This window comes from Acinetobacter sp. TGL-Y2, from assembly GCF_001612555.1.
In the GTDB taxonomy this organism is placed as follows: domain Bacteria; phylum Pseudomonadota; class Gammaproteobacteria; order Pseudomonadales; family Moraxellaceae; genus Acinetobacter.
In genome coordinates this window covers 227990-285660 of record NZ_CP015111.1, presented here as the reverse complement: position 1 = coordinate 285660, position 57671 = coordinate 227990, and the positions used below count along the sequence as shown (strand labels likewise).

The following is a 57671-nucleotide window of genomic DNA, read 5'->3' as shown; positions in this document are numbered from 1 at the left end:
AACGATTGATGATTCGGGGGTGGACCTATCAAAAGCGATCTATATCAGTTGTTGCTATGGGCTATATGTTGACGAAAATTTAGTAGTAACTTTTCCGTATTTTTCTGAACAAATCAGTGAAAATTCTGACTACAAGGAAGTAGTAAACAAAATTTATGAACAATATGGACAGATTCGCCGTGTTGCACTGTACATGCTTAATGACACCAAGCAGTTTTTTGCTGTGCCTAAAGTTAAAAGAGCTTTAATTAATTTCGATAATCGGGACAGATGCCGTGATCAAATTGATAACAAGGTCACTAAAATATATCCAGCAACTATAAAAATTTACTTCGAAGATATCGAGAGTAATTACTCATTTGGTGTACTGCATAAAAATAAAAAAAGCTTCACATTTATGCCGATGATTATTTTCAACAGTGAGCTTTGCAGCCCAAATATCAGGCAAGGTTTTTTTGCTTTAGCTCCCTATTTAAAGAGTGGTGATCTAGTCACAGGAAATTGGTATCTAGATACAAACCATTCATATAGCAATACACGAATGTTCAAAATTACGCACTTTCCAGCACACCTAAAGCACAACAGGGAAATACACGATATTCCTTGTTTTTACGATTACTTAATTCATCACAACTTAAGCAAAACATCGCTTAAGCGTAATGAGCATTTTTATTTTAATGACCGTGCTATTAAAAAAAGTATTTTTATTGGCGAACCTATCAATTTTGATTGGTTCGGCCGTGAATTTGGTTATTGGATTAAAGGTTCTGAAAATCAAGTGCTTAGACTCTATAGCGGTAGCTATACCGATAAAGGCATCAGTCCAAATCTTAAAGACAATTATTAAGATTATTATGAGGTTAAAATGAGAGTAATCCTTGCAGAGAAACCGTCAGTAGCAAAAGCGATTGCTCAGGCAAAAGGTGGTTTCACCATGTCTGAATCAAGAAAGTTTTTAAGCAATAAAAAGGACTGCATCATCACTTGGGCATTTGGCCATTTAATTGAGATGCATCATAAAACCCATAATGACATTATGAAGTTACCAATCTTGCCGACTGGTGATGAGTGGGAATTACAAGTTATTAGCATTGACGGTTATAAAGAGCAATTTGAGAATATTAAAAAGTTGGTTGAGCATCCAAATGTTACCGAAGTCGTTAATGCATGTGATGCTGGACGCGAAGGTGAATTCATTGGCCGGCTTATTTATTTAAAAACAGGAACAAGTAAACCGCTTAAGCGCATGTGGATTAATAGCATGACAAAGCAAGGTTTATTAACGGCCTATGATCAGATTTGTGATGCTAATAAATACGAAGGCTTAAATCGAGCTGCATTTTGTCGTTCTGAAATGGACTGGTGTATTGGGCTTAATGGTTCTATTGCAGCTACAGCCGTACTAACCAAAAAGACTAATATTTCACAAGTTACAGAAATTGGTCGTGTAAAAACCGCCGTTACAGCAATGGTTGTTCGACTTGAACGAGAGATTCAAAGCTTTGTTCCTGAAAAGTTCTGGGAAATCGAAGCAAATTTCAAGGCTAAAACAGCCAACCAAGACTTTGCTGGAAAATGGGTGAATTACGAAGAACTTATTAAGCGTAAAAACACGAAGAAGGTTGATAATTCTGAGACTGAGGATGCTGAAAAAGCAGAAAGCAGTAAAGATGAACAGTCGGATAGTATCTACCGTTTTAAAGACGAAGATGCTGTTAAGAAAGTACTGGCTGATTGTAGAGATGGTTCTTCATGGAAGCCGGCATCTAAGATTATTGAAAATAAAAATTTAAGAAAACGTAATGCACCACACTTATTTGATTTAGCCGGTATTCAAGTTCTGGCGAACAGTTTATTTAAGCTAAGTAGTAAACAAACGCTTGATATTATTCAAGAGCTTTATATGACGCATCAAGCGGTGACTTATCCACGTACTGAGTCAACACATCTGCCATCGGACTATCCAGCTGAATGTTTAGTAACTTTCGATAAACTTGCTGCAGCAAAACATAACACGGCGATTTGTGAATTTGCAGAAGAAGCAAAGGCGCGAGTAAAAGATGTTGGTAAACACATTTTTGATAGCTCTAAAGTTTCTGATCACTTTGCGATTATTCCGACTGGGGTTATTCCTAATCTAGAAAATGACCAAAACGCAAAGAAAATTTATCACCTTATTGTTCGCAGATTCAAAGAAGCATTCTTACCGCCGCAAGAATACAATGAAACAGAAAGATTCACCTTTATTGGCGACCATGCTTTCCGATCTGTAGGTGAGGAAATTATCACAGTAGGTTGGAAGGTTATTCAGGATAAAGACAAGTCTGCTGAGAAAAAAGATACAAAGAAAACTGACAGTATTTTACCGACTGTAAATGGGCATTCAGATATAGAAACTGAAAGTATTAAAGGCTTGGCTAAGAAGACAACTCCACCAATACGCTATAAAAATGGTACGTTACTTAATGCGATGAAAACTATTTCAAGAACATTGAAAGGTGATCAAAAAGAAGCACTCAAGTCTTGTGGCATTGGAACTCCAGCAACAAGGGCAACGATTATTGATGAACTTCATGCAACATCAAATTCATCAGGTAAGCCTAAGAAAGCAGTATTGGAAGAACGTGGTAAATCTAAAGAAATTTTCCCTACAGAATACGGCATGAGCGTTATTGAGTTCTTGGAAGAAAATGGAGTTAACCAACTTATTACTCCAGAATTCACTGCAGACCTTGAAATGGGATTGAGTGAGATTACTAAGAATCCTCAAAAATCTGTTGATTTTATGCGTGAAACTCACGCATTAGTCACTAATTTCATTAGAAAGTTGCAGAAGGCTCATAATGATATTCCTGTAAGAAAGCTGACTGGTGCAGTTTGCCCATCTTGCCAATCAGAAATCACTATTGAGCCACGTTTTGTACGCTGTGAATCATGCACATTTAGCCTACAGCGAGTAGTAGCACAAAAAACACTAGACAATAGTGACTTGGTTTCTTTGATTACTCATGGAAAAACAGGCGCTATTGATGGGTTTGTTAAAGGCTCGGCAAATGATAAAGGGAAGGCGAAGCACTTTACAGCTCACCTTGAGCTTTTCAAAAATGAGAAGAATGAAAATGCCATCCGATTCTTCATCCCTAAAGAGAAATACCAACATAACTGCCCGATTTGTAATTCTGAAATGACAAAATCATTGAACGGCGTTGAATGTCAAAATAACGACTGTAAGCTTATGGTTTGGGCAAATCGAAATGGAAAGCGCTTAAGTGACGAAACAATAGCGCAGTTGATCGAAACAGGCCATACAGATCAAATTAATGGCTTTGTAAGTATGGATAAGAAGACAACCTTCAATGCAAAATTAAAAATCCTCCATGCAGAGAAAAAGGTTGTTTTAGATTATGAAGGCGTAGAGAAGGTAAACAATGAGGAACAGACTAAAATCAAATGCATTAAGCAAAACTGTACTGGCACTTATGTAAAAAGTGATTTTAAGTATTCTTGTAAAACATGTCAGATGTATATAGTGAAAGGTCTTAAGAAACAAGTGGCATTTTCGGATGCTCAACTTAAGAAACTACTGAAAGGTGAAACCATCGTCCATCCATTTACACCGGTTGTTGATGGTGAAGCGATTAAGGCAGATACCAAACCTATGAATTGGTATATAGACAAAGCATCTGGAATTCTCAAAAAATCAGAAATTAAAGAAATTTAATTTCGGAGTGTTAAAAACGATTAAGTAACGTTAAATACTTTTAGCACTGTCTACTTTCATCACTTACATCTAGAGCAAATAAAAAGGACCCTTTATTCTAGGGTCCTTTTTATTATCTAATTCCATATTGTTAATAATATTTAACATTAATAATAACTATAATGATTTTTATAATGATATTATCAAAAAGCATATCAACAATGGAGTAATTTTAAAATGAATAGATACTGACGAGGTATAAACTATGGGCTTTTTATCGAACCTTTTTTCGGGCCAAGACAATCAATTCAGCAAAGATGCTGCAAAGTTGAAAGGTCTTTTTGTATCTAAAAATGGTCTATTTCGCAATAAAGATGGCTCTCTCCCGACCGTAGAGCAGTTTACTGAGCTTGGTTACAGCGAAGACGACTATTTCCGTCTGACACACGGCGTTAATCAAGAACAATTACAAAATCGCTTAATGCAGCGTACAAGAGAAAAACGTAATAAACGTATCTCTACAATGTCTAATCGATTGGCTGTAAATTCTAAGAAAAAATACAAGACACGAAATACCACTCAGCAATTATCTAGTATGCAGCCGTCTGCAGACTATAGTTTAATGATGTTTTCTCCCTTGAGCTTTATGGGTTCACCTACAGGTGAAGAAAAGATTATGGAATTGAGCTTGCTGACAACTGGCGACCCATTTGCGTTTTTTAATGGTGATTATTCTATGTTTGATAATGACACTCAGGATAGTTTTACTAATTTTGGTTCAGATCAATTTGATCAATTCAATTCTTTCAATCACAACACTTAATTCTATTCTCAATAAAATAAAACCTTGATTTTTATCAGGGTTTTTTGTTTTTAATAGCATCTAAAAAACTAATAATAAAAACTAAATTTAAAAATATTAAATAAACATTACCCAATCATTTAAGTTATATGTATTTAAATGTTTATAAATTGATTACACCTATATATTATATAAACGTTTAAGTATTGATAAGAAAAAGGCATGGCTAATTCGGCATTTACAGTCTATACACTTGGAGAAACAACGACTTTCAGGACAATGATTGAAGGTGTTGCTTTGGTTTTCCAAGACCCGTTTTTTAGTTCTAATGCGGCACTAGGGCTAGGGTACGGCGCTTTCTTTGGGGCTTTGATACTGATGTGTATCATGATCTATCAGGCAGCCTTTAATCAACGTATGGAAATTAAAACACTTATAGCTCCGCTATTTGCGTATTTAGTTTTAACTGGGCCGAAAGTAACCATCGAGATAGCAGATGTCTATAATGTGGATAATCCACAACGTGTCTCAGGAATTCCTATTGGTTTAGCATTTCCTTTAACAATTGCCAGTGGTGCAGCTTACGTCTTCACATCTGCATTTGAGCAAAGCTACAGCTCACCAAATAGTCCAAGAATGCTTACAGATGGCTTTGTTACACCACTAAAGACATTAAATGCAATTCGATACATTAACATCAATACTCAAACACCTTATCTCTCAGGCATGGTCCGAGATGTTTATAGCTCATGTGTTAAAGGGAATAAGCAATTTAACAGTGAAGAATATTTAAACTCCCCAGATAGTTATCGTTATTTTATTAATTTTCTAACTACAAAATCATCAGGTGTTGTCAATGTTATCGGTGTAGATGGCACAAGCAATCTTATGAGTTGTAAAGACTCTGCTACACGAATTAGTACAGCATTTGAAAGCTTCTTGTACGGTGATGGCTCAGGTGGTATTGACACACTGAACCACAATTTTGCATCTGTCATTAATGAGTCATTTTTACAAACAGATTCATCAGGAAGTAAGCCTTACGGTGTAACAGCTGAAACCTTTATTGCCGACTTCTCAAAACTGACCAACTTATCTGTTGAAGATGGTCGTATGTTTATGATGAATGCACTCTTTAATCAACCATTACAGACGGCGGCTTACTGTGCATCAAAAGATGGATTAGAGGGGCAGAATGAAATTGCATCTCGTTGTACTGAGTGGGTGCAAGCAAATGAACAAATGGCAGAAGATAATGCTGCAGGGGCGACTGGATTCTTAAAAGTAATGCAAAATGGTCAAAACTTATTGATCATTATTGCCTTACTAATGTTCCCAATGGTTGTAATGCTCATTATGTTTATGGGTACAAAATCCATGAAGATCGTGACGGGTTATTTGACCTATATAGCATCCGTATATCTTTGGGTTCCAATGGCATCAATTGTAAATTTTGTTGCCCATAATAAATTAAAAAATGCGATTTATACATTTACTGGTTCAGAAACTGGTGATCTATTTACTATTACCGATTATCCCGCTTTCTACGAAGCCATTTCCAATTCATTAGCACTAGCAAATGGACTAATGGCATCCGTACCTGTTTTCTGCATGATGTTCTTTGGTGGAATGACGATGGGAGTCATGGCTTTACAAAACAGATGGAATCAAGGAAATAGTAAATATGCTGACTCTACGTTAGCAGCACCAGCAATTGTCAGCCCATCTGCATTAGCAACTCGACAAAACTCACTAACGTCTCATGGTTTGGGTGGTATGACTGATGTTGGTGGTGGTAAAGCTTTTGATTCAAGCATGACGAGTCAGATGGCATCCACAATAAGCCAGACGACTGAGTTAAGTGCTCAACGTTCATTACTTCAAGCGAAAAATAAAGCATTGAGTATGCAGTTACAGCAAACTCACTCACAAGGACTAACAGGCTCTTACAACCACAAAATAGAAACAAATTTAAATGAAGTTAAAGATAAAACATTAATTGGCCAAGGTAACGGATTTACGATTTCAAAGGGTAGTGTTGATTCTTCAACATTTGGTAAAAATGGGGTCTTGACGGCCTATGGAGAAGTAGATTCATCGGGGAAAATCATTAACTTAACTGGCCGTGATGCAGCAGCTGTTTCAGCCAGAATTGGCATGGGTATTGGCTTTATTCCTGCAGGGAAAGATTTAATAAATGTTGATGGCAGTACTGGCCTAGATGGAGCAAATGCTCAATCAATAACAGCACCAGAAGGCAAAACCATCAAAGGCGGGGATTTAAAACTAGATTTAAAAAGAGTAAAAATTGAGTTAGGGGCATCAATAAAGCATAGTGAATTATTTACGATTAGTTCACAAAATGGTCATGCTGAAAATGCGTCTGTTTCAAATGTTCTATACCAAGGCTCAAGTGCTGATCAAAAATCTGCATCAAAGTTCGTTTATGTTATTGAAAAAGATGACAAACATAGTGAATTAAGTAACGGCACAAGAAATACTGTAGAGAAGTCAGTTCAAAATTCAATTGCAAATACAGAAAGACTCACTCAAAGCGATACAGAAGCGTTGTCATATCAAATTTCTCAAAATAACAAAGAGATTGATAGCTTAAGTCAGCAAATTTCTAAAACTGTTTCATTTGCTATGTCATACAACATGACTGCAGATGACACAATGCATCGTATTGCAGCACATCAAGACATTAGAAATGATTTAGGTGCATTGAATAAAGCAAATCAGGAAAAGTACGGAGAAGAATGGACTCAGGCTAAAGCATTGGCAGAATCTGTTTTGATCAATACAGGAACAGGCATTGCTAAGCAGTCGAACCCTGTCGAATACGATCACATGGTTACATATATTGGCGCTTATTATATGGGCGCAAATAGTGCGAATGAAGCATTTAAAATATTAACCGGTACTGATCTTATCAAGGTAAGTGAAACACGCTTAAAAGCAGAGGATTACGACTGGCAGAATTGGAAGGATATTGAAAAAGAATATCAGACCCAAAAAGCCATTATTGAAAATGCTTTTGGTAAAAAAGTAACAGCTCCCGATGGAAGCAGTATCTATACGTTAGACCCGTATACCAACCAACCTGTTACTGATACGACATTCAATAGCAACCAACCTTCTGCAATGGAAAATCAATATCGATACTCTGCAGGGGAATTAAAACTTATAGGCGATTCTCAGACCCAAAATGGTATCCGTATCTACAATGCCTTTTTATCAGCTGGATTTACACCTAGACAGGCTAAAATTATGACTGTGCAAGTAGGTCGTGAAAACTCTTGGAAAGTTTCTGGCATGTTTGGTTTGCATAAGGACCCTCTAAAAACCCACCTCACCAATGGCGGCATAATTAGCTTCAATGATATTCGTAAACAAAGATTAGATAAATGGATGGATGAGAGAGGTCTTATTAAGTCTGGTAGTCCGAATGGCAATGCAAGTTATCAAGAGAATCAACAGTCTCTTGTTGCTATGGCACAGTTCATTAAGCACGAATTAGAACATGGTGCAAAAAACTACAAAGTAGCTTGGGCAGCTTTAAATGATCAAAACTTAAGTGATCAGAAAATTCACGACATTGTGGGCGATAAATATATCGTCTGGGCAAGAAGTGTTAGTAAATACGGCGACATCGCTGTGAATGGCCAAGCAAATATTGTAGCTTTTACGAAAAAAATTGATTCAGCATTGACGAACCAAGGAAAAATGGCTGGACAACAAGGGGTTAGTGTTCCAAAAAATATAGTTGCAGCAATGAAAAATGTAAATAAAAAAGACCTTGGAAGTACTGTTATACAACCAGTACAAAAAGTTAAAAATTTGGTGCCTGAAAACCTATTAAAGCCTGAAACTTTATCGAAAGAAGAAATTCAAAATATTTATGAAAAAAGTAAAGCGAAGTACGGCGAAGATGCAAAGGAAAAAATCAGAGAAAAATTTGGTGTCGATGTCATACATGACGAAGATGGAAAAATTGATTATAAGATCGTGGATGGCCAGAAACTACTAGATAAAGTTAACGATAGACCTGATCGCTCTAGAATTGATGAGCACGTAGCTAAAACAATTCCTATGCTTCTACAAGTTGGCCCCGATCATAGCACTATGGTTCGTGGTGATATTAACAGCGCCAACAATATTGATCGCTTATACGTGAAAGAAGCAGACCCAGACTATATTGATTTATCAAAAGCCAAGTCGAATATGAAGCCAAGAGACCCGAATGATACAAGTCATCATCTTGGTATTCGCGGTGAAATTAGCAATGAGGAATGGCGCAAGCTAGAACAGTCTCAGTTTGAAAAGAATGAGAAATTCCAAAATGACAATATTGCTGTCGTTAACTCAATTATTGCTGCAGCACATAAGGGCAAAGACTATGACCGCCCAAGTACTCAAGAGCGAATTTACCCAACAATTAGCCAAACAGCGACCGAAGCGCATAAAGAAGCATTTGAAAAACTGAACTCTGCAACAAAACCAACAGGCAACAGAGACGTTAATACAGAGAAGTGGAATGATGCCGGAGGGAATCAGTAATGGATTTTGAAATATATGCTCTAGGCGACACTCAAATGTACTGGGACATTTTAAATGGCATTGCAATGCTGTTTAGTAGTAGTGACCTTGTAAGTGGCACTAATGGAATGAACTTAAGTTTTGGTGCCTTCTTTGGTGCGATGATTCTATTGTGTGTAATGCTATTTAAGTCTGTCATGAATCGTGAAATTGATATACGCAGTATGTTAATGCCATTATTTATCTACATGATTTTGACAATACCTAAAGCAGATATCGTCATTGTTGATATTTACAACGTGGATGCACCAAAAGTTGTAGACAACATTCCAATTGGCTTAGCACTACCAGCGAGTGCTGTAAGTGGCTTCTCCTTAATTCTAACCAAAGTTGTAGAGCTTTCCTTAACAGTCATTCCTGTAAGCGGTGGGCAGTACGAAATCCCTAAGATGACTGAGCACGGGTTCTTAACACCATTACAAGTTTTGAATCAAATACGATACGACAATGTAAGTAATGCTTATCCTTCTTTCCAACAGGCATTAACTGAACTTTATTCAATTTGCTTAATCAACAATTCAGCATTTAGTCCTCAAGCTTATGAACGCTCAGCAGATGCAACGACATACCTTTTAAATGCAGCTAGGCAAGCAAATGGTATGGTTACTTATTACGTGAATCAGGCCGGTGAAAGTGTACCTAAAACACAGACATGTTCAGCCACTGCAGACGTATTAAAAAATTCATTAGAAAGCTATATGAATGGCACAGTAGATATTAACGGACTGATATATCAACCTTTTAGAAAAAATTCATTTAGCGAACGTTTAGCTAAACGAATTTCTGCAACAAATACTTACGGTAAATTGAATGCTGTAAATGGTGTTAATGCCTATACGCCTGATCAGATCGTAGCTATGGTTGGCCATGCAACAAGTTTATCATCAGATGAAAGTCGCAATTTCATAAGTTCCATCCTACTTAATCCCATGGTTAAGACGGCTGGGAAATGTGTTGAAGAATACAGTACATTTGCATTATCTCAATGTACCGGTTGGGTCACAGCAAATGAACAATGGAAGCAAAAAGGTGCAATGAGTGGCACAAGCTTTTTAAAAAATATCAAAAATGGCCAAAACATTTTAGTTCTTGTTGGATTTATGCTGTTTCCAGTCATGGTTTTTTTACTCATGATTCAAGGCATGGGAAGTATGAAGCTGATCGGTGGCTATATCGGTTTTATGGTTTCAAATTACTTATGGATTCCGATTGCAACAGTAATTAATTTTTATGCACAGTTCGAATTCCAAGAAGCTCTTTTCGCAATAAAAAGTATGGACCCAAGTGCAAGTTTAACTTTAACTCAAGCACCTCAACTCTATGATGCTCTAACTGAGAAACTAACAATTGCCAATAATGCGCTTGGTCTTGTTCCAGTGCTTACGACTATGTTCTTCGGTGGAATGATGTATGGCATGACTGCTATATCAAATGCAATCAATCCAGCATCTCAAGGCTATGACGCGAAGATCAACAGTAAAAGTGTGGAAAGTAGTGCATCTATAAGTAGTAGTTCTGCAGTAATCAGTAAGACAGGCTTTTCTCCAACAGAGGTGATGGGGGTCGGCAATGTGAATGCTAAAGTTTCACATGCAATGAATGTCGCAAGTAGTAAAGCAACATCGTTAAATGATCAAGAATCAGTTGCAATGTCCCGACTGCAATCACTTGCTGACAAAGCTTCAAATACTGAAAAAATGACTGTGAGTGAACGTACAGGTCATAACTCAGCTAATAGTACTGGAAGCCAAGAAGTTTCTAGAATTGGCAGTACGGAAGATACCGCCATTTCTACTAGCAATACTCATGACAGTCAAACGGGGAAAGTGCTAAAAGAGAAAACTGAAACTGTAGGTGAGAAAAAAGCAATTAATGATACTTACAGTGGCGAATTAAGCGCAGACGCAGGGGCGCGATATACTGTAAATAAAGGCTCTAAAAATGAAAAAGGTGCTGGTGTTTCTGCGGGTGGTTCGCTTGGTGCAAGTACAAATAATAATAAGCAAGTATCTATAGGTGAATCAAATGTTGGTCCTGATACGAAAAAACCAACAGAAAAAAGTTCAACGTCTGAAATTGATAATTTACATCAAAAAAATTCTAATGGCACGGCGTATCAAGGTTCTAATGCGAAATACAAAACATCATCTAATAGCTCAAGTGATTTGAAAGCACAGCAATGGAATGAAATTATTCAGGCTGATCGCACAGGTACTTTATCTACTGCAGAAAAACAGGAAGCATCAAGTTTAGTATCTCAAGTCAAGAAGATTAATGAAGAACGTTCGGAAACACTATCTTCTGTTATGTCTAACGCTGTTTCTGACCGTGATATCAGCGGTATGCTTAATCCATTGTCAGACAGAAGTGATGCTGTTCGTGAGGGTCTAGCCCGAACAGATCAGATGGGTCAACAACGTGTTTCAAATTGGGAAACGTTGAAACAGATGGGATTAGAAAATGCGAGAAAAGGTGGTCATCACGATCAAGAAACAATGAACAGTATTGCAATTTATTATGCTGCTTCACTTGGAAATGATGCTGATACAAAAATTCAAGCGATTACCAGCGTTTCAGGTGTTGCAGTAGGTAATAACTTCTCCAATAGCCGTGAAATGTTCACAGTACCTAATGTAGAAGCAACACAGCAAAAACTTAAGGATGATATGGGGCAGTTCACACAAATAGATAATAGTCATCTTGTAAAAGAATCGCAGAAATTGGGATTATCAGACCCTAATAAAACAGCAGAACTTATCAACGGAAGCCAAGCTGATACGGCGAGAACAAAAGGCTTAATGCATCAGAAACTTGATGGAATTAAACATGTAAGTACTGATGGTATGGTCGTGCTAGATCATGGCAAGAATGCAAAAGAAGTTACCAATTTTTATGATTCAGCCAAGATTGATACAAGTAGTAGAGCACCTAAATTAACAGATGAAAATGGAAATCTCATTTTCAATAAAGTAACCCCGCAAAATGGCTTAGCCTTTGAAGCACCTATTGATAAACAGATTAAGGAAGCGAGTGATGCTGGGGATGAGAAAAAAGTAGCAGAATTACTAACTAAGCAAAATAACGCATTAACAGGTCGGACAACCATCGAAACGGCAGACAAGATTATTGATGCCGCTAAAAAACGGGCAGAAGACAACTTGCCAAGCGTAAACGGTGGTGGCTCCAAATAATTTATAAAACATAAATAATATGTATGTTTTATAATGTTTACTTAATGTTTGTATTTATCAATGTAATTTTGTTTTTTTAACATTTATAATAGTAATAATATTGTTAGAAAAACGATAATAGGATTAATCGGAATGGCAGACCCTTTTGTAATATATACCATGGGTGATACATCACTCTTTATGGCTGCATTAAATGGTATAGCCATGATCTTCAACAACTCAGACCTGTTTAGTGGAAATGGGTATTTGGGTTTGGGGTTTGGGGCGTTTTTTGGTGCTTCTGTACTGTTATTGATAATGATTTATAACGCTGCATTTAAAAAACAAATGGAGATTAAAATATTATTAATGCCATTAATCCTATACATGATTCTAACAGGGCCAAAAGTTGATATAGCTTTACAGGATATTTACGGTCGAGATTCAGTAAAAAGAGTAGACAATATACCGATTGGACTGGCAATTCCTGCAACGGTAGCAAGTGGTATTAGTGTAGTTTTAACTCGAATTTTTGAAACAGCTTATAGTGTTGTTTCAAATAGCAGCTACAACATGCCAAAAATTACAGAAGATGGCTACGTGACGCCACTAAAACTAATTAATGCGCTAAGGTCTGCCTCTACTTATGTAGGTTCTTCAAGTTTATTAGAGACCACTAAAAACGTATACAACGCTTGTATCATCAATAACACAGCATTTAATTCAGAAGCATATTCTAAATCAGAAAATCCTATTCAGTATTTAGCGCAAGCTGCTGCTCAAGGAAATGGGCTTGTATATATCGTCCAAGACCCTGCAACAGCAAACCCGAATGTAAACAACTTGGTTTCGTGCGCAAAAGCTGGAGAAGTCCTTACAAAAGCGATGGATGCTTACATGGATGGTTCTAACGGTCCACAGGCAATCGAATACAGTATCATTGGGGATGTAGGGAAGTACAACCTACAATCTGCTATTAACGGTCAAATGATTAGCAATGGCAGTGCATCTGGTTCATCACCAAATGGCCGTGGTGGTTTAAATGGATATCAATATCAAGATGTAGTAGGTGCATTAAGTTCTGTTGTAGGTATGGGAGAATCTAGCTCACGTAATTTCATTGCAGCAACACTACTCAACCCATACATGCAAACAGCAAGCTACTGTTCTTCTTCAAGCTCAGACATGAATGCAATGTCAAAATGTACTGCTTGGGTATCTTCTCAAAATCAGTGGGAAGAAAAGAATGCTGCAGGCGCAACCGGTTTCTTAAAAGTAATGCAAAATGGTCAAAATTTATTGATCATGATTTCATTTTTATTCTTCCCAATTATTGTCATTATTGTGATGGTACAGGGTGCTGGTTCATTTAAAATGTTAGGAAATTATATGGCATTTACGGTTTCTGCTTATATGTGGATTCCAATGGCATGTTTAATTAATTTCTATATTCAACACACTCTAGCAGATGAATATTATAAAATTATTGTAACTAATGGCATAAACAATTTAACTCTTTTCACTGCACCACAGTTTTATGCAGCAGTGTCCCAAAAACTGTCACTAGCAAATGGATTTTTAGCAGCTATTCCTGTTCTATGCATGATGTTATTTAGTGGCATGATGGTTGGTATGAATCAACTGACATCAAGAATGAATCCTGCAGATGGCAATAATTATGATGCTAAAGTAAATACACCTGATATTCATAAATCAGCTCCATTATCAACAACAAGTTCAGCTATCAATGTTTCTGGACAAGGTGTTGTTTCGGAAGCAGGAAAGGTTAATCTAACGGGTTCAAGTTCATCAGCCTACAGCGCCGCACAAAGTCGATCTCAAGCAATGTCTAATGCAGCCAATCAAGTTGCTGCAGATAATCATGCATTACAACGTGCTATGACCGCAAGCTCAAGTCGTGGAACAACAGCTACGGATACCGTAGCAAACTCACAATCATCAACACAAGCAAATACACAAGCAAATAATTCAAGTGTTAATGATGGTTCAATAACATCAACAAATGCCGCAACTGGCGAGTCATATAAAGTTCAGGCAGATAAAAGTACTGGTCAAGGAGAAACTAAAGGTAAAGTGGTAAGTATTGGGGCAGATGGCTCAATTAGCCCTTCTAAATCAGCAGACACAAAAAATAATCTTAATAGTAAAGCTGGTGGCGATAAAGGTAAAAACCCTATCTTGGATGCTAATATTGGAGCAAGAATTGGAGGAACAGGTGTTTACGCCAACAATACAAATTCAAGCTCACAGATTGGAACAACTGATTTAGCAAACGCAAGCACCTCAACAGCAACAGGCACTCAAAAAGCAACAACTGATTCAACTACGATTGGTAAGAGTAATGATCAATCTACAGCGCAGATGATTAGCAATGCTAGGGCAACAGCCAATAGTAAAGAAGTCAATGATGCTGCATCACAAAATGCTGACATTAGCTTACTTCAACAGAAAGCAAAAAGTTCTTTAGCTGCTTACGATCAAGTTGCTAAAAGCACAGCAAGTATGGACCTTGCGGTTGCTGGTAATGCGTCAGAAATTGTGGGTACGCTTAACAGTAATGGTGGTCAGCAAAAAATGACCGATGCTATTAATGCAAGTCCAGATTCAGCAAACATGTGGCAAAAGATCAATAATGGAGATTATTCAACATCGAGTTTAAGAGACTCTGATAAAGAAGCAGATAGAACAATGAGTATGTTTAGAGCATTAAGCAACTCGGATGAAGCAAAAGATCGTAACGTTCCAATTGCACTATTAAATCCAGCAGCAGCTCAACAATTCCAAAAGAGTGATGAAAGTTTTAAAAGCCATAATGTAGAAGCACCTAACACGGCCAGTATTAATCAAATGAGTAATGATGTTCAGAGCAAGATCAGTCAAAGTGCAAAACTGTCACCACAACCTATGAAGCATCAAGCTGTTGAACCAGAACCAAAATTAGCGCCTCAAAGTGTTCAGATTTCACCACCGATGGAGCCACCAAAGAATAGTGTTCCGGTAACACCACCGCAAGCTACTGCTAACAACAATGCAGAACAAGTTCGAATAGCGAATCAGAGCGTACGAAAAGAAATGAATGACATAATTGGTAGAAGATAATTTAAAATTAATAATAAAAAACCCTTTGCGAAGGGTTTTTTATTATTAAAATTTTATAATATTTGTTTATTGTTTTTATTAATTTGATACTATAATGATATTAATTATTTACCTATCATTTGAGTAAGTCATGTCCGGAACTTTAAAAAAAGAATTTTATAAATCTTTAATGGATAAAGGACTATGTAAAATCAATAGTATTCCTGTCCCTTTTTTGACAAATTTAGATCAAGACTACACAGAAAATCAATACTACAATCAGCAAGATAGTAGTATATCAATACAGTTTTTGCGCTCTCAAGATTTCTTAAAGACAATTCAAAAACTACCGCTTTATGTCACTTCTCTACCCGTAGAATATTTTTCGGAAGCTGAACTCTGGAAACTATTAAGTGAGAATATTAATAGTATTTTGACATTTCCAAATGGTAGCGTAACGAAGGAAATGTATCATTATGCAGTAGGCCGTGATTATCGACTTTTTGCATTCTTAGATAATTCATTTCAGAATATTGATATTGTGAAAGAAGTATTAGCGCGTGAACCTCTAATGTTGGAGTATGTACAAGAAAGTTTAGCTTATTACTATATTTGTGAGTCAGCAATAATTAGAAACTGGAGGGCATTACGATATGTGCCTATCGAATTGTTTGATGATGGTTTAATGGAAATTGCTAAAAAGAATAAAAATGCATTTTTACTAGACATTATCCCATCGAATTTTATCAAAAGTGAATTGTACTCAGAGCAATTTAGAGACTTCCCAAAAGAAAGTATTAACTATGTTGTAGATACACTTCTCACCGACTTAAATCTTGATACTTTTATAGGTTTGCTGGATAGCGGAGATACGTTTACACCAGAAGACACTTTTAAAAGTGTAGACCCAAGCATTATATTTTCACCGAATAAGTCTACAGCTCTTATAAAAATGCTTGAACAACGTCCTAAATGGGTTCACTACTTGGAGCCTGCAGGGATATCGAGCCAAATGTATGAAGCAGTTATTCAAAGAAATGTTTATCCTAAATTAACACCATTGGCTTGGGATTTTAATAAAATCTCAATTGCTTATGAGATCAATCGAAAAGCATTCTCACAAGCGCCGATTGAAACAATTAATTCAATTGGGGGAGATCGTCTACTCCAAATTTTCCTAACTGCCATCGAGCAAAAATGGGTTGAAGCATTACCATTCTTCTTCTTTACAGGAATCCTTATTAATAATCCTGATGCCCATACATATCTAATGGAATATCGTACCCAATACAGCATTGCTAAAGTTGACAGCGTATCTTTTGATTTTGAGAAATTAAAGAGTATGAATTTCGCTGTTGATGAATTGCTTTTGGTTGAAAGCAAAGCTGAATCAGAATTTGAAGAATTATTTGAATTGAATATTGCTAATTATGTGGTTTTCCCTGAACGGGAAAAAACGTTAGATCGGACTATAGCATTTTTAAAGATATATCCAATGCATGTAAATCAGATTCCAAATTCTTTATTGGAAAATAAGAGTTCCGCAAAAAAAATCTTAAATGAAGTGGCTCAGGCCGCACGTTTTATTGAAGCTGAAAAAATCACAGCTATCTATTCAAGTCATTAAGGGACAACTATGAAGTTCACAAATCTAGCACTCTCATTTTGTAGTGCGACACTACTTTTAAGCACTGCAGCAAATGCATCAAACTTTTATGGTGGCGTTGACATTTACCATGTAGAAGGCGATGTTGAGGGTAAAAAAGGATACAGTGTAAAAGATGCTTCACAAGAGACATACGGCTTAACATTGGGTTATGCACTAAATGATTATGTAGGCATAGAAGCTTTCTATGGTGAATCTGACCAATATGAATTTAAAAATTTTGGCGCCAAATTAAATGTTCGTTATGTTCTAGTTGGTGATGTATATGGCATAGGGAGTGTTGGTGTCCAGCAATCACAATATGAAGCATTTAGAACAATTACTTATATTGATGGAAGGTCTGAGACGTCTACAAGCCAAGATAAAACCGAAATAAAGCCTATCTTTGGGGCCGGCATTGGTTACAGAATAAATGAACGTGTAAATATTGAAGCGAAATATAATAAATTGGAAGACCTAAGTAGCTATGGTGTTTCACTACTGATGCGTTTTTGATAATTCGAAATGGAGCATTTAATTGGCTCCATTTTTTTAAGCTATTTTATTTAATTCACTATATTTCTGATTGATCTCTTTTTCAATAAGTCGCTTTATGCTGCGGTCAGAGAAACTATCATCAATCCTTATAGTTGGGATTCCTGCTGACTGGGTGATATTGTCGCGTTTTCTATCTCTAGCCTGTACACGGTGGCTGCGGTGAGAACTTCCATCAATCTCAATGATCAATAAGACCTTAAAATCAAGCGTTGTTAACAACACATCGCAGTGGGCGCGATTGAAAGAATTTCTTATTTTTACAGTTTTACTCGTTAAAAAAGCACTAAAACTTACTTGGCAATGCATTAATACATTGTCGGGTAACATATTCTGAATTCGATAATAATAATCTTGCTCATATTTCATAAGAAGATCGGTAGTTTGAATGCTTTCATCTTCAAAATCATCTAAATCAGATGTATCAATCGGCTCAATTGTTTTTTCAGATTTTGACTTTTTTGATAGCGTGATATATAGCAATAAAGTCAGTGAAACCATTGATATAATTAGGTATGTGATCATCCAACAACCAGTAACTTATTATCTAAATACATTATAAACAATTTAAACGTTTACATGTCGTTCAATAAGTTTTTATTTATTTTATTTTATTATGTTTTTTTAACAAACATTATCACTTTTATATTCTTTGATTTTGCTCTAATATTAATTAAATATTTTTTTAGTTAATGAGCGCATAATATGACTGTTAGAAAGAATGAGTTGATTTCAGCTAATTTCGACAGTTACCTCACATCTGACAATCCACTTGGAGCAAACAATGATCTTGATATCATCAAGGCATGGCTCCAACACGCAGCAAGTAACTCAAAATATACCTTTTATAACTACTTAAAAGAGGTAAAACGAATTTGCTTGTATTGCGACTCTATCGGCATTCACTACACAGAACTTAAAGCCTTAGATGTAAACAACTATCTAGGAATATTGAAAAATCCTCCTGCAGAATGGTTGAAAAATGATGAAGCAGGAGTGCAGCTTAAAACACAAATTTTACTAAAGCCATTATCAACCAAATCTGTAGAGTACGCACAAGGCATCCTTAAGAACTTCTATAATTTTTTAGTAAATTCAGAAGTCATCAGGTCTAATCCAGTTAATCTATCTATAAAAATTAAAGTAGAGGAACAATATCATATATCAGGGAAGTCACTTTCTTTTGATGCTTGGGACTATCTAAGTGCTTGGCTTAAACATGAATCGATTAGAAGCAATCAAGAGAATAGAAGTAAGGCTGTTCGAGATCGGTGGTTAATGAATCTTCTATACCATACAGCTATCCGTAGATCGTCTGTTATTGGTTTATCAATGAACGCATTTAAGGTTTCAGACAAGGGCAAGCATCGTGTCTGGTGTATACATGTTCATACAAAAGGGAATAAGAATCACGAAATCATTGCCAGCGAAGAATTGATGAATGAATTGAAGTTTTATAGGCAAGCGATTGGGCTAAAGGAAGTACCATCAAGAAATGAAGAAAATATTCCATTGATACCAGCCCTGAATAGAAATAAATCAGGCATATCAAAGATGACTAACAGTATATCTTTAAGAGGTGTAAATTTTGTAATAACGGAAAGCTTAAAATTAGCAGCTGCAGATTGTGAAGATTATTTTATTGCACAAGAGTTACTGAAAACCACACCACATACATTTAGGCATACGAGTGCTATTCATAGATTGAACATCGGTATTGATTTAGCATCAACACAGCATCATTTGGGGCATAAGTCTATAAATACAACGATGATCTATCTACAGGACACACAAGATCATCAAGTTGAAGAAAATGAAAAATTTAATGAAATACTGAGGAATAGAGTTAATAAATTTGACAATAAATTTTAAGAAAAAGCCTGATACTAAATCAGGCTTTTTTTAGCAAGCTATTAAGATCACCATCACAAACAATGTGTGGAAGTGTGACGCTTTTCGTTAAATTTCAAATAAACATTAATTAAACATATAGAACATTGTTTTTAATTAATGATAAAAAAATATTAACTAGACGAACCTGTCTGTATATGAAAAAAGATTGATAAATAATAAAACTTAATGAGTGCTGACAAACATTTCTTATTTACTGTCTCAAATTGTTAATATATGACAATAAGGTAATACTTGTAAAACATAATAGCCAAGAATAGATGCACACAATAATAGTTGTGTGCAGTTATCGGGGTGGTTCAAAATTAAGTTCATGTTTTATATATACTAAATTTAATGCACTTGTTGAGCTAATAGCTCAACAATTCTCGAAAAAGTATCATTTTTAATTACAACGATTCAGTTTTGTTTAAGAAAAATTTAGTTTAATTGATAAAATGATTCAAGAAGTCATTACAAATGATTGATTTGAAATCCCCCATCGGATTATTATTACTTAATTAAACATATCAATGAAATTTGTGTGTTATTTTAAATGCTCAAATATCGAAACGCCAAATTGCATTTCGTGTAATTCGAACTATTTGAGTGTTTAATAATCGTTTGATTTAATGCGAATAGACATTGAGGTCCAGTATGAAAACCACAGTTAGTACAACTGCAAAAAGCAAGCATGTGCCAGCACTTGTAGAAATTGAAAACAAAGGTTCAACCAAGAGTCAAATTGATAAATTATTTGCCTCTAAAAGCCCAAGCTCGACTCATCTTAAAAAGCTTAATTTAGACGCTGACCAAATCCAGCGACTTATGATTATTGCTAATGATATTCTTGACGGCCGTAAAAATGAAGATCGTGAAAATGCACAACTTGAAATATTAAGACTTGTTAACAGTCACAAAATTCCATTTGATGCTTTGACTGAATTACTTATAACTTCTGATGCTGTCTACACAGATAAAGGTAGAAGCAAGAAAGTATATATTGACCGTAAAAACCCACATAATAAACCGTGGAACTGTGTAGGTCGTCCTCCTGTCTGGATTACAGAGGCTTTGGACAAAGGCATAGATATCGAAAAAGAATATGCTGTAGCTACAGCAGAAGATAAAGACCATATATCATCTTGGTTCTTTAATCCAAACCGACCTTCTAGCCGTTGGAATGGTATCGGTAATAAGCCTCGTTGGTATAAAGACTTAGAGGCACAAGGCAAAGATATGAATCAATATCGAGCGTTTTTTTAAAGACCTATACTGTCTATTCAAAAAAGCACCTTTTAAAGGTGCTTTTTTTATCTGAATAAAATTCCATGGCATAAAAACCAAGATGCATAAGCAGGAATACTACAAGTACGGATTGTTTTAAGAAGTAAATATAAACTTGATGTACATCAAGATAAAGAAGAAATAGATCATTGTATAAACAGATCAATATATAAGCATTAAGTGAATATAGAGATAAATGGACATTTAAATTCGATAAAAGTATCTAAAAAGAAGCAAACAAGCTAAATTATGTGCAAATCAGCAATCTTTTTAAGTTTATATTGGGTGTTTCAAAATTTGACACGCCCTATTTTATGCAATATTATTCATATCAACAAAACATACTTTTAAGAGCCTAAAGATGTCAAACGAAAACAAAACACGCATTGTTTTATTTATTTCACAAAAAGGTGGCGCTGGTAAAACAGTCAATATTGTCAATTTGGCAACTGTTTCTTATTACGAAGGAACTAAAGGAATTGCTATCCTTGACTGTGACACACAGAAGTCAGCACTCAAATGGAGTGATACATTCCGAACAGATAAATTGCGAAAAATTGAAGCATTCTTCCCTATGGTTGTGGGTCCATCAAATGATGGTTCAATCCAAGATACAATTGATTATCTTGCTGAGTATTCAAATGAAATTTGGGTAGATACAGCAGGCTATATTGGTGACGATGCAACAAATGCTAAGCGTATTCTTGAAGAAGTTATTCCTCTTGCAGACCTCATTGTTATTCCGTGCAAAGCATCTCGAAGCGATGTCTGCTCTACAGTAGATACCATTCGATTTGTTGAAGACATTCTTTCAGTGAATGGTAAATCAGATACTCCACGCTGTATTTTGGGTTCAGATATTCGAGGGAATGACAAAGGATACGGTTATTTCTTGAAACTTTTTAGTTCGGATGAACAGTTCAAAGAATATTCAGCACAGTGGAAAATGATTAAAAGTTATATCCCTTCTGCTGCTCAGTTCGTGCGTAATGTTGATATTGGTGGTACTGCATTCTTCCCTACCCGTGTTAAATCAGTCATCACAGCTTCAATTGGAGCTTATCAAGAAATGATGGCACTGCTTGGAATCAAAAACAGAAACCAATCAGAAGCTGAAATTATTGAAGGTTTGGCTAATCTGGGTAAAGTTCGTAAAAAAGCAATGCAAGAGACCATTGAAATGCATGAAGATCAAGAAGATCAATCTGAATAAAATAATTCATTTGTTATTGTAGGGATAATAGATATGAGCGATGAAGTGCAACAAAAGCAAGTTAAAAAGCGTCCTCTCCTAAATAAAGGTGCTGCCGCAGGGGTGAATCCACCCATAACAACAAACTCGCAAACAAATCATACTAATTTGGAGCGTGATGGTGAAATTCGAGTAAAGCTTAGTCAGATTGGTAAAGTTGATCAAATGCGGGCTGACATGAATGCTGATGGTTTAGCCAATCTTATTGAATCAATTAAAGATATCGGATTGATGCAAGGAATCGTTATTAGAAAGCCAGACCCTGCTTTTGATAATATGTCTTTACTTAAAGAAGGCCAAGAGTTTGTGGTCCTTCTTGGCCATCACCGCTATGACGCTCTTAAAGAATTAAACGATGATCTAAGTATGACATGTCGTTTTATTCCGCAAAAAATAGTACCGACATTAAGAGATGTTGTTAAGTTTCAGTTGCATGAAAATGATGTTAGATCATCGATAACACTTTGGGACCGGACCAAATCTTACAAACTCATCACCGAGTCCGACCCATCTCTAACGAAAGTTGAAGTTGCAAAGGATTTACGAGTCGATTCATCTCAAATTTCACGTTACAGTAAAATTAATGAACACCTTTACAGTAAAGACCATAACCGCCAAATTGTTGAAAAATGGGGTGTTAGTTCTTTAATTGGTGTTTATAAGATTGCGCTTTTAGTCGAAGCAACGGAAAACTGGGAATCAATTATCCGGAATCATTTTGTTGATGATAAAAAAACTTTTTTACCTGAGAAAATGACTGAAAGTAGTATTTCCGCGCTTGTAGATTCAATTTTGAAACCAAAGCCAAAGGTGGAGCCTGTTGTTCAAGTTGAGAATCCAACACCGACTGCGACTACCTCAACAACGCCAGTGGAGTCTACACAAACAGATACTAAAGAAGACAAAGGAACTCAGGAGAAACCTGTTACCAAGGCAAATCCATCAAATGACGACACAAGTGCTTTCACTCAAAATTTAGCGGCTGAAAAAGCATTCTCAGAAGGAACTGTTAGTAAGGCAAATCCTACTTATGATGCGCCACAAGTACTGGGTGCAACTACTACAACAGTTGAAAATCAATCTGGTATTGTAATAGACAAGTTGAATACTGATTTCTTAAGAGGTGTGGCTTTTGTTTTATCTTTGCCTTCCGATTATGGGATTAATGAAGTTATTGATTTACTAAAAAAAGAAGATGGCCAACGTCATTTTGAGACTGGTGCAGAAGTCACATTGAATACAATTCTTGAAAGTTTGAAGTAGGAAATAAAGGGTTAATCCCCTACGTTAACCCCAAATTTTTGCAGTCAAGAAAAAAGCCATTCAAATATTGAATGGCTTTTTAGGTTGAGTGTATGAAGCAGAGGATTAGGCTGCAACTATTTCTTTATCACGGGAATCTAAAATGTCTACAAAATCGACCTCTAGTTCTAACTCCACAAAAAAGAAAATAAGTGTTTCAAATTTTTTAATTAGTTCTTCAAAAATAGAAATAATCAAAGCTGTAGAACACTTACTGGCTGTCAAAAGTTTAGCAAGAATCCGATGACCTTGTAGCTGATCATAAGATGGAAACTTACCTACTACATCGCAAATCTTATTGAAAAGTAAACGCTGATTTATACTAAGTGAACAATCATGCAAAGGTCTATTAGTTTCAAGATTTAAACAAGCTAAAGTGATATTATTTAAATACATTGTAAAAGTTGATTTAGGTTTTTCATGCAATTGTGCAGAATCATCAAGAACAACAGTACAACAAGCATCAACAATATCTTGTGCGTCAGAAATAGATTTCTCTACATCTGAATTACTCATAGCAATTAAAGAATCAGAAAAAGGCTGAAACTTATTCATTGCATGAAGCACAGGAATACCATTAGCTTTTCTAAAAGACCATTGATTATCGACCTTAATTTTTTTACGACCAACATTCTCAAGTAAAGTCAAAGAATGACTATACATACCAAAAGCTAAGAATATTGAAATACTAGAAACTGGTTTATTAAAATCAATTTTAGAAAAATCCCAATTAATTTCTTTTACATATTTTCCAGTAGTAATATCCATGCCAAATGGAAAGTTCATTTTAGATGATAAAAGAGTATCTTTAATCGATAATGAACATCCAGAAGTGGTATGAGCAAGTGGCTGAACTTCTTGAAAACCCATCCCCAAAAAATACTGGATACGTTGAATAAGTACAGCACATTTAGGTGTAGTCACATTTGCAATAGACAAGTTTTTCATTAGGGTGTACTCCGATTGCGCTCGGATGACGGAAATTTAGCTTTTGCTAAACAACCATCATCACAAACATAAAATGTTTTAGAATAATGGTTGAGCAAAATTAATTGCGAAATTTCACTTTATATCGTATAGACATCCCCTTCTATTTTCAATCATATTTTAAGTAACAATTTAAGAATAATATTTTAAAACATATAAACATTAGATAAATATTTATTAAAATTTGTATTCCTGATTTGTGGTATATGGTATTATAAATATAATAAATAAATATGCTATGGGGTTTAAATTGAATAACAATCAAATTGATGAGCAAATATTAAATAAACTTTTCAATGCAGAGCTTCGCAATAAAGTTAGCAATCCTATTACGCCTGTTCATATTGAAAACGACAATGAAAGCCTAATTGGATACAGTGTTATTCGTAGCGTTGAAAGTATTGATATTGATGAGATTTCTTATGGTAAGCAGCTAATTGAGATTTCAGACAGCATAGAAAAAGCGATGTACTTGAATAAAAACAATACATTAGACTTCTCTAAAAAATATCCAAAAATACTTAAAACATTAGTTGAAGAAATAAATGCTTCTTATAGCTTGGCAAGGGTAATGTTATTAAGTAATAACCTGTCAGAACAATATAATACAATTAAAGGTTTATCAGACGATATCACGATTAAATTAGATTTATTAAAAAAAGAGATCGTAAAGATACAGCCTGTAATTGATGAATATTCAGGTAACACATCTCCAGCCATAAAAATGCGAGTTGGCCTTTTAGAACAATTTCAATCTTTTCAAAATCTACGAATAAAATCGATTGAAAGTAATCTAGAGGCAAGTGCTTCTACATTGGTGAATTGCACAAACTTTTTGTCATTTACGTTACCTAATTTAACTTATGCTTTACAAAGCAAGTTATATAAAACCAATTTAAGTGATTCTCTTAAACAATATAAAGTCGCAATGGAAGACTTTGGAAAAATTAAGGTACGGAACTCGTTTAAACTCAAGCTGTTAATATCACTATTATTTGGTGGTATGGGTTACATATTTATCTACTGGTTGGCTGGTTTTGGAAAAGACATTATTTTTATTGCTGGAGGATTATTTTATAGTTCATTAATTGCACTTGTTATAGCTATATTTGTATGCTTCCCTGCGTATGATGAATTAAAAATTTCAATTAACAAAGGAAGTGGGAGCCTTCAGAAAGCGATGGACGAAGGTGATGATATAAGTATTATGATAGGTTTATTCATCTTAGGTTATGCATTGTTTGGGATAGTTATTAGCTCAATTGATATCTTTATCAATGATCTTTCAGTGTTAAAAAATAGCACACTGACTTTTGCATTATGTTTAAGCTCAATATTAATTACGTTAATACCCTTTTCTTATAAAATGTTGAATAAAAATAGAAAAGATTCAAGTGAATTTGATGGCATTGTTAAACAATTAAGTGAACTTGAAAATAAGTATAATGATGATAAAGCAACAAATGCCGAAAGCGATGATTACAGAGATAAGATGAAAAGTCGCAGACCTTACAAACTGTAAAATTAATGGTAACAAGGCCCCCTATTCTTGTATTAGTTGGACAGCTTTAAAAAACTCTTTATAATCAGGGCCTGCAACATATTAAGTTGAATGTTTCACAGAGTACAGGAACAACTATGGATAAGGGTAACGAGATGGCAGCTTTAGATGTTTCAAAACTTTCATTAGATGAACTGTTAGAGTTAAAATCTCAAGCAGAAGTAGAAATAACAAAAAAAATTGAGATGGAACTGACTAAAAATCTCGAAACTATTGCAGAGATCATTCGGAAAAACAAAATTCCATTTACGTCAGTCTTAAAGTCCTTAAGAGACGAAAATGCAATATTTCAAGCAACTGATCAGAATGGAGAAATTAAACCTCTATACTACAACCCAGCTAACCCGATTGAAATGTATGATGGTGCAGCAGGAAGAAAGCCTAAATGGTTTAGCGAACTAGAGAAAAACAATAAGGATTTATCTAAGTTTGAGATTGACATATATTCCTTTTTGAATCCGTACAAAAAGAACAGCTGAATAAGAATCAATGAGTAAAAAAAAACCATTCAAATTGAATGGTTTTTTAGTTTTGAGAATAGATCAACGAGGATTAGTCGATAATTTTTTTAGTTCAATAATAAATTCATACCAAAAGACAGAAACTATTGGTAAAAGAATAATATTGATAATTAAAATAATAGTTACTGGCGTTATATCATTGTTAATTTCTTTAATAAAAAAGAAATTGATAAATAAAAGAATGCTAGTAAACAGAATTGTAGCAATAAATTGAAGAACCAAAGTTAAGTCCAAACGTGGAAACTTGATCTTCTTAGAAGCTGGTTTAATAGCTGATAAAATAGAAATATTATTGCGTTTCATGAGGTATTGCTCCGATTGCGCTCGGATGACGGAAATTTAGCTTTTGCTAAACAACCACCATCACAAACATTTAGTTAAGAATGAGGTTGGAATAGCAAAATAAATGCTTAAATAACACGCCAATAATATAGAGACTTAAGCTCTAATTCAATATTTTTTGGATAAAGAAAAACCATTCAAAATAAATTTGAATGGTTTTTAGTTAGAGAGTTTAAATACGAGGGCTAGTCATAATTTTTCTATTTAGAATGTTGATATTCAGTACAAGACTTTGCGTATTGATATACACATTAACTGAAAAAATCAGGCCTAAGAACAGTGAGAAGAATGTCAGAAAACCATAACTTGCTGAAATAGACAAAGCCAATTCATAAGTAAAGTTTGCTGCATAAAGAGCCAACATAGCAAAGACACAACCTAAAAAGACTTTAGAACCAAGAACAATTGTCTTAGTAATCAATTCTTTATTTTCAAAATTGGCTAAGCTATAACACATTGACATCACTGATATACCAATGGCGATAGACAACATTCCAAGGAATACAAACTGTGTAAAGAAAGCAAAAACTAAACCACCAATGATCATTGAAGTAATGATAATCAGAAATAGGCTTGAGATTGCGTTATGAATTAAGTTTGATACTGGATTCATGAGAGTATTGCTCCGATTGCGCTCGGATGACGGAAATTTAGCTTTGCTAAACAACCGTCATCACGAAACATTTAAGTTAAGAACGAGGTTGAAATAGCAAATAAATTGCGAAATTTCAGGTTATATCCTATACAGGCACGGCGCTTTCATCAACTGTTTTTTAACAGCATTTGATTTTTTGCCAAAAAAAAAGCTATTCATAAATGAATAACTTTTTAGGGTAGAGTAATAAAAGCAGATGGATTAGATCAGCAATATAGTCAAAAAATTAACGATCTTGTTGAGATCGACTGAATGACTGATTAGGCATTTCAAAATCTTCTAATGAAGGAGGTTCGCCAAAATCAAAGTTATTATCAGAATGTTGCTCAGCATGAGGAAATTCATGATCATAAAATGAATCTGGAGAATAATGTTCATCAAAGTTTTCTGAAAAACCATCATTAGCAAAATGATAATCTTCATCAAAGTTAGATTGCAGATTTTGCTCATCTAAATGAAATTCATCATGAAAATGAGATTGGTCAGCAATATCAATATTGCTGTCTTCAAAATGATGATTATTTAAATCTAGATCATCAAGAAGAACGGGACCATTCATATCTGTATTGGTAGTATTATCAGGAACCAAAGTATTTTTAAACTTAGCAGATTCAGATGATTGAATCATTGTAGCTGCAAGGTTTTCAAACATTTGAGATTCAAATAATTCTGTACATTCGCTTAGTGCAATAATTAAGTATCTAAAGATACAAAAAGCAAAAAACGCTAAAACTAGAACTAGGCAGATAATCGTAACGATATAACCAGCAAAGTTGTATTTAAGTGTATAGAAAGCAATACCAATAACAAAAACAACCCAGACTAACAAATTGCTAGTTCGGATAAGCATGTGAGTGATGAAGGTGTATTGTCCTATTAGAGCTGAAATATAGTTAAAGGCAAAGCTAAAACAAATACTAAGAACAATAGGCACAACAATAGGCAGGTCTTTAAAAAAGAATTTGACAAGTAAATAGGTAGAACCTAAATAAGCAATCAAAAACGCAATTAAAAACAAGACAATTGAAGATTTTACTAAAAATTTCATGAGGTGTTGCTCCGATTGCGCTCGGATGACGGAAGAAATGCTTTTGCATATCAACCACCATCACAGTTCTTTTAAAAAAGTAATAAGGTTGATGCAAAATGAAGTGCATATATTCTTTTATTATCGTATCCGCTGACTTGATTCGTTTCAATAACTATTTACGCTTTTCTAAGCGTAATCACTACCCGACTGATAAGTTACTAATCATTAGTTAACAATCGCACTTATAGCACCTAAATAGCCTCAGAATGACTAAAAGCAAGATTTATATGTCTTAGTGTCATCCTTGAGTAAAACCGTCAAATAGAGCAATTTAGAGCGTAAGCAATGATATTTCAAACGAATCCCCTATTTGCTCCTTAAGAATCAATTTATTTCAAAATAAAAAAACCATTCAAAATAATTTTTGAATGGTTTTTAGGGATAAATTGAAGTTAATGTGAGTTAAACATTAATTTGAATGATCATTGATGTATTGAGTCAATTTCATTAATTGCTTATGTGCAATCTTTAAGGCAACAATGCTGGAAATAAAATAAATTGCTATAGTAAAGATAGATGCATACATGACTTCAACGCTGAAAGGCATATAGACACCATGATAAAAAACAAATATAGCAAACATGGTTGGCAAGACAACAAAGAAAGAACCTTTGATTAGGTAAAATTCTTTATTGAACTTAAAGTGCAAGATTGCAACAACTGCAAACGTATACGCAAGAGTTAATAATATAGCAATGTTGGATGTTTCAGATTTAAAAAATACAACAAATGCTAAAACAACAGTTAAACATAGAGTTACAGAGCTTGAGAAGCTTTTAATATTCATGAGGATATTACTCCGATTGCGCTCGGATGACGGAAATTTAGCTTTGCTAAACAACCATCATCACAAACATTTAGTTAAGAACGAGGTTGAAATAGCAAATAAATTGCGAAATTTCATTTAGGATATTATATAAACTTATTTTCTAATTCAACTTGTTAATTAATATTTTTGATTTAGGTATATTCAATTACATGCTCAAGTGCTTGGCGAACTAAATCATTCAAGCTTTTACCTTGAGCAGTGGAAGAAATTAAACCGCGTGTGCGGTATGTCATCTTGTGAATGCTCAAAACTATATTAACAGCATTCTATAAACCGCGTGTGCGATATGTAACAAATTAGTCCATCTAGAAAATTGGATAATTTACCAATAAACCGCATGTGCGATATGTAACTAGAGCGATTTTATCATAAACCTATAAATTATTGATATTTCCAAGATAAGTAACATCAAACCCAATTATTTTTACAATAATATAAAACCATGTATTTTATAAATATTTTTTACTACACATAATTATTGGTATTTTTATTTATTATGAAGAAAAAGCCACTCAAATAAATTTGAATGGCTTTTAAGTTTGAGGGTTAATTAGTGCTGATTAGACACCAATTTTCTCAGAAGAAGTGGAATCATCAATCGCTTTAGATTCAACATCATTTGGATATAGTGTGTCCCACATGAATAGAGATGCCTTAGTAGCTTCTTTAATTGCAGTACGAAAGAAAGTTTTACTATCTTCTTTAGTAAGTGATAACCATCCAAAGATATAAGCTGAATGGCTTTCAAGTGGGATTTTTTCAACGCCGAACATTGAAGAAGCTAAGACTGCAGTAAGTTCAGCAACAACCTCCTCTTTGGCATAGAGTACAGAACCAAAAGGACCTTTCTCCCAATCGCTACGAACATACCTATGGGTAGCATGAGATAATTCGTGTAGCACCGTATTTATATACAGTTCTTGAGTATGACAGTCTTGAGGTGCTGGCAAATGAATTTCGTGCTTAGAACGGATGTAATAAGCTTTACCTGATTCTGGAACATGAACAATTTTGACATTCATTTTTGAAGCGAGTTCATAAATGATTACTTGTTGTTCAGCAAGATCAGGTAATTCAGCAATTTCATTTGAAACGACCGGATTTCCATCTGCATCTACAACTTGGTCTAGGTTAAAGACTAAATAATATTTGGCAAACCAAACATCTTTATCTTTATCTTCTTTGTCCTTAAAGGTACTCCAGAATTCAACAGGAGATGCTTTTTCACCTTTACGCACATACCAATCATTAGTTCGTAATTGCTTATGGGTGGCCCATTCACGCGAAGTATAACCACGTTCTTGAGCAATGACAGCGAGGATAAGACTGTTCATGCCGTTATAGCGTTTGCCTGTAACAGCATTACGATGAGGTTTAGCAATACCAAAAGGCATTTGCCACTTACCAGTACCGAAAAGTTCTTCAATTTTTTTTGCTAAATTATTGAATTTATCTTTAACAGTTTCTTTGTTGAATTGAGTCATGAGGGTATTGCTCCGATTGCGCTCGGATGACGGGAGATAAGCTTTAGCTGATCAACCGTCATCACATTTAAAAAAATGAAATAGAATACGGTTAAACAGCAAAAATAATTGCTAATTTCCAAGCTCTATCCTATATGCAGCATAGAACTAGATCAAGACGTTTCAGCGAATAAAAAGCCCTACAATAGATAGGGCTGTCAATTGGTTCCGCAGAAAGTTATCAAGACACAACTTTCTTAGGTGTTTCCACAAACTGATGATTGTTTTTCTTTAGATAGGTTTTGATCAAACCAAGATTAAATTCAGGAGTGTATTTAGGTTTATCATCCTTCACTGTTAAAAATTTACTTCTAGCCATTAATACTGCAATTAACTTTGCAATTTCAGCACTGCCATTGAACTGTGATTTAAGTGCATTCTCCAAACCATTACTCGTTTTTGGTACTGAGGCCCGTAACAACATACTCAACACACGGCAATATACTAATATGGCGATTTCATCATCACGATCTGCAGAATCATGGTTAAGTAAGGTACGTTTATATGTACCTTCCTCACTCTTAAGTTTTCGAATGAGCGCACCTAAGCGCTGATATATAGATTCAGTGCTCATGCTAGATAGCGAAGTCTTATCTTTTTTCTCGTTTTTTAGAGAGTTATTTGTCTTAGTATCCCCTTTCTTTGGTGTGTTAATTGCAGAAGACGTACTCTTTCCTGTTTTTGGAAAAGCAACCTTTTGTGCTGGGCTTGGTAATGGGTCCAACAGAACGGGAGCCTTTTTAGTAGTTGAATGGCTATTCTCTAACTTATCTAGACACGGCGCATTAGCTGCAGGAGGTTCAAATGGTAAAATTTGGAGTGCATTAATTTTCTGGGCCTGCAACAGACCTATAATATTTGACATCATCTTGTCAGCTGACATGATATGAATTTCATCATCTGATTCACATGTATGGGCCAACGTTCCGGCAATATAAGCAAGTCCTAAATCTGCAGAGTTTTTTCCGGTCTTACTCATCTTATGAATGAATAGACGTTCTTGCTGAATGAAATGGCTTAACTTAACGACCATATCCATATCAAAATTGGTTTTTAGCATGGCATAGACTATGTAAACATACTGGTATTCATTGAATAGCTCTAGAATTTGTGCAGATGTTTTAGTGTTGTTTTCAACGTCTAATAAAAGTATCTTTTTCATTAAATTTTCACCGTATTCATTACTATAGCTAACCAATAAAGACCTATCTACAAAAAATTCATCGCTTCTTTGTATTAAGGTATTTTTCAATAGAATCTTTGCAAACAATTATATTTTTGCCGTGCTTTGTGAAAAGTTTTTTATAAATCATAAATTCAAGCAAAGCCCATGAAATTTTACTATTACTGCCCTTAGCAGCTTTAAGAAAACGGCGCATACCAATTCTTGTTTTTGGTGGATGTGACATTTTAAGGATTTTTCTTAAAGTGTCAGAAATTAAGCTTAATGCGAAGTGCCTATCTGAACCGGTACGGCCATGTGCATACTTCCTTAAGGTTTCCGCATCCATATTCTTTCTAATTCTTGCGTAGAAGTGACCATCTTGATTTGCAGTGTCTTCGGTGAAATAAACCTGACCTTCTAGTGCCGGCACAGGGTCTACATCATCAATATTAAGCACTGGAATCTTCACCAAATGTAATGCTAATGGATAGGTTTGGAATGGCTCATCAAGAGTAGATACACGACCATCTTCATTATGAGTGATCGAAAGATCATTAGTAATTTCTGGGTTCAATTCAACTTCAATGGATAACAGCTGATCATCATGAAACACAGGATAGTCAGTATTCATTATGTTTGGAGGAAAACGCTCTTGATCTTGCTGTACTGCAAGAGACGTATCACATTCAATATTGAGCAAAGGTATCCTTGTTTGGCACATCCCCGCTTTGGAAAGTCCGACACATTGGATTGAATCTGGTACAGGGCCATAGTCATCTGGAGTGTTTGAAACATCATTAATGACCAAGGCATATTTATTACGCCTTCCCTTAATGGGAGCCTGTCCTATTTTTTTATAGGATGGTTTTATCGCGGAATCAGTTTTGTTATAAAGATCACTTAAAATACTATCTGCATGTGAGTAAGCTTCATCTTGTGTATATAAGTGACCATTACTGGCTACTGGCTCTTTAGAGCTTATATGCGTAGTTCCGACTGATATGAGTTCAGATGAAGTCACACAAACGCCGTGCATAAATTTTGGATTAGATATCTTGTTTAATAGAGCGTATTCATCACTCTCACTTAAGGGCTTAATTACATAATCTGTTAATGAATCATTGTAATGGCAAAGAATGGAATCAAGACATTTTGTGGAGACATTAAATCGCTTTTCTTCCAAGAATTTGATTAATGAATCATACCTATTACTATTAGCCACAATCGATAATGAGCTTCTTTTGAATAAGTAACTTTCACTTAATAAAAGATCATAGACAATATAGCAACCTAAAAGATCAAGCCCTGCTGTAGCAATATCAACGAAGGATATTTTTTTTCCAAAATGGTTCGTTAAGCTAGTGATAAGACTTGATAGGTCGTATTCATTTGGATTAGAAGAATCATAAATAATAATGAGCTTATGAGCAGACTCAGACCGTTTGATGAAGGCTTCCAACATGCCTTGCGACTTACTTGCATCAGTGATATCAAACAATTGAGCATCGTACATATAAAAGCGCTTTTATTATGCTTAGTTAATAAAAAATAATATAACATTTATCTAATGTTTTATTAAAAAACATTATATTATATCAATTAATTCATTTTTATTAAATATAACTGAGTATAGGAATCATACATGAGCAGCTTAAACATATCTGAAAAAAATAATGAATTGCTAGAAGAATTAGCCAAAAGAGCCAACAGCACAGTTGACGAATATTTGGGGGCGACACTTGATCTTACTCACAAACTTCTAGATGAATTTGATAATGACAACGGCCCACAAAAACTAAACAGCTTACTGTTCATTGTTCTGCAATCCTCACGCCAATTTATGATGAAAACAAATGCTGCCACCATGGAAATCAGTTACGGCGATACAACCTTGTCTTTAAAAATTAAAGATGAATTGAACGATTTGGCAGAACAAGACGGGCATGAAGAACCAGCCGACTACATGGCTCTTATTAAGAAAGAACGTCCTTTATTTGAAGAAAATTACATTAAGAATGGTGGTAATTTTCAATATTTAAAATGGGATGAATGTGATGATGGTACTGGCTCTTATCAGGTTGATTGGGAAACCATTCAAGATAGTGGCCCTCAGTTTGATGAACAGATTCAAGAATTTGCCGAGCATGTGACCAGTTGCCTTAATTCATGGATTGAATGTGCTAAATCTAAAGCTATTCCTTATGGGCACTACTTAATGCCAATGCAACCCGACCAAGATATGCTTGATAAAGCAAAGCTTGAATTTGAAGGCTTAGAGATTGATGATATTCAAGATCGCATTGTTTGTTCTCACCAAGCAATGATTCGAGTTTGCAGTAATCCAGCTCGATAATTTATTGATTAGTGTGAATTAGTTTTTAACTTTTTCACACCATAATTCTTAAAAATAATTGTTTGAAATAGTAAACAAAATTAATATCTTAAGGAAAAAAATGAGCAATGATGCTGGGTGTTTAATCTACCGTATTGACGCTGAATTATGGATAGGTTTGGGTGATGAGTATGAAAAAGACACACTGAATGGTAAAGCCAATGAAGTATTAGATATGACTGAAAATTTATTGGTTTTAGAAGATGAATCAAAGATTTCACTTTTTGAATATATTAATGATTTGATTAGTTCAGATTGCTTGACGAAGGAAATGATACCGTGTTCATTGGGTACGTTCCTTGAAGAAAAAATAGAGCTTAAAGATAATAAAAGACAATGGCGTGTCTTATTTACTGATATAGGGGCATAAGAGAGTCTTAGAAGTGAATTGGTAGGCTTTTGCTCTTAGCATCGTATAGTTGCAATGAAGTATGTTGGGGAATACATGAAAGATAATGAAATAAGCAAGGCAAATGTTCAGAGTATATCTAGTTTATTAGACACGCTCATTTCTGCTGCAGATAAATGTATGGCCAAAAAACATAGGGTTGAGAAAACTATGTTCGTAACCGCCGTATGCTTACTACTCTTAATGATTGCCTGCTTTGGATTATTTGGACTTATAAGCAGCGGATTACATTTAGAAGCACTTTTAACATCCCCTATTCTTTTATTCCTTCTCTATATAAGCATAATTCAAGCTTTAACCTTCTGGAGGTCGAGAGACCACTTAAGCTTCGATATACGGAAATTAGTGCGTGATGTAGATGAGGGTAGAGTGCTGATACAGAGCTTTATTAAATTGCCTGAGCTAGACAAAATCAACTTGATAACAATTGGAATAAAATTGACTTACCTTCAAAGCTTGGTGAAGCTGGCAACATACAAAAATGGTGCAAGGTTAAAATAGATATCAAAGACCCATAGAAAAGCCCAATATTGTTGGGCTTTTTAGTATCAAATCAACTTAGCTATATTTTTAGTCACTTTAAAGTAGCGAACCCCAGTAAAACTTACATCTAGGGGATTTCAATTTCCTCTTTTTGCCTCTAACTCATCAAGAGTCGGTAGCTCACCTGTTGCTTTAACTCTGTCACGGATTTGCTCTAAAGATTTCATGGAATCAGTGTATGCCGTGTATTTAGAATCAAGATGCTTATTAATATCTGAGAACACTTTAAAATCTTCAATTGAATTTAGCACGGCGATCACTGATTTTTTCTTTACTTGAATAGATGATTGCATTGCAGGGTCATCACCCCCTAGTGGATTACCTAAGTGATCTACCGCGACACTGGTAACAAACGCATTTGTAAGATGAGTGACCTTGTAAGGTCGATTTCTAAAGATATAGTTAATCGTGATGGAATCCAGCACAATTAAATCACCAATTTCAAGGTCAGTTTTCATATCAATCCTAATGTGAAATTATGATAAAGATTTACGGATTAGATGGCTTAACTGGATTTTTTATTCACAGTTCCATTTTCTGTTTCAGGAATAAGGTTCATAGTGTATCGCTCACCATCTACAATGACCTGAATTGTATTATCTCGACCATTAATACGGTATAAGGTTGCGCCGTGCTTATTAATCAAATAACGAGCTTCTTCGGCTTTGATTGGCTTACCGCTTTCTAATCTACTATAGAAATACTTTTCATCATGGTAAGCCTTAATGTCGGCCAAGAACCGTGGTCCTGCGATGACATAAGCCACAAAGGAGAAAAACACGATGGAGTATAGGCTGCCCTTGTCTAAAAATAGGGCAGTAAATAAAATGGCAAAAAAAGGGATTGATAGAATCAACCATGCACGAATTGCACTTGCTTGTTTTTGGCTCATAACTTCATGTTGATTTAAACTTATTGGCTTCATATTACATACTCACTTTCAACATTACATAAATATTTTTCTTGTATATGCAATATACAATAGATATCTAATCTTGAAAAGCGGTATATGGTTATATATTTAAATATTTATTTATGCAATAACCCCGAATGATTATAACCCCCCTGTTTAATGATAGTTTTTTATAAAAAGAGAAATCAAAACAGAATGCTTTATTAACTAGCATATTAAATTTGATAGAAAAAAATGTATTTAACTCTTATATTGATAATTTAATTTTTGTTTAAACATATTAGGACTTCTTTATGAAAGTAAAAGTAATTAATTTAGATGGAATAAAACGTATAGTATTTGGTGAGCTTATCGATGAACTAGATGTTGACTACAAGCAAGACCTCAAAAAACTTAAAGAAGACCTAGACCTTGCTTTAGAGACTTGGATTGAATTAAATCAAACTAAGCCTTTAGGATTCTTAAAAACTGGATTTAAAAAAATAAAGATTCATCAGGGTAGCAACCATCTAGAGATCGTTAACGATGGGGTTGGAACGCTTGGTTGGCTTATGGTTCAAGATAATTAAATTTGATGTATACCTATCGTCAGTATGGCGATAGGCTTTTTGCAGTAAGCGGTTATTTGAACTTAATATCACCGGAACCAGAGCATTTTGATTGTTGTGATGCAGGATTACCATAAATCTTGATGTCACCTGAGCCAGAAAGACGAACATCTGCAGCATCGGTCGCTGTAGCTTCAATATCACCTGAACCCTTGAGCTTAGCATCAACTCTAAGGGCCTTTAATGCAATTGCATCAATATCACCGGAGCCACTTAAAGTTAGAATGGCATGGCCAACAGTCCCCTTTAGATCAATATCACCAGAGCCTTTTAATAAGGCCTCAAAAGTGTCTTGATTAAGATTGGCCACATTGATATTACCGGAGCCTTTTAGCTCTACAGCATCCAAACGTGGATAAGCAATATTAATTAGCAAAGGGTTCTGTGTTTGAAAGCTTACGTTCTCTTTAAAGCCGACAATTAATGTTTCTGCAGCATACTCTAGATCGACAAGATCAACTAAGTTGTCATCAGCAATGATCTGGATAGACTCAGAATTAGACAACATGAAATTGATATCAAAACAGCCTTTTACTTTTAGACGGCTAAATGGCTGGGGATTAAGGGTAACTGTTTTCTGAATACCACTACCAATTATTTGTACAATACCACTTGAATGGAATCCCCCATTTTTAAATGTACCATTGAAATTGTTGATCTGGACATTACCAATGATGGTATGCTTGGTTTGGCTAAAAAACGTTTTTCCTGACATTTAAGAACAACCTCAATTAAGTACCATAAAAACCGCATGTGCGATATATCACTTCCAACTTCTTCCCTGATTTCTCAAGCTATATCTAAAAACCGCATGTGCGATATGTCATACCGGTGAAAGCTCTAAACCTCGTAGTTTCTATCTCAAAATCGCGTGTGCGATATGTCACGGCTTGTTCCATAAATTGCCGTTTCATTGGTCCCTGAAAATCGCGTGTGCGATATGCCACTATTCAAAATTTCAAAAAATGGAATGACGAGTCCTTAAAATCGCGTGTGCGATGTGTCACTTATCAGCAGACCCATATACCGCAAAGAAGTATATCAACAAACAGACGTTTGGAATTCAACAAAAAGTATTCTTCCCATTTTGCTAATCTTTATCTCATTCTTTTTATCATCAGTAATCCAAGAGACTGATGCCCATGGTGTGCTATTACTATCGGATGAGATACCCTTATATTCATAATTAACAAAATAAGTGAAATCGTAATTTAGGTATTTAAAAATAAATGTCTGTATCTCTATAAATGAATTGAAAATAAGCCCTGTACTATTTTTCAACCAAGTGAACTGATCAGGAATGAAAATACCATCAACTTCAAAATGACAAGGTATATCAAATGGTTTGATAAAAAAAGTATTGTACCCAAAATGTTTCTTTAAATTATCTCGGATGCATTTTGATTGTTTTCTGACCTGATAACCCTTTAAGTTTTTATGTTCATAAGCCATGGATGAGTTGAATTTATGTGAACGCATTTCATCATAGAGATCATAAGCACTAAACTGCTTAATTTTCCTTTTTGGTATTAATACAAACAACGTAAAAAAATCAGATATGCAGCTACCACCAAAAAATTCATCCCGATACATTTTGGCTGTTAATGGCATAAAAAATACAATTTGCTGGTCTCTTTCGTCAATAATCAAAGAAAGGGCGTATTTATGTACAAAGGCTTTATACAGCACATTACGAGAGCAAATATTGTTATTTTTATAGTCACTAATTGTCTTTAAGACTGAGTGCCAATTATGGTGAGGTTCGTTAAATAGCGCCTTTATTTCTTCAAAACCATCAAATTTGGTATAGACATTGAATCCGCATAATTCAAGGGCAACCTTATAACGTCTTAGTAGAGAAAGATCAGGATTATATTCACAGATATTAATTGAATTTGGAGGGAAATTATCTGTTGCATCGAAGTCGAATAAATTTTCTTTAGGTTCAAATATTGGTTCAGGCTTTCTATATTTTTTAATCAATGAGTAGTCTGAATCTAAGATATATTCAAATGCATTACTTAATTGATTGGGTATCGACATAAAGATATTGGCTGTAAAGAATAAGGTGTGTAAAAGCTCGATACGAATTTATTTGATAGTGACAAAAAAATAAAGCTCAAACAATTAAATGAGTGAGCTTTATCCTATCGGAACGTGAATTCCATACTTAAGACAGAAGTCTTAAGTCCACTTATGTAAGTTCTATTTCAAACCACATATTGAATATAAGGCAAGTATGCCACATCGATTGAGAAAAAAATAGTTTTTACGTTATCATTTATGGCATTACGGGGACAGAAAATATAAAGGATCGAAAAACCTGATTTATCAAAGTTTATTTTAGACTTTTCAAGTAAATTACCGATGATTTGCTCATACTGCAAAACACGGCACATTTTAAAGATGGTTTATGGCGATGCAACCCCTGCAATGCACTGGCCAAAACTCACAAAGGGACTGAGAAACCAATTGGCACTCTAGCCAATCAAGCTCTTTGGAATGCCCGTAAAACCATATTAAAAGGCTTCGGGTCATTAATGGATTATTGGTTAAAACAGGGCTTAAGCAAAACACAGGCACAAAAGAAAGTTATTACTGATTTATCAAATATTCTAAACATATCTCACAAGTTATTTAATATTGACTGCTTCAATGAAGAACTATGTGAAATCACTAACGATGCAATCAAAGGTCTGCATGAGCAATACACCCCGATTTGCCCATACTGTGAATCTCACTCTGTATTCTTACCATCCAAAAAAGTCTATCGTTGTGACCCATGTGATGCTTAAGTTGGTGTTCACAAGCATAATAATTCACCTCTTGGTGGATTGGCGAATGCAGAGTTAAGAACAGCAAGAGCTAAGGCACACTCATATCTAGACCCTCTTTGGCGTTACTTAGAATATCAATGATTTTATAGCATTAATGTCTTACTAATGGTATTAATGCTATCTTTAAAGCATGAAAGAAAACTCGAAAAAAATGTTCTCAGAGTTCTTTAATCGCATAAACTTCTTTTTCAATTTTACTTAATCGAAAATAGATTCTATTTTCATCACTTTCAGAATTATTATTTGTTTCATCAGAAGTCGTACCATAGCCACCATGCACCCATCTATTATTAACAATAAGTAGATCAACAAATATTGTTAAGTCCGGTACTAATATTTCGAATTTCCATCCCGAATTAAGCAAGTATTTTAGAAAATCTGCCTTAGTAGTGAATACCGGAAATTGAACCAATTGATACACTTCATCATGAAACATACTTTCAAGGCAAAAACTGCTATTCAGATGTGATGCAATCATCCTTCTTTCATTTCCTATAAACATATTTACACAGTATTCTAGCTTTACTGAATATAGCATGAAACAATAATTTCTATAGGTTATTCAGTATAGGTACAGGAACTGAGGATTAGACGTTATAAATAGCTGATACTTCAAATTTATTAGGGAATTTATATATGAATCAATTAATTCATTTTTCGATATTTTATAAAAGCGTGATTGATGAATTTCAACATGACACAACGGAAGACTATTACGCCGTATTGATTCAGTACCTGTTAGTAGCTGAGAAGAATGACCGGAAGAAAAATTCAAATAAAGAGGTTATCCCCTTCACATCGTTCATAACCACGTTAGAAACTTTCAAAAATTACTTCGGTCCCTCTATTGAGGTTAAGCACAATTCCAGAACACGTATCTTCCTAACAGATCAAAAGCTGCTTGATGAAGTTCAAAGTAAATTATTGCAATGATCTAGGCTAGACATTGTTTATTTAAAGATTAAAATTATGACTTAAAGTTAATTACCGAGAAGAAGTAGCAAAAAAGATTACGAAACATAAACTTTTAGTTTGTGTGCTTTTAGAAGCATCAAAGCAATACTGCATCAATGGTATTTGGGCGAATTATTAAAAAATATCGATAGGATTGCTATCATGAACATGCTTTATATACCAGATCAAAACATACATATCGAGTCTTTTACACCAAGCCTATTTGACGCTTTAAGAGAGGTCACTATTGATCTGTCAGTAAAACCATTCGATTACTGGTGTAGCCATTTCGTTAGCATCCTTCAAGGTCTTCACTATCACGTAAACCTTCAAAATTCACCACGCACTTTGAGTAATTATCCGCATTGGTCATTGCAAGATTTACGTGGGCGAAATTCAAATCACTACATGCAGTCAATTGAGCCATACTTACGAAACTGGGGGTTCCAGTACTTTCTTATTAATTTTCTCAATTCAGCGATAGGTTCAACAGTTTCTGCAGCAATCCGAGAAGGAATTGCTAATATTAACAATTTTAAAAATGCAGAAAGATTGAAATATTTTCGTTTTGAATCAGCTGGCACAGATTCACTTTTATCTAGAATTTCATATCTCGTAGATCAAGAAAAAACTAGAAGCATCATAACAGATCGTAAACATGTCGCCTTCAATTCAGACTTAGCCCTCGGTTTTTCAATGCATTTTGATGGTACTGGTGACAAAATTTTCGCATTCGGTGAAGTTGAAGGAAACTATGGCCATCAACTCTTAACCGAGAAGTTCTGGGACGAAAAGCACCCTGATTTAGATTTTGGTATCGGTGTTGTCAAGGCAAAGCAGCCGAAAAAGAAAAAAGGAGCAGTACTTGGAATACTTATTCCACCAAAAGTAACTTTAAACTATTTTAAACATTGGAGTGGGTATAAGGCTGTACTGTTGATTGAGCGAGAACATAACATTGTTCAAGACTATCATGATGCAATTCAGATGCTTGTTGATATTTACTACAGAGGACCAGATTTCCGTGTCTTAAATAATTATAGTACAGAATTAAGTCAAATCAGTTATATATTAAAAGCTGGTTATGATACGCCCATCATTGAACTGCTTAAGCAATTTTCTTATTATTCAGATTTTGATAATTTCATTGACCCGGAAACTTATAATACAAATCACATTATTAGAACTGATGCATAAATAAATATCTAGCTTATTATTAAATATTACCTCTATAAAATAATATTTAATAAATTCGTAATATTATTTAAACTAAATCAATATAACACCAAAAATATTAATAAGTTTTTGACTCTAGATAATCAGCCCACCATTGCATCATATTAGCCCTTTGTTTCAAATAGTCGGCATGATTATATGTTCCACGGATAGAGTTTTTATCAGTGTGTGATAGTTGCGCCTCAATCCATTCACTTTTAAATAAGTCGGACCCATTTAAAATCGTACTCATACTTGAGCGTAGCCCATGAGATGTGACAGAATCTTTTGAATAGCCCATCAACCTTATAGCTCTATTCATTGTATTGAAATGTAAATGATTATTGCTCTTTTTAGGACTATTAAAAACGTATTCACTCCCGATTGACCATTCCATTGCAGACTCAATAATTTCAACTGCTTGTTTAGAAAGTGGTACTACATAATCAGGGATTTTATGCCCTTCAATAACCTTCCTTCTAAATTGCTTAACTTGAATTGCAGGAATGTTCCACAGTCTTTTTTCAAGATCAAAATGCTCTTTTTTAGCATTAATTAATTCAGCACCACGGACACCAGTTAATGATTTTATTTGTAGCGCTTTTCTTACTATTGGGTAAGAATTTGATTTACCAATGTTATTATAAAACTGAATAACATCGACATCATTTAAATAAGCATAGTTCTTTTTAATCTTTGTTTTCATTAGAACTTTATTTAAGTTGGATGCAATATTTAATTCAATATATCCAATGGAAATTGCATATTCATATATTTGATTTAAATAACTACATGCTTTTCGACAGGGTTCTTTTACTCCCCGACTTTCTATTTTACGAATCAATTTAACTAGATCAGTTCGTCTAATATTTCTAAAATCTATTTTTCCTAAACTTTTATCCAGCTCATTCTCAATAAACTTTTCTGCCAATTCCAGTACACCGCTTAATGGTTTATCCCCTAAAGAGTTCTTTTTTTTAAAATCCAACCATTCTTTAGAAACTTTATAAAAAGTGATAGACGAATTTTGCTCTATCTCATTTTGCAATGCAGCAATGATTTTTGCTTTTTCATTTTTAGCAGCACGTAAACTTAATTCGCTCAACAATCCAAGTCTTTTTATTTTCCTTTTCCCATTGGCATCATTGAACCTGAGTTTCCAATATTTTTTCCCACTCGGTTCAATAAATAGACTTAAACCATCATTACACGATACTTGGTATGGTTCATTCTTGGGTTTTAGTTTTTTAAGCTGCGATTCCGTAAACATTACCTGTTGATCTCAATAAATACGTTAGTTTGTAGCACAATCGCTCTATTTGAATGAGCAAGCTAATTACCCTGATATAAAAAGTTTATCCACCAGAATTGAAGTTGGTATTATGCGTAATGTACGCATAATACAGAAATTATAAGTTATTGTTTTGAAATATTATATACACTTGTTGTTTTAAAAAGTATCCAAACAAGTATCCAAAAAAATAGCCAATGAATAATTCTATTTTTTATAAAATTAGGTTCATAAGAGAAATATATGAGACCAAAATAATTTTAAGCTTAATTGGTGCTTTCTTTTACTTGGGTGGTACGTTAGGAACAGGAATGGGTGGTCGGTTTATCCAGTAATTTGCACATATCCTTTAGAAATACTCTCTTGGTATAAAGAATAGATATAGTTCATTAAATCAGGTAATGAAGGAGCTTCATGAAGCCGTTTTTTTTGTTGAGCTGTATATTTTTTTAATGCATTTCTGATACGAGACTCTTGGAGCATATAATAAAATTCTAGGAGTTTATCTTTGTACTGATCTGTGAGGCACATCTTGGCAGTAGTTTCTAATATAAACCCTGAAAACCACCCTTTACTTATATAATCCAAAGAAATTTCCATTAACAATTTAGAATATTCTAAATTTTCAAAATCATTGACCCCTTTATCTCCCACACTCAATATTCGAATAGGCTCCAATATTACTTTTGTCCCAAAAGAATTTGTTTGCGAGTAATCTATAACTTCTATTAATACAACGTCCCCAATTTTTAAATCAATGCATAATTCATTTTTAATAAGAAGGGTTGTATGTTGTAGGTTTTCATTTGGTGCATGGTTTAATGTATGTACATATTTATTTCCAACTTTTTGAATTTGAAAAGCACCAAAACGTCTTTCGATTTTATTATTGGATTTAGATATACCATTAAGACTCCCAGATATTGTTCTTGGTATTTTTTTAATTTCTAAATTTCTTTCCATATTAATACTCATTAAAACCACCTTTTAAGTTTAAATAATTTTATTCGGTTCAGATATATTTTGATTACATGAGGGGCATGTATTTATTTTATCACTCTCATTTAAACAGTGATTGTATAAATAGTTTGTGATTTTTTTATATAGCAGTATTCGTAGAATCCCGACCGAACTAATAAAATAGGAGGAATAACCAAAATACTTATTATTAATTAAGTCAATGAAATCACTACCAAAAAACAATACAAGTTCCGGTTCATTGCTTATCTCTCCTATCATGCTGCTTAAAATATATTTCATTATAGTTGCAACATATACAGCGGTAATAAAAATTAAAAGCGTTGTGGTAATTTCAAGTAGTTTAAAACTAAAAGTAGAATATTTATTTTTAAATATATAATAAAATGAGAACACAAGTAAAAATTGGAATGTTCTTGTTAAGAATATTGGATTAGTCACATCTGATAGATATTGAAATACTGAAAATTCATAAATTATGAACAAAATTATTGAGAGAATAATGACTAAAATGTTTCTTTTAAAAATATTGAAAATCATATTGCAATATCCAAAAATATATAATAAAACAAAAAGCCCATTAAGTGAGCTTTCTGTCTTTCATTTATATATAGCGATGATTTTTTTAATAAACTCTGAATTAAAGTCCGAAATCTTAATAATGACCTTACCCATGAAAACCGCGTGTGTAATGGTTATTACATGTTATTCAAAATAATCTCTTAAGTATGGCTGCAACTCAGTATTTCCAAGCGCCGACTGTTGGCTTGCAAAGTTCTGAATAAAACGTGTTTTTCTCAATGCCAATTCTGTATTCAATACACGACCAGCAACAATTGCATGTTTGTCATCGGCAAGTAAGGCATCACCCATAAAAACAGTTAATTCCATGGCACTCATTTCATTTACAGAAACTTTCTTTTTTTTGCCTGCAGACTTAATTTCAAACTTAGTGTTTTTAATACCATCCATTTCACATTCATTAAATTGGCCAGTGAAGTCTTTGATGCTGTATAGGTACTTATCAGCTACAAACTCCTTCCCCTTGCAGTCCTTATATTTAATGCCGTAATTGGTCTTTTCAGCCATAGCCGATGTTGAAGCAAACGCTACCAGAATACCCGCTGTAATGAGCATTTTTAACGGTTTAATCAACATGTTTAATTCCTCACAGTTTTCTGCAACAGCATCCGACTGAATATATGATGTGGTTATTTTTCTATAGGGTAGATTTGATGAATGAGTTCAGGACTATGCATGGTGTCATAAAAAGTTACGGCAAATAGCGCACGAACATCAACAACACTAGCACGGTAAAGATCAAGTTCTTTAACTGTCATTTCGCTGATACTCTTTTGTACACCGTTAACATCAAACTTAGTTGCGATAATGCCTTCATATACACATTTAATATTCGAGGTCTGAATGTCTTCGGGATTCTGAGTATTAAATTCTTTGCCGTTACAATCTTTAAAAGTAAAAGCAGTCGTTTCATGCTCTAGTGGTGCGAAATCCATATCTGAGTTTTGCTTTGCATGGGAAGTACTTGTTCCTACTGTGAATAGAACCATAAGCGCTGGTAGAATAAATTCTTTCATAACAATTCCTTTTTAACTATACGGCGATATCAAATTCAACTTGGGCCGAATACTTAAAACTTAAGTGACTCGTTGTAGGTAGTCGTCTAGTAAAATATGGGTATTTCTTCCCTTTACGTTCATAGCTTTCATGAATGTTATAGACCTTGATTTCGTCTGTATCTGTGATAACGACATCACATGCCACAACATAACCAAACGTCTGCAAAGCCTGTCTTGCTAGGGATTTATAGCGTTCAAACGCAGTGTCGTGCTGAATGCTATTTTTAATTAGCGGATGAGCAATTAGACCAACCACATGACCATTGTGTACTGCGGCCCAAGCGTGAAATAAAAGTTTTGAGTTTAGGTATTCTTGTTGACGCTCATGAAGTCTAATCTCACCAGAGTCATCCATCAGATCATATTGGTTGAAACGTTTTCTACATTTTTGGAGCCTAAAGTTACTACCTTTGATGGAATCAGGTTTACTTGGTGAATTCAGCCACATACTGACTATTTTGCTATCACTATTCATCAAGCAAAGACGGCCCGTTGTGACCTTTTGCGTAGAATGAAAAGCAATAACGTCATTCATCTTATTCTTGATTTTGATTAGCTGATCTTCGGACTTAATGTGCTTGGTGTTTGGAAGCATAATGGCCGAAAGAACATGTGTTTTATTTACGCTAACCAAGAACATGCATTCGCTTAGAATTAAACTCATTCGTAGACGTTCCCTGCATCAATGATAGTTTCTTTAACGTTGATATTTCTGAATGAAGAAGCAATCGAAACACCACCCGCGTTACCTATACGGTAATTTTCTTTACCCTGCTTAATTTCCTGTTCTGTAGGACGGTATGCCTTATACATATTCAGCGCTAATTTCTTATAATACGGCGTTGAGTTCGGGTATTTGACCATCGCTTCTAGATAATAAACCATGGTGGTAGGAGACTTGTTTAAGACAATCCCCTCTGCAGCCAAACGCGCCAAAGTGTATGTTGCTTCTAAATCGCCTTGGCGTGATGTTGAGGCCAGAATATTAACGATATTTTTCGCTTGATTAGGTGTCATCTTAATACGGGTAACATGAAGTATGGCATAACGTGTTTTACATTGAGGAAGTGACTTGGCCGGTAAGCATTTCGCATATTGTGTAATGGCCATCGTATATTGTTTTCTTTCTTCAAACAGCTGACCTAACACATAGTTTGAGCGCATTAACCCTTTATCAGATGCTATTTTTAATAGCTTATCTGCAGTATCTAAATTACGCGGTACACCGCGACCATTCAGGTAAAGAACACCTAAATTATAGAGCGATGCTGCATCACCGGCTTTAGCTCCAACGGCCCAATATTGCGCTGCAGTAGTGTGATTCACTTTAACAACTTTAACGTCATTGTCGTAAATGTAGCCCATAAGGACGATAGATGGGATATGGTTTTTTTGGGCAAGTGCATAAAGCTCTTTAACAGCTGTTTTGTCGTGTTTTTCGATAATTCGCTTTCTTAGCTCGATATAACGAGTTGAGTCTAAGGCAAATTTACCGTTATTGATTTTAGGTAATTCAGGTAGCCAGTTAGGGCGATCAAGTAGTTTATCGGACGTTGGCCCTGACGATGCAGCAAAAGTATGGAATTGCGTACCCAATACCAGCAATGCACCAAAGAAAGCACCTTTTATAACGTTTCTTTTTGGGATAAACATTAGAAAAACTTTCCCATTAATAAATAATAAATGATTCTATATTTATTATTAGTATTTTTCTATAATCGATAATGATTAATTCTTAAATAAAACATTATTGCTATGTATAAAACTTTTGAACTTTTTTACAAAGCACTCTATATCATCGCTTTCTGGTCACTTATATTCTTTATATTAGAAACCAGAAAAGTTGGTGTTTCACTGGTAGACACAATGATCTACACAGTGATTGGATGGAGTGTATTTATAGGTATAGCGTGTGGATTTCTGCTATTTATCACATCAAGCCACTCTAAATCGCGTGAAGATGCGAAGAAGAAGATCACTCATGAGGTGGTTGAAGATGGGATGAAATTTACGGTAGGAGGCCATATTCCTTTTCATAATATTTTACCAAAACAATTGCTAATCAATTCAACGCCATTAAATGACTATGAAATTAATATACCTATCGAAAAAAACATTGAAAAAGCACTAAATGATTCGGTTCAGGTAGTTAAAGAATTATTAATTCATGAAGAATTGGAAGAAAATAGTTCAAATGAAAAGGAATCAGAAAACACCAACATAATAATCAAGGCGCTCGATGCTGAATCAGACATTGATGCTGCCATAGTGGTTGATAGTAACCAAAGTGAAGAAGAATGGGCTAAAGAAGCAAATGATGGCTTTGTTGCACCAGATGAAATTGATGAGAAAGATGAGAGCCGTGCAATCGATAAGGGAATCTTATTTTATAAACCACAGTTCGATGCTTTATACAGTTATATCGTCAATCACAAAATACATGCGCTACAAGATACAATCCAAAAAGGAAAGTTAGTAGTCGTCAATAAAGCACCAGCTGACCCGAATGATGATACATGGAATGGTAAGAAATTTATCACCACTGCAGAACTCAAAGCCAAGGAAATCAAATTAAAGGCAGAAGCTCAATTACTACGCAACCAAATCGATGAGATGATTGAGAAAGTATTGGAGTACATCCCTAAGTTTAAGTATGAAGGGATTGTAAGCACGACTCCAAAAATTAAGCCCGTTGGCACATTTGATTTTTCTCAATACCAATTATTGATCTTCACGGCGTTATTCCCCTTCTGTAGCTGGTTTGAGTTTCGCTCTAACCGCGCATTGAATATTCTTGACCCAAGGGTAGCAGAACTCTTAAGTAAGGATGAGACAGATAAACTAGATAAATCAGAGTTAGGTCTTAACTTGCGGGATAAGCGTATTTTATGGAACGCCCGTAATATGTTTGACATTTACTTAAAACGAGATGAAGCAGAGTTAAACGGTAAGATAAGCGTATTAAACATGCCTATTTCTTATGACAGTAATGGGAAGATGCATAACACCTTGGAAGAAGCTGTTGCCTTATGTGAATTCTTTAGGGAAGCGAAAACACAACACTTAGCACCTCCAGTTACTCGCGTAGTTAAATCTACCGTTGTATCGACCGCATCGCCATATAACGATACAGATATTATTTCTCTACTTTCTCGTTTATTTCATGAAAAGAACCGGTTTAATACGACCAATACTCAAACCCGTATCGGTATCATTCGCAATGATCTGATCTATATCGATGTGGATTCTCTAATCCCGAAATTTAACGGCCGATTTGCTGAAAAATATCCAAAATTAGCAAATTCGTATGAATTTGATAAAGCATTAAATGCACTCTACAACGCATTGAAGAAAATGAACCTTCTTGCCATGCGTAAGCTAAAAGAAAATAGCCAGATAGAAACCTATGATATTTTCTGCAGCGGTGAGCTATTCGCTATTAAATGGGATTTTGGTAAGAATAACCCTGAGCTGACCATCGATAGTTCATTGGTGATGTATGCGTCTCAAATGTTCAAGGACATTATTCAGCTGAATCAAGAATCCAATGCCGTACCACGTATCATGGGACCAAGCATTTCACGCGCTATCCCCCATACTGAGTATGCAAAAGTATTGGAAGAACAGTTTGCAGAAATGGAGAAGGATAAAAAAGAACGTGCGGTAGTTAAAGCTGTAATTGCCAAGGAAGAAAAGCAACAAGAGCAATCAGAGGCAGACATTCTACAGCAACTAAACGAAGCCCTTACTGATGATATAGACGAAGGCGCTGTTGAAGCCCCAATCGAACCCACAGTAGCTACTACAGATAGTACAAATGATCAAAAAGCAACGGATGTTCAGCTTGATACAAAAGAAGCAACGAGCAAAGCTGATTTAATTATTGAAAGGTTATACGGCGCTGATCAGAAAGACTTAAAAGAAGTCCTGAGCAAAATTGAGAACAGAAGCAGTATTGACGCAAATTATTATATTGACCGTGATGTTCAAGTGTTGCGATTGCGCCTGTCTCCGAAGGATGCAGACAAAGTTATTCCAGCAAATATTAATAATGAAGAAAAAGGACGTCTTCATAATTACGCTGTACATATCAAACGCAATGATATTAAGGTTTTAGATTATTCACGCTCTCAAGTGAATGCAGTAGCTGAAACACTGGAACTAACTTTCTTAAAAATGCTCAAATTTGCTAAGAGTAAGAATTACCAAGGTGGTGAGTTTACCCTTGATGCAAATTCGAGAAAGCTTTCAATCAAGAAAGAAAGTATCTACAAGCTCTTTAACGTATATGAGCAAATGGCCATCTATCAAAAGCAAGGGCAACATAATCTTTGGGGCATCAGACAAGAGAAGTATTCAAGCAAGAAAGCGGTGGATATTTATGATCAGATCGGTGTGATTGAGTGTATCGATTTAATAGAGTCCCAAGAAGAAAGCTTATACAAAACACTTGATGTTGAACTATGGACAGAACCAAAAGTTAAAGAGCTATTCGAAGCGGTCAATCGTAAGCTAAATGCACTCTCTAGAGACCATAAATCCCGACTAAAAATTAAAGGGTCTATTCATGCCGGTTATAGCATCCCTAAAGCCGCTTTAGGCAAACTTGCGCGTCTGGCAGTAGAAATCAATAGCCTATTGGCATACATCGACCAGCAAGGTAGCTCTTTAAAGCCTGAACTTAAAAAATATAAAGATCAACTTATCGCCATTGATAGTAATGGAGTTCCTTACATTTCATTTGGCAAGATTGAGGATTAATAATATGTCGGTATTCGGTATATTCAGTAACGCCGTGGCGCAGATATACAATATGTTTAGGCTACCTACCACATTCAACATGACTGATTTACGCCACTTAGGTTTAGGTGGTGTACGTGATGGTTGGATGTTATTTTTCTTCATTATGGGTGTTTTATTGGCAAACCCATACTTGGTAGAAAGCCCTTACTTAAGAGGCGCTTCAATGGCTGTCTGTGCATTGATTTGCTCCATCCTACTGTTCTTCGGAAAAATAAAATACTTCTATGATCGAATCTTCCTTTTTGACCCAATCATGGAAGTGGATAAAGCCCGACCTTTCCGAATGATCTCAAGTAACCCTGTCGGTACTGTTGAAGACAATGCAGGAAAAGGTATCTGTATCGGCTATACGACCGATACAGGCGAAGCTGTATATATTCCTTACGATCTTATTAGTCAGCACATTTCAATCAATGGCTCCACAGGTACAGGAAAGTCCGTATTAGCTGCATCAATGATGGGCCAGCAAATGCGAAATGGCGGTGGCTTAATCTTCATTGATGGTAAGTTAAGTAATAAGGAGTTATTGGCAATTTGGCAACTTGCATGTTGGTCTGGTCGTGAAATCGACTTGCTAATTATTAATGCCGGTAATCCAGAAATGTCGAACACCTATAACCCAATCTTACAAGGTGACTATCAAGAAGTTACCAGCCGTATCATGATGCTATTGCCAGATACATCTAATAACGGTGGTGCTGACCACTATCGTTCATCTGCATTATCAGCACTTGAAGTTATTATTGGTGCGTTTCACTGTATCGGCCTACCTTATGGCTTTGAAGATATTAAATGCTGTATCACCGACCATGACGCATTCAAACATATTGAAAACCGTTTATTGATTGAACATGCAGAAGCTGTAGAGACTATTGCATGGCAATCTCTCATGAAGGGATACTATAAAAAAGGATTCTTTGACTTTGAAATGTTCCAAACCCTACTTTCAGGTTTGGCCAGCCGTCTTTCTCAATTCTCTGATGGTACATTTGGTCAGGTCCTAAACAGCTACAATCCTGAAATTGACTTCGAACAAGCTATTCTGCAGAACAAAATCATTTACGTTATGTTGCCTACCATGGCGAAGAATGAACAGTCTGTTGCTTTGGCCAAGATCATCATTGCAGATATGCGTACGGCGATTTCTCACTTTCAGCGTATGCCACCAGAAATGTTGCCTAACCCGCCATTTATGGTTGTACCCGATGAAGCAGGCTCATATATTGATGCATCATGGGGCCGTATTTTCGAGCAAGCACGTTCGAGTCGTATCTTTATGGCTCCGTGTTATCAAACCTATGCCAACTTAAAACCTGATGGCACTGATACATTAAGTGAAATTGTAATGGGTAACACCCTATTCAAAGTTTTCTTTAAACAGCTTTCTACACTTTCTGCTCAACAGGCTGCAGATGAAATTGGTTTATATCGAGATACTACTTGGGCCGTTGGCTCCGGTGAAGGTGTAAGTAGCAGTGGCGATGAAGTAAATACATCACCAATTCAAAACCAAGGAAATAACCGCGCTACAAATTTCACTCAACGAGATGAAGAAGTCTATCATGTGAAACCAGAAGAATTTAAATACATCCCTATCGGTGATTGTATTTTCTATTACGGTGGTACTCACCTATACCATTTACGAGTCCCTATGGCCACTTTGACAAAAAAAGCTCAGGAAGAATTTGGTAATGTACAATTCAACCATTATGCGATGGATGAGGTTGAAGGGCTGAATCTACGTCAAGTCGTGCGCGACTCAGTAAGCTAAAAGGATACGAAAATGGAATTATTCATAATAGCTTCTATACTGGTACTGGTTTTTATTCTGTTAATTAAACCACTTAGGGAAATTCTGATTTGGTTTATTACTGATATTATAATTCCGTGCTTTAGATTCATTTTAAATTATGTTCTTTTGTACTTGGTTAAAGTTTTCAAGGATATTTTGCAAAATCATTTTGCGATCTTGAAAAACATGACAACATCACGGGCTATCATCTTTCCAACACTAGAAGATCAGCGCAAAGAGCGTGATAAGGCAATGAATAGAAAATAAAGTATTTTCAATATGGGCACGGGCAATAGCGCCGTGCCCATATATTTAACAGGGCTATTTTGCAATTTAATCACTTTTTTCACTGGGCATAATAGAAAAATATAGGTTGTATTTTAATCAATCTGTAAAAATTATTATAAACCCATTAATATCAATATTATATAAATTAAAAAGATTATAAATTAAGCTATTTCCACATGCTTATCCACAGTTTTAGGGGATATCACAAAAGTCTAAATCATACTTTTTGTATTATTCCGTATTTGTGGTATATTGTTTTTAAATTGATTTAAATAATAATGGATTGTTTCATGTTAGATTCTCAAGTGTTAAACACAATAGCTAGTTTAGACACTCAACCTACGTCTGAACAACAAACAGCTATAGCAAAAGCAATCCATTTAGAGTCATTCAAAATTATGGCTTATGCTGGTACTGGTAAAACAGCAACATTGTCTTTGATCAGTCATATTCTAGCCGACAATCTAAATAAAAAAGGCCTATACCTTGCTTTCAATAAAGCTATCGCCGTAGAAGCTCAAAGCCGGTTCAACAAAAATGTTACTTGTCGAACATTTCATTCTCTTGCTTATTCAAATGTGCCACGCCGACTGTCTAGTAAGTGCAAAAACCCACGAAACTTTCCTAAAGAGTTAGCTCCTAAGTATGGTCTTAGCGATATGCGTGTACCCTACTCAAAATCACATTTATTAACTCTAAAAAGCCGATCTGAAAAGAAACATAAAGAAGTGATGCGCATGGGAGCAACACGATATTGCTCAGCTGTCTTACAAATGCAGATGATCAATGACGCAGTATCGAACTTTTGTAAATCTGACAGTAAAAAAATTAGCGTTGAGCACTTCAAAAAAATGGATTGGATTAACGTAAATGATCAGCTCGACATGGCAAAGAAATTATTACCTATTGCCGAAAAACGTTGGGAAGACCTTATTGGCCATAATGAATACAATATTTCTCACGATGTATATGTGAAAGTCTGGGCTTTAACAGAACCTCAAATTAAAGGCTTTGACTACATCATGATGGATGAAAGCCAAGATAGTGATGGTCTAATGTCCACCCTTCTTAAAAACCAAAAATGTCCCGTGATTTATGTTGGTGATGCCAATCAAAGTATCTATGGATGGAGAGGTGCTGTGAATACTCTGAAAGAGTTAGAGCTACCATCTGTGCTACTAACAAAATCATTCCGTTTTGGTGAGCAAATTGCAGCACATGCTAATCAAGTACTTTCTTTACTTGGTGAAACTGTACCGTTGGTTGGGAACCAGAAAGTAGATTCTAAAATAATCATTGACCATGAACGTGCGATCAAAGTTGATGCCATCCTTTGCCGAACAAACAAAGGGGCTTTTTATGAATTCGTGTATCAAATAAATGCTTTTCCAAATCGTAAATTTGCATTTTTAGCAGATATCACTGAAATCAAAAATTGGATTGCCGGTGCAAAAGGCTTAATTTCAGGCGAAAAAGTCTACCACCAAGACCTATCATGTTTTGCGAACTGGAGTGAAGTTATCGAATATACGGAGCTTAACCGTGCAGACAATGAATTTCAGTCAATGGTTCGCTTAATCGATCAGTTTGACCAGAACTTTGAAGAAATCTTCTCAGTGCTTGATATGATCTCTACAGACGTTTCTACCGCCGATTGTGTTATCTGTACAGTCCACAAAGCAAAAGGCCTAGAATGGGACAATGTGGCAATTTCAGAGGACTTTGAGCTGTCATTGATGACAGATAAATTTGCTGGTGTTGGGCATCAACCAATAGCAAATACAATTGAGCTATTAGACGAGAAAAAAGTGGATGAACCACAACCCATCTATTTAGAAAATTGGGATGTTATGGACTTCCCAAGCTCAATGAAGCTACGCCCTGTTATTGGAACAGAAATGGTTGAAAGTCGCTTGCCTATCTTAGAGGTACTTGATAAGCGTATGAGCGATCAGCGAAGTCGTATCACTGAAATGCCAGAAGAAGAACTCCGCTTAATCTACGTGGCCATTACCCGTGCTAAGAAAAACTTATATGCAGCGAATTTTAGTGATTTTTTCATTCTTCTTGAAAAACTTCGCAACGATTTAGACAATTAATTTTTAAAGTACTGTTGAGTGAAAAATGAATTCAGATAGCATAAAGGTACTGCCAATTAAGCTTTGGCAAGATATAGAAAATTTTAAAGCTTCAAGCATTAACTGGTTAGAGCTTTATCAGGATGAGTTTTACGATGTCATTAAACAAAATGATTCCCATCCATTCAAACAAGCAATAAATATTAAAGGAGATGTGGAAAGCTTCTTTACTAAGTTGTCAGCAGCAAAACCTGACATAGTTTTTCTAGTATGTGAATCTTTAGGTGATAAGCTCTCCCCTATCTATGAAGATTTGAATAACTCAGATGAAATTCGGGAAGAAGGTAAAAATGAATTCATTGAATTTATTAAGAATTTGAAAAAACAAAATGACTCAAGTGCAGAGTTTATTAAGAATTTTAAAGAACAAAGTGACTCAACTGCATTTTTTAAAAATAGATTAAATAACATTGATGAAATCATCAAAATGACAAATCAAGACCCTTATAGAGTCATTCACTCTGCAACCATTCTGTTTAGCAATGGAAATGCATTCTTTAGAAAAACGCTAGTGGATGAAGAATTAATGATTCTTATAGAAGCTTTTAAACCTTAATTCGTTTTTTAAACTATTAGAAATCGCATGTGTATCGTTTTTAGTAAGGGTTTAAAATGAAATAAGGGTTTAAAATGAAAGTTGTGTACTCCCCTAATGTAATGTTTTCTCAGCATAAATCATTATTTCGATTTATGGCCAATAACTTTCAATTAAACCATGATCAGGTAATGAACTTGGAACGCCATGATTCAAGGTTGGTTGAAGCAACAGAAGAATGTAAAAAACGTTTAGGCGGCATGAGTTCTTTGGTGTTGGAAGAAATTCCTTGTGGTACTACATATCACATTGAAGGCGAGTACAAAGAAATGTTTGTATTAGGCTCTATATTCAAAGAATCGATTCTACATAACGTTCGGGACGATTTCATCATACATTCCCCTGTCACACTAGAAACAGCAGACCTTAGCAAGCCTTGCGTATATGAACGATCATTAGGTGTGTTGTATGTCTTTTCAGGTTCACATGAGATTGTGATTTCCAGACTACTGCAAGACTATCTAAAAATGAATTCAGCTCAGGTTCAAAGCCAATTAGAAAAAGCTAAAATGACAGCAAGCGATTATTACCTGAAACATTTTAAAGGGGCCTGTTTTCGGTCAGGCTCAAGCAAAAAAATCACCGTGGGTTCAGTAGATCACCTAACCCCAAATGAATATGACATTTTAAAAAAGAACGGTTTTGACGAAGCGTTTTAATCAAAATACTGATAGCCAGTTTTTTAAATGTAAAAATTTAGATTTTTAACTCAAAAATAGGAATTACCATGGAATTTAAGCCCGATCTTGCTGCTTCAAACCCATCAATTGACTTCACAAATGAACTTGCTCAGCTACTGTTGTTTACAGGAGAAGTTGGAGTCGCTATTCAGCAATTTAGTGCATATAGAGGAAATTTAAATAATAATTTTAGCTTTCCGAGTGACATTGAAGAAATATCACAGCAACCAGCGTTAGATTTAATGTTCTTATCTGATGTTATTTCAAAAGTATCAGGTATTAACAGATTGATTCGAGGTTGTATTGAGATTAACAACTATAAAGAATTAATCAATTACTTAAACAAAACCATTGAATTGTATAAAGCATATTCAAGACCTAACGAACAACTTAAAGAGGCCTTAAAAGGCGACCCATACAAGACTTTTTCCAATACATATTTAAAGGGTTTTGTGGACTTGGATTTTGCAATTTCTATTCTAGAGGCGATTATAAGTAAATGTGAACAGAATAATGTAGGAGCTAAAACTGCATGATGTCATCACTATATACCCGTTTTTCAGATGATTTTAATGATTTATCTTTAGGTGAAAATACACCTAAGCCGATTGTTACTTTTAAAGAGCCAATTAAGACGAGCCTTATAATGGGGCTTGTCGAAGAAATTGATTTTGAAGAAGAACTACTTGGTAGTTATGTTTTAAGTTATGAGTTTGGTGAAGATGGTGAAAGTCATTTTTTAACTGTTTTGCCAAATGGCCAAGGTGCATTTTATATAGCTGGTGGAGGTGGTGATCTAGACGATGCTTTTGCTATTTTCGAAAACATTGAAGATGTAAAAAAAGCTGTTGAAAACATACCACCAGTGAATGACACCAAAACATATACAATTTATAAAATATTGTATGAAAAAATAACATCGGCAAAGAATGAGAATACAGTTTTAGTATTTGATGCGATTCTTAGAGAAAACTTAAGGAAGTAAACCTAATGGAAATATTCCCATTAAAAAACTTTATTTTGCTGACTTCTACTGTAACTGTTTTAATATTTCTTATTGCTTATTTTAAAACTAAAAACAAAACATATATTATTGGAATTTATGGTTGTGCAATCGTTTTGCTTATGATGACAATCATATTTACAGATTTTAGTTTTTTATAGTTGCTTAAGAAATAATTACAATAAAAAAAGCCCCATTTAAATTATTAATGGGGCTTTTTTTATTGGTTAACTTATTTTGATACTGGCATAGTTTGGTAATACTGAGAGTTCTGCATGATGTTAACCCAGTTGTAGAGTTTTACATCTTGGTCCATTCGCTCATTAGTTTTTAACATGTGATCAGCAATATCTTTTCTGAATTTGACTAAGTTAGTTTGAAAACCTTGAGGTGGTGATGCTTCAACTTCTTTACCATTGAACGTTGCTTCTGCAGCATTAGCCAAGGCAGTAGCTAACTTAACAGTCATATCTTCAATAACCATAGACTTCACTTGGACTGAAAGTGAAAGCATTTGTGAAGGCTCACCACGAAGCTTATTGAGGTAAGCAACGATTGGTTGTGGCATTGCTTGAAGCATACGTTGCTCATCTGTTGTTAATGTAGCATTAGCTACCA

General features: G+C 34.9%; 49 protein-coding genes and 1 pseudogene (2 of these 50 running past the window's edge). 29 read left to right on the top strand and 21 right to left on the bottom strand.

What is annotated here, in order from left to right; genetic code table 11:
- The 8 genes from AMD27_RS17800 to AMD27_RS17765 all read left to right on the top strand — a co-directional run.
- Window positions 1–847: the 3' portion of a hypothetical protein gene (locus AMD27_RS17800; RefSeq protein WP_067664078.1), read on the top strand. 23 nt of this gene lie to the left of the window's left edge; 847 of the gene's 870 nt are visible here — the last part of the coding sequence; its start codon lies beyond the left edge, outside the window; its stop codon occupies window positions 845–847.
- Between the two features lie 18 nt (window positions 848–865).
- Window positions 866–3721, top strand: coding sequence for a DNA topoisomerase (locus tag AMD27_RS17795; RefSeq protein WP_067664075.1), 2856 nt, complete (start codon window positions 866–868; stop codon window positions 3719–3721).
- Window positions 3722–3965: 244 nt separating this feature from the next.
- Complete coding sequence (locus AMD27_RS17790) at window positions 3966–4523, top strand: hypothetical protein (protein ID WP_067664071.1); 558 nt, start codon at window positions 3966–3968, stop codon at window positions 4521–4523.
- Between the two features lie 201 nt (window positions 4524–4724).
- Window positions 4725–9062 carry a conjugal transfer protein TraG N-terminal domain-containing protein gene (locus AMD27_RS17785; protein ID WP_081406038.1) on the top strand — a complete coding sequence of 1446 codons (4338 nt, stop codon included), beginning with the start codon at window positions 4725–4727 and terminating at the stop codon, window positions 9060–9062.
- On the top strand, window positions 9062–12292 hold the full coding sequence (locus tag AMD27_RS17780; RefSeq protein ID WP_067664065.1) for a conjugal transfer protein TraG N-terminal domain-containing protein: 3231 nt from the start codon (window positions 9062–9064) through the stop codon (window positions 12290–12292). The genes AMD27_RS17785 and AMD27_RS17780 overlap by 1 nt, the downstream gene beginning before the upstream one ends.
- A gap of 132 nt (window positions 12293–12424) precedes the next feature.
- Window positions 12425–15391 (top strand): conjugal transfer protein TraG N-terminal domain-containing protein, encoded by a 2967-nt coding sequence (locus tag AMD27_RS17775; protein ID WP_067664062.1) that lies wholly within the window; start codon window positions 12425–12427, stop codon window positions 15389–15391.
- A gap of 130 nt (window positions 15392–15521) precedes the next feature.
- Window positions 15522–16997 (top strand): hypothetical protein, encoded by a 1476-nt coding sequence (locus AMD27_RS17770; protein ID WP_067664059.1) that lies wholly within the window; start codon window positions 15522–15524, stop codon window positions 16995–16997.
- Between the two features lie 9 nt (window positions 16998–17006).
- On the top strand, window positions 17007–17531 hold the full coding sequence (locus AMD27_RS17765) for an outer membrane beta-barrel protein (protein WP_067664056.1): 525 nt from the start codon (window positions 17007–17009) through the stop codon (window positions 17529–17531).
- 36 nt (window positions 17532–17567) lie between these two features.
- On the opposite strand, the gene AMD27_RS17760 is transcribed toward AMD27_RS17765, so the two are convergent.
- Window positions 17568–18095 (bottom strand): DUF2726 domain-containing protein, encoded by a 528-nt coding sequence (locus AMD27_RS17760; RefSeq protein WP_081406037.1) that lies wholly within the window; start codon window positions 18093–18095, stop codon window positions 17568–17570.
- A gap of 180 nt (window positions 18096–18275) precedes the next feature.
- Here AMD27_RS17760 and AMD27_RS17755 point away from each other — a divergent pair, with 180 nt between their 5' ends.
- The 4 genes from AMD27_RS17755 to AMD27_RS17740 all read left to right on the top strand — a co-directional run bounded on the left by AMD27_RS17755 (window position 18276) and on the right by AMD27_RS17740 (window position 23262).
- Window positions 18276–19442 (top strand): tyrosine-type recombinase/integrase, encoded by a 1167-nt coding sequence (locus AMD27_RS17755; RefSeq protein WP_067664049.1) that lies wholly within the window; start codon window positions 18276–18278, stop codon window positions 19440–19442.
- Between the two features lie 675 nt (window positions 19443–20117).
- The gene (locus AMD27_RS17750) at window positions 20118–20726 is read left to right on the top strand and encodes a hypothetical protein (RefSeq protein ID WP_067664046.1); all 609 of its coding nucleotides are present in this window, start codon (window positions 20118–20120) and stop codon (window positions 20724–20726) included.
- A 382-nt stretch (window positions 20727–21108) separates the two neighbouring features.
- Window positions 21109–21960, top strand: a complete 852-nt coding sequence (locus AMD27_RS17745) for a ParA family protein (protein WP_067664043.1) — start codon at window positions 21109–21111, stop codon at window positions 21958–21960.
- A 33-nt stretch (window positions 21961–21993) separates the two neighbouring features.
- A complete protein-coding gene (locus AMD27_RS17740) occupies window positions 21994–23262 on the top strand; it encodes a ParB/RepB/Spo0J family partition protein (RefSeq protein ID WP_067664039.1) in 1269 nt (422 codons plus the stop codon).
- 105 nt (window positions 23263–23367) lie between these two features.
- Here AMD27_RS17740 and AMD27_RS17735 read toward each other — a convergent pair whose 3' ends face one another.
- Window positions 23368–24249 carry a hypothetical protein gene (locus AMD27_RS17735; protein WP_067664036.1) on the bottom strand — a complete coding sequence of 294 codons (882 nt, stop codon included), beginning with the start codon at window positions 24247–24249 and terminating at the stop codon, window positions 23368–23370.
- Window positions 24250–24538: 289 nt separating this feature from the next.
- Between AMD27_RS17735 and AMD27_RS17730 the strand changes: the two genes are divergently transcribed.
- Window positions 24539–25810: a hypothetical protein gene (locus AMD27_RS17730; protein WP_150115856.1), complete on the top strand. Its 1272-nt coding sequence runs from the start codon at window positions 24539–24541 to the stop codon at window positions 25808–25810.
- 116 nt (window positions 25811–25926) lie between these two features.
- Window positions 25927–26328 (top strand): H-NS family nucleoid-associated regulatory protein, encoded by a 402-nt coding sequence (locus AMD27_RS17725; RefSeq protein WP_067664030.1) that lies wholly within the window; start codon window positions 25927–25929, stop codon window positions 26326–26328.
- Window positions 26329–26391: 63 nt separating this feature from the next.
- On the opposite strand, the gene AMD27_RS17720 is transcribed toward AMD27_RS17725, so the two are convergent.
- From AMD27_RS17720 to AMD27_RS17690, 7 genes are all read right to left on the bottom strand, one after another.
- Window positions 26392–26673: a hypothetical protein gene (locus tag AMD27_RS17720; RefSeq protein WP_067664027.1), complete on the bottom strand. Its 282-nt coding sequence runs from the start codon at window positions 26671–26673 to the stop codon at window positions 26392–26394.
- A 211-nt stretch (window positions 26674–26884) separates the two neighbouring features.
- Window positions 26885–27325 (bottom strand): hypothetical protein, encoded by a 441-nt coding sequence (locus tag AMD27_RS17715; protein ID WP_067664024.1) that lies wholly within the window; start codon window positions 27323–27325, stop codon window positions 26885–26887.
- Between the two features lie 268 nt (window positions 27326–27593).
- Complete coding sequence (locus tag AMD27_RS17710; protein WP_067664021.1) at window positions 27594–28415, bottom strand: hypothetical protein; 822 nt, start codon at window positions 28413–28415, stop codon at window positions 27594–27596.
- A 451-nt stretch (window positions 28416–28866) separates the two neighbouring features.
- On the bottom strand, window positions 28867–29244 hold the full coding sequence (locus tag AMD27_RS17705) for a hypothetical protein (RefSeq protein ID WP_067664018.1): 378 nt from the start codon (window positions 29242–29244) through the stop codon (window positions 28867–28869).
- A 602-nt stretch (window positions 29245–29846) separates the two neighbouring features.
- Window positions 29847–30770: a zincin-like metallopeptidase domain-containing protein gene (locus AMD27_RS17700; protein WP_067664015.1), complete on the bottom strand. Its 924-nt coding sequence runs from the start codon at window positions 30768–30770 to the stop codon at window positions 29847–29849.
- 220 nt (window positions 30771–30990) lie between these two features.
- On the bottom strand, window positions 30991–32061 hold the full coding sequence (locus AMD27_RS17695; protein WP_067664012.1) for a PIN domain-containing protein: 1071 nt from the start codon (window positions 32059–32061) through the stop codon (window positions 30991–30993).
- Complete coding sequence (locus AMD27_RS17690; RefSeq protein WP_067664009.1) at window positions 32030–33487, bottom strand: hypothetical protein; 1458 nt, start codon at window positions 33485–33487, stop codon at window positions 32030–32032. Before AMD27_RS17690 ends, AMD27_RS17695 begins: the two co-directional genes overlap by 32 nt.
- A 129-nt stretch (window positions 33488–33616) precedes the next feature.
- Here AMD27_RS17690 and AMD27_RS17685 point away from each other — a divergent pair, with 129 nt between their 5' ends.
- From AMD27_RS17685 to AMD27_RS17675, 3 genes are all read left to right on the top strand, one after another.
- On the top strand, window positions 33617–34327 hold the full coding sequence (locus AMD27_RS17685; protein ID WP_067664006.1) for a hypothetical protein: 711 nt from the start codon (window positions 33617–33619) through the stop codon (window positions 34325–34327).
- A gap of 100 nt (window positions 34328–34427) precedes the next feature.
- The gene (locus AMD27_RS17680; protein WP_067664003.1) at window positions 34428–34736 is read left to right on the top strand and encodes a hypothetical protein; all 309 of its coding nucleotides are present in this window, start codon (window positions 34428–34430) and stop codon (window positions 34734–34736) included.
- Between the two features lie 75 nt (window positions 34737–34811).
- Entirely contained in the window at window positions 34812–35276 is a 465-nt protein-coding gene (locus AMD27_RS17675; protein WP_067664000.1) for a hypothetical protein, read from the top strand.
- 119 nt (window positions 35277–35395) lie between these two features.
- Here the strand turns inward: AMD27_RS17675 and AMD27_RS17670 are convergent, their stop codons facing one another.
- Together AMD27_RS17670 and AMD27_RS17665 are read right to left on the bottom strand one after the other, a co-directional pair.
- Window positions 35396–35776, bottom strand: coding sequence for a hypothetical protein (locus AMD27_RS17670; RefSeq protein ID WP_067663997.1), 381 nt, complete (start codon window positions 35774–35776; stop codon window positions 35396–35398).
- Window positions 35777–35823: 47 nt separating this feature from the next.
- Window positions 35824–36243 carry a hypothetical protein gene (locus AMD27_RS17665; RefSeq protein ID WP_067663994.1) on the bottom strand — a complete coding sequence of 140 codons (420 nt, stop codon included), beginning with the start codon at window positions 36241–36243 and terminating at the stop codon, window positions 35824–35826.
- A gap of 281 nt (window positions 36244–36524) precedes the next feature.
- Between AMD27_RS17665 and AMD27_RS17660 the strand changes: the two genes are divergently transcribed.
- The gene (locus AMD27_RS17660) at window positions 36525–36800 is read left to right on the top strand and encodes a hypothetical protein (RefSeq protein ID WP_067663991.1); all 276 of its coding nucleotides are present in this window, start codon (window positions 36525–36527) and stop codon (window positions 36798–36800) included.
- A gap of 52 nt (window positions 36801–36852) precedes the next feature.
- Here the strand turns inward: AMD27_RS17660 and AMD27_RS17655 are convergent, their stop codons facing one another.
- Window positions 36853–37554, bottom strand: a complete 702-nt coding sequence (locus AMD27_RS17655) for a head GIN domain-containing protein (protein ID WP_067663988.1) — start codon at window positions 37552–37554, stop codon at window positions 36853–36855.
- 326 nt (window positions 37555–37880) lie between these two features.
- Window positions 37881–38882, bottom strand: coding sequence for a hypothetical protein (locus tag AMD27_RS17650; RefSeq protein WP_067663985.1), 1002 nt, complete (start codon window positions 38880–38882; stop codon window positions 37881–37883).
- 329 nt (window positions 38883–39211) lie between these two features.
- Here AMD27_RS17650 and AMD27_RS17645 point away from each other — a divergent pair, with 329 nt between their 5' ends.
- Together AMD27_RS17645 and AMD27_RS19445 are read left to right on the top strand one after the other, a co-directional pair.
- Window positions 39212–39634, top strand: a complete 423-nt coding sequence (locus AMD27_RS17645; protein WP_067663982.1) for a zinc-finger-containing protein — start codon at window positions 39212–39214, stop codon at window positions 39632–39634.
- Between the two features lie 12 nt (window positions 39635–39646).
- Window positions 39647–39757 (top strand): annotated as a pseudogene (locus tag AMD27_RS19445) (zinc-finger-containing protein); the annotation flags it as partial.
- Window positions 39758–39833: 76 nt separating this feature from the next.
- Here the strand turns inward: AMD27_RS19445 and AMD27_RS17640 are convergent.
- Window positions 39834–40178, bottom strand: a complete 345-nt coding sequence (locus tag AMD27_RS17640) for a hypothetical protein (RefSeq protein WP_150115855.1) — start codon at window positions 40176–40178, stop codon at window positions 39834–39836.
- Window positions 40179–40312: 134 nt separating this feature from the next.
- Between AMD27_RS17640 and AMD27_RS17635 the strand changes: the two genes are divergently transcribed.
- Window positions 40313–40609 (top strand): hypothetical protein, encoded by a 297-nt coding sequence (locus AMD27_RS17635; RefSeq protein WP_067663976.1) that lies wholly within the window; start codon window positions 40313–40315, stop codon window positions 40607–40609.
- 183 nt (window positions 40610–40792) lie between these two features.
- Window positions 40793–41827: a hypothetical protein gene (locus AMD27_RS17630; protein WP_150115854.1), complete on the top strand. Its 1035-nt coding sequence runs from the start codon at window positions 40793–40795 to the stop codon at window positions 41825–41827.
- Window positions 41828–41924: 97 nt separating this feature from the next.
- On the opposite strand, the gene AMD27_RS17625 is transcribed toward AMD27_RS17630, so the two are convergent.
- From AMD27_RS17625 to AMD27_RS17595, 6 genes are all read right to left on the bottom strand, one after another.
- On the bottom strand, window positions 41925–43115 hold the full coding sequence (locus tag AMD27_RS17625; protein ID WP_067663969.1) for a tyrosine-type recombinase/integrase: 1191 nt from the start codon (window positions 43113–43115) through the stop codon (window positions 41925–41927).
- 345 nt (window positions 43116–43460) lie between these two features.
- Complete coding sequence (locus AMD27_RS17620) at window positions 43461–44111, bottom strand: hypothetical protein (protein ID WP_150115853.1); 651 nt, start codon at window positions 44109–44111, stop codon at window positions 43461–43463.
- 708 nt (window positions 44112–44819) lie between these two features.
- On the bottom strand, window positions 44820–45272 hold the full coding sequence (locus AMD27_RS17610; protein ID WP_067663959.1) for a hypothetical protein: 453 nt from the start codon (window positions 45270–45272) through the stop codon (window positions 44820–44822).
- 53 nt (window positions 45273–45325) lie between these two features.
- Window positions 45326–45712: a hypothetical protein gene (locus AMD27_RS17605; protein WP_067663956.1), complete on the bottom strand. Its 387-nt coding sequence runs from the start codon at window positions 45710–45712 to the stop codon at window positions 45326–45328.
- Between the two features lie 16 nt (window positions 45713–45728).
- Window positions 45729–46418 (bottom strand): hypothetical protein, encoded by a 690-nt coding sequence (locus AMD27_RS17600; RefSeq protein ID WP_067663953.1) that lies wholly within the window; start codon window positions 46416–46418, stop codon window positions 45729–45731.
- On the bottom strand, window positions 46415–47407 hold the full coding sequence (locus AMD27_RS17595) for a tetratricopeptide repeat protein (RefSeq protein ID WP_067663950.1): 993 nt from the start codon (window positions 47405–47407) through the stop codon (window positions 46415–46417). The genes AMD27_RS17600 and AMD27_RS17595 overlap by 4 nt, the downstream gene beginning before the upstream one ends.
- Before the next feature lie 102 nt (window positions 47408–47509).
- Here AMD27_RS17595 and AMD27_RS17590 point away from each other — a divergent pair, with 102 nt between their 5' ends.
- The 7 genes from AMD27_RS17590 (at window position 47510) to AMD27_RS17555 (ending at window position 57035) form a co-directional block, all read left to right on the top strand.
- On the top strand, window positions 47510–50515 hold the full coding sequence (locus AMD27_RS17590; RefSeq protein WP_067663947.1) for a hypothetical protein: 3006 nt from the start codon (window positions 47510–47512) through the stop codon (window positions 50513–50515).
- 4 nt (window positions 50516–50519) lie between these two features.
- A complete protein-coding gene (locus AMD27_RS17585) occupies window positions 50520–52328 on the top strand; it encodes a type IV secretory system conjugative DNA transfer family protein (RefSeq protein ID WP_228140761.1) in 1809 nt (602 codons plus the stop codon).
- A 599-nt stretch (window positions 52329–52927) separates the two neighbouring features.
- Window positions 52928–54736, top strand: a complete 1809-nt coding sequence (locus tag AMD27_RS17575) for a UvrD-helicase domain-containing protein (RefSeq protein ID WP_067663936.1) — start codon at window positions 52928–52930, stop codon at window positions 54734–54736.
- Between the two features lie 25 nt (window positions 54737–54761).
- Window positions 54762–55331, top strand: a complete 570-nt coding sequence (locus tag AMD27_RS17570; protein ID WP_067663933.1) for a hypothetical protein — start codon at window positions 54762–54764, stop codon at window positions 55329–55331.
- Window positions 55332–55501: 170 nt separating this feature from the next.
- A complete protein-coding gene (locus tag AMD27_RS17565) occupies window positions 55502–56029 on the top strand; it encodes a hypothetical protein (RefSeq protein WP_150115852.1) in 528 nt (175 codons plus the stop codon).
- Between the two features lie 68 nt (window positions 56030–56097).
- Window positions 56098–56586, top strand: coding sequence for a hypothetical protein (locus AMD27_RS17560; protein ID WP_067663927.1), 489 nt, complete (start codon window positions 56098–56100; stop codon window positions 56584–56586).
- Window positions 56583–57035, top strand: a complete 453-nt coding sequence (locus AMD27_RS17555; RefSeq protein WP_067663924.1) for a hypothetical protein — start codon at window positions 56583–56585, stop codon at window positions 57033–57035. The genes AMD27_RS17560 and AMD27_RS17555 overlap by 4 nt, the downstream gene beginning before the upstream one ends.
- A gap of 250 nt (window positions 57036–57285) precedes the next feature.
- On the opposite strand, the gene AMD27_RS17550 is transcribed toward AMD27_RS17555, so the two are convergent.
- On the bottom strand, window positions 57286–57671 hold the 3' end of the coding sequence (locus AMD27_RS17550; RefSeq protein ID WP_067663921.1) for a conjugal transfer protein TraH. It continues 1195 nt past the right edge of the window; only the last 386 of its 1581 coding nucleotides appear in the window; its start codon lies beyond the right edge, outside the window; its stop codon occupies window positions 57286–57288.

What these genes read in the sequence shown, in the direction of transcription:
- AMD27_RS17795 (WP_067664075.1), top strand. Translation starts at nt 866, where the DNA reads ATGAGAGTAATCCTTGCAGAGAAACCGTCAGTAGCAAAAGCGATTGCT.
- AMD27_RS17790 (WP_067664071.1), top strand. Translation starts at nt 3,966, where the DNA reads ATGGGCTTTTTATCGAACCTTTTTTCGGGCCAAGACAATCAATTCAGC.
- AMD27_RS17785 (WP_081406038.1), top strand. Translation starts at nt 4,725, where the DNA reads ATGGCTAATTCGGCATTTACAGTCTATACACTTGGAGAAACAACGACT.
- AMD27_RS17780 (WP_067664065.1), top strand. Translation starts at nt 9,062, where the DNA reads ATGGATTTTGAAATATATGCTCTAGGCGACACTCAAATGTACTGGGAC.
- AMD27_RS17775 (WP_067664062.1), top strand. Translation starts at nt 12,425, where the DNA reads ATGGCAGACCCTTTTGTAATATATACCATGGGTGATACATCACTCTTT.
- AMD27_RS17770 (WP_067664059.1), top strand. Translation starts at nt 15,522, where the DNA reads ATGTCCGGAACTTTAAAAAAAGAATTTTATAAATCTTTAATGGATAAA.
- AMD27_RS17765 (WP_067664056.1), top strand. Translation starts at nt 17,007, where the DNA reads ATGAAGTTCACAAATCTAGCACTCTCATTTTGTAGTGCGACACTACTT.
- AMD27_RS17760 (WP_081406037.1), bottom strand. Translation starts at nt 18,095, where the DNA reads ATGATCACATACCTAATTATATCAATGGTTTCACTGACTTTATTGCTA.
- AMD27_RS17755 (WP_067664049.1), top strand. Translation starts at nt 18,276, where the DNA reads ATGACTGTTAGAAAGAATGAGTTGATTTCAGCTAATTTCGACAGTTAC.
- AMD27_RS17750 (WP_067664046.1), top strand. Translation starts at nt 20,118, where the DNA reads ATGAAAACCACAGTTAGTACAACTGCAAAAAGCAAGCATGTGCCAGCA.
- AMD27_RS17745 (WP_067664043.1), top strand. Translation starts at nt 21,109, where the DNA reads ATGTCAAACGAAAACAAAACACGCATTGTTTTATTTATTTCACAAAAA.
- AMD27_RS17740 (WP_067664039.1), top strand. Translation starts at nt 21,994, where the DNA reads ATGAGCGATGAAGTGCAACAAAAGCAAGTTAAAAAGCGTCCTCTCCTA.
- AMD27_RS17735 (WP_067664036.1), bottom strand. Translation starts at nt 24,249, where the DNA reads ATGAAAAACTTGTCTATTGCAAATGTGACTACACCTAAATGTGCTGTA.
- AMD27_RS17725 (WP_067664030.1), top strand. Translation starts at nt 25,927, where the DNA reads ATGGATAAGGGTAACGAGATGGCAGCTTTAGATGTTTCAAAACTTTCA.
- AMD27_RS17720 (WP_067664027.1), bottom strand. Translation starts at nt 26,673, where the DNA reads ATGAAACGCAATAATATTTCTATTTTATCAGCTATTAAACCAGCTTCT.
- AMD27_RS17715 (WP_067664024.1), bottom strand. Translation starts at nt 27,325, where the DNA reads ATGAATCCAGTATCAAACTTAATTCATAACGCAATCTCAAGCCTATTT.
- AMD27_RS17710 (WP_067664021.1), bottom strand. Translation starts at nt 28,415, where the DNA reads ATGAAATTTTTAGTAAAATCTTCAATTGTCTTGTTTTTAATTGCGTTT.
- AMD27_RS17705 (WP_067664018.1), bottom strand. Translation starts at nt 29,244, where the DNA reads ATGAATATTAAAAGCTTCTCAAGCTCTGTAACTCTATGTTTAACTGTT.
- AMD27_RS17700 (WP_067664015.1), bottom strand. Translation starts at nt 30,770, where the DNA reads ATGACTCAATTCAACAAAGAAACTGTTAAAGATAAATTCAATAATTTA.
- AMD27_RS17690 (WP_067664009.1), bottom strand. Translation starts at nt 33,487, where the DNA reads ATGTACGATGCTCAATTGTTTGATATCACTGATGCAAGTAAGTCGCAA.
- AMD27_RS17685 (WP_067664006.1), top strand. Translation starts at nt 33,617, where the DNA reads ATGAGCAGCTTAAACATATCTGAAAAAAATAATGAATTGCTAGAAGAA.
- AMD27_RS17680 (WP_067664003.1), top strand. Translation starts at nt 34,428, where the DNA reads ATGAGCAATGATGCTGGGTGTTTAATCTACCGTATTGACGCTGAATTA.
- AMD27_RS17675 (WP_067664000.1), top strand. Translation starts at nt 34,812, where the DNA reads ATGAAAGATAATGAAATAAGCAAGGCAAATGTTCAGAGTATATCTAGT.
- AMD27_RS17670 (WP_067663997.1), bottom strand. Translation starts at nt 35,776, where the DNA reads ATGAAAACTGACCTTGAAATTGGTGATTTAATTGTGCTGGATTCCATC.
- AMD27_RS17665 (WP_067663994.1), bottom strand. Translation starts at nt 36,243, where the DNA reads ATGAAGCCAATAAGTTTAAATCAACATGAAGTTATGAGCCAAAAACAA.
- AMD27_RS17660 (WP_067663991.1), top strand. Translation starts at nt 36,525, where the DNA reads ATGAAAGTAAAAGTAATTAATTTAGATGGAATAAAACGTATAGTATTT.
- AMD27_RS17655 (WP_067663988.1), bottom strand. Translation starts at nt 37,554, where the DNA reads ATGTCAGGAAAAACGTTTTTTAGCCAAACCAAGCATACCATCATTGGT.
- AMD27_RS17650 (WP_067663985.1), bottom strand. Translation starts at nt 38,882, where the DNA reads ATGTCGATACCCAATCAATTAAGTAATGCATTTGAATATATCTTAGAT.
- AMD27_RS17640 (WP_150115855.1), bottom strand. Translation starts at nt 40,178, where the DNA reads ATGTTTATAGGAAATGAAAGAAGGATGATTGCATCACATCTGAATAGC.
- AMD27_RS17635 (WP_067663976.1), top strand. Translation starts at nt 40,313, where the DNA reads ATGAATCAATTAATTCATTTTTCGATATTTTATAAAAGCGTGATTGAT.
- AMD27_RS17630 (WP_150115854.1), top strand. Translation starts at nt 40,793, where the DNA reads ATGAACATGCTTTATATACCAGATCAAAACATACATATCGAGTCTTTT.
- AMD27_RS17625 (WP_067663969.1), bottom strand. Translation starts at nt 43,115, where the DNA reads ATGTTTACGGAATCGCAGCTTAAAAAACTAAAACCCAAGAATGAACCA.
- AMD27_RS17620 (WP_150115853.1), bottom strand. Translation starts at nt 44,111, where the DNA reads ATGAGTATTAATATGGAAAGAAATTTAGAAATTAAAAAAATACCAAGA.
- AMD27_RS17610 (WP_067663959.1), bottom strand. Translation starts at nt 45,272, where the DNA reads ATGTTGATTAAACCGTTAAAAATGCTCATTACAGCGGGTATTCTGGTA.
- AMD27_RS17605 (WP_067663956.1), bottom strand. Translation starts at nt 45,712, where the DNA reads ATGAAAGAATTTATTCTACCAGCGCTTATGGTTCTATTCACAGTAGGA.
- AMD27_RS17600 (WP_067663953.1), bottom strand. Translation starts at nt 46,418, where the DNA reads ATGAGTTTAATTCTAAGCGAATGCATGTTCTTGGTTAGCGTAAATAAA.
- AMD27_RS17595 (WP_067663950.1), bottom strand. Translation starts at nt 47,407, where the DNA reads ATGTTTATCCCAAAAAGAAACGTTATAAAAGGTGCTTTCTTTGGTGCA.
- AMD27_RS17590 (WP_067663947.1), top strand. Translation starts at nt 47,510, where the DNA reads ATGTATAAAACTTTTGAACTTTTTTACAAAGCACTCTATATCATCGCT.
- AMD27_RS17585 (WP_228140761.1), top strand. Translation starts at nt 50,520, where the DNA reads ATGTCGGTATTCGGTATATTCAGTAACGCCGTGGCGCAGATATACAAT.
- AMD27_RS17575 (WP_067663936.1), top strand. Translation starts at nt 52,928, where the DNA reads ATGTTAGATTCTCAAGTGTTAAACACAATAGCTAGTTTAGACACTCAA.
- AMD27_RS17570 (WP_067663933.1), top strand. Translation starts at nt 54,762, where the DNA reads ATGAATTCAGATAGCATAAAGGTACTGCCAATTAAGCTTTGGCAAGAT.
- AMD27_RS17565 (WP_150115852.1), top strand. Translation starts at nt 55,502, where the DNA reads ATGAACTTGGAACGCCATGATTCAAGGTTGGTTGAAGCAACAGAAGAA.
- AMD27_RS17560 (WP_067663927.1), top strand. Translation starts at nt 56,098, where the DNA reads ATGGAATTTAAGCCCGATCTTGCTGCTTCAAACCCATCAATTGACTTC.
- AMD27_RS17555 (WP_067663924.1), top strand. Translation starts at nt 56,583, where the DNA reads ATGATGTCATCACTATATACCCGTTTTTCAGATGATTTTAATGATTTA.